The following is a 55,072-nucleotide window of genomic DNA, read 5'->3' on the forward strand; positions in this document are numbered from 1 at the left end:
TGTCTGTCATGGCGGGAGGGATTAGCGGCAGGGGCGGGGCGAGGCAATGGGGGGAATCGTAGGGCGGGTCATGACCCGCTAACTCTGCGCGTGAAATGGCGGGTTACGCTGACGCTAACCCGCCCTACAGCGATGCGGAGCATCGCATTACTGCCGCCTGCTTCTCCAGATCGGTCCGTTCGTTCTCGCTCATGCCCGCTGCATACTCCCGAACCTCTGCCGTGATCTTCACGTTCCACAATTTCAGGCAGCACATGTTGCGAAAGTGCGCGCTCGTATTGGTGCCGTTGGGCAGCGCCAGAATCTGTCGCCATCTTCTGCATGGCAACGGGTTTTTCAGGACAGGTCTCTATCGCGGCCCGCGATAATTCTCCGTGAAGGAGCGCTCGTCTACATCGTAATGCCAGCTGCCTCCGGCATCGAGGCAGGAGTCGATTGGGTCATGCACGGCCTCAAGGGCCATCCGCACGCCGGTCAGAACGACCAGCGTGCCGATGAAAACAAGCAGAAGGGCCCTAGTCCGTTTCGACATAGAGCTTTCGGCCCATTGCCTCATACTCGGCGCTCTTCTCCTCCATCCCCTTGCGCGCTTCGGCGGCCTGCTTTTCCAGATCGGTCCGTTCATTCTCGCTCATGCCCGCCGCATATTCCCGGACTTCGGCGGTGATCTTCATGGAGCAGAATTTGGGGCCGCACATGGAGCAGAAGTGGGCGACCTTGTGGGCGTCCTTGGGCAGGGTCTGGTCGTGGAAGTCGCGGGCGGTTTCCGGGTCCAGCGAGAGATTGAACTGGTCTTCCCAGCGGAATTCGAAGCGCGCGCGGGAGAGGGCGTCGTCGCGGTATTGCGCGGCGGGGTGGCCCTTGGCGAGGTCGGCGGCATGGGCGGCGAGCTTGTAGGTGACGACGCCGACTTTCACATCGTCGCGGTCCGGCAGGCCGAGATGCTCCTTGGGCGTCACATAGCAGAGCATGGCCGTGCCATACCAGCCGATCATCGCCGCGCCGATGCCGGAGGTGATGTGGTCATAGCCGGGCGCGATGTCGGTGGTGAGCGGCCCCAACGTATAGAAGGGGGCCTCGCCGCATTCGCGCAGCTGTTTCTCCATGTTCACCTTGATCTTGTGCATGGGCACATGGCCCGGCCCTTCGATCATGACCTGACAGCCCTTGTCCCAGGCGATCTTCGTCAGTTCCCCGAGCGTTTCGAGTTCAGCGAACTGGGCCGCATCATTGGCGTCGGCAATCGCGCCGGGGCGCAGGCCATCGCCCAATGAGAAGCTGACATCATAGGCGCGCATGATGTCGCAGATTTCTTCAAAGTGCGTGTAGAGGAAGCTCTCGGTATGGTGGGCGAGCATCCATTTCGCCATGATCGAGCCCCCGCGCGAAACGATGCCGGTGACGCGGTCGGCGGTGAGGTGAATATAGGCGAGGCGGACGCCAGCATGGATGGTGAAATAGTCGACGCCCTGTTCGCACTGTTCGATCAGCGTGTCGCGATAGACTTCCCAGGTCAGGTCTTCGGCGACGCCGTCGACCTTTTCCAGCGCCTGGTAGATCGGCACGGTGCCGATGGGGACGGGGCTGTTGCGGATGATCCATTCGCGCGTGTTGTGGATGTTGCGGCCGGTGGACAGGTCCATGACATTGTCGGCGCCCCAGCGGATCGCCCAGACCATCTTGTCGACTTCTTCTTCCACGGAAGACGTGACCGCTGAATTGCCGATATTGGCATTGATCTTCACAAGGAAGTTGCGGCCGATGATCTGCGGCTCCAGCTCGGCATGATTGATGTTGGACGGGATGATGGCGCGGCCGGCGGCAATTTCCTGGCGGACGAATTCCGGCGTGATGAATTCCGGGATGTGCGCACCGAAGCTCTCGCCCTGTGCGATCTGTTCCGCAGCGCCGTCGACGGCCTTGGCGCGGCCAATGTTTTCGCGGGTGGCGACATAGATCATCTCTTTCGTGATGATGCCGGCCTTGGCGAATTCGTATTGCGTGACCTTGTGGCCCGGCAGGCCGCGCAGGGGCTTGTGCGTGACCGGGAATTCGCGGGCAAGGTATTTGCCTTGTGCGCCGCCATTGTCTTCGGGCTTCACATGGCGCCCGTCATATTCCTCGACGCCGCCACGCTCCAGCACCCAGGCGCGCCGGTCGCGGGCGAGGCCCTTTTCCACGTCGATGGTGACCGACGGATCGGTATAGGGGCCGGACGTGTCATAGACCGGCACGGCAGGCTCATTGGCGCTGGGGTGAAGGTCGATCTCGCGATGCGGCACAGCGATGTCCGGCGCGTCAGCGGGATGAGAATAGACCTTGCGGCTGGCGGGCAGGGCGCCGGTGGTGACTTTGGGGGTCTCGAACTGGCTTTGGTCTGTGGGCTTGTTCATGGGGCTATTCCTTAGATGGCCGGTGTGGCGGACATGAATGTCTTGTTGAAGTCGGCGGCTGTGGCGGGCAGCTGGATGAAGCCTTTCCGGGTCCACTCCTGCACAAGATCCGCAGGAGTCGCATAGGCGTTGGCGAACAGGCAAGGATCGTCGGAGGTATAAGCCCAATCGGCGAAAGCTGCCTGACGATGGGACTGGATGGCAATACTGTTGTTGACGGCGCGTGTATCGCAAATGTGGATCGTGCGTTTCACTGCAGCGTTTTGATTCAGCTCGAACCACCGCTCTTCCGGCATTGCGGAGGCGGAGTCCTGATACTGAAGTCGTATATATTCCACGCGCTCACTCCCGTCCCTTGCGCCGGTATTAGCCGGATCAGGTTCAAAGGGTGCTGGAGCGGTGTCGGCTCCATCTCAGCGCTTACCAGACGCGCCCCTCGGATGGCCGGGAGAATAGGCGCGTTGTGGGAGGAAGGAAAGGGGGCAGCTGGCGAGAAAAGATAGGTGATTACCTAAGTGTCTTGACAGGCGTCAGTCCATCGCAATAGATAGGTGGATGCCTAACTATTCTTCTTCCGATCCAGCCGCTCTCGACCGGGCCTTCCACGCCCTCGGCGATGCGACCCGGCGCGGCGTGATCGCGCAGCTGAGCCTCGGCGAGGCGAGCATTGCCGAGCTGGCGGAGCCCTATGACATGGCGCTGCCGAGCTTCCTGCAGCATGTCCGCGTGCTGGAAAAAGCCGGGCTCGTATCCAGCCGCAAGGAAGGCCGGGTCCGGCACTGCCGACTGGAAGCGGCGCGGCTGGCAGAGTTGAAATCCTGGATCACGCAATATCAGCAGGCCTGGGCGGCGCGCCTCGACCGGCTGGATGCTTTCCTGAACGCAGACGACCCCGAAAAGGACACCTGACATGACTCATCATACCGTACAGCATGGCACCGCCACAATGGAGAAGGGGCTTTCGGCCTCGCCGGCCCGCGTCTTTGCGGCCTGGGCCGATCCGGAGCAGCGCAAGGTCTGGGGCTCGCCCTCTGACGAGATCGATATGCGCATCGATGCGGCCGACTTTTCCGTGGGTGGAGAAGATGTCACGACCTGTCTGGCGGGCGGCGAGGCCGTGGCCGTGGTACGCGGGCGCTATCATGACATCGTGCCGGACAAGCGCATCGTCTATACCGAGATCATCGCCTCCATGGAGGCAACCGAAGGGGCCTGTCTTGTCTCGGTGGAGTTCCTGCCGGACGGGGAAGGGACGCGCCTGGTCATCACGCTGCAGACCGTGGCACTGGACGGATCGGCCCTGCTGGAGGAGGCGCAGGCGGGCTGGGGCAGCGCGCTGATCCGGCTGGAGGAATTGTTGCAGGCAGGCTGATCCGGGTTGGGGCTGTACTCAGTTGCAGAAATAGCAGCTGATTAATCCCAGACGGCATTTTGTTAACCTTATGGCGACTCCGAATCGCGATGATGGGCGCAAACCCCGACCCCGGAGATGTGCTTCATGGCCTTTACTGCAACATTCGGCGGCGCCGAAGAGACCAAGGCAAAACCGAAATACAAGACCTTCAAGGTGGACCTCTGGGCGACCGATCTGAACCCGACCGAAATCGGGATCATGAAACAGACCCAGCATGAGGCCGCGTCTGACCAGTTCACCAAGGACATGGAGATCTTTGGCCAGATCAAGGATGGTCGCGAGCGGACGGGCATTCTCGCCTATCGCAAGGAAATGTGGAAAACCGGGGAAGGCATGAAGCGCCGGCTGGTGCTGAAATTGTTTTCCGAAGGCATGCACTGGCGCGGGACGGCAGAATTGTTGATGGGCCGGTCATTGCAACTGAGCATTGGGGCGAAGGGCACACCGGTGCCGTCCTATTCAGTCAATATCAGCCGTCATGACCAGATTATCCAGTTGGAACGGTCGGCGCAGAAGTGGCCGCTTTTCCCGGAGAAATTTTCCTTTTTTATCGACACGACGAAAGGCCCGCGCTTCTATCGCCTGCGCCGCAACGTCATAGGCATCGGTGCAGACTATAGTCTGTATGATGATCGGGGTCGCAAGATCGGCAAGCTGGATCATCGGATCATCAATCTGGGCGGATCATGGATCGTTAAAGTGGATGCGGCGGAAAGCTATGCCAAGCTGGAGGCCGTGTTGCAGATGTTCTGTGCCCTGCTGAAATTCAACGGGGCCGCGCGTCGGCATGTGGCGAAAGAAGTCGAACAGCTGCATCTTGGGCGGGCCGTGCGCCAACTCGACACGCAGGAGCGCAATCTCTACCTGAACCCGCGCCGTCGGCGCTGATTGGTCAGGCTGCAGGCCGCTTCAGTTCGATCCACAATTGCTCCGACTGAGCCAGCAGCTGGCCGTCGCGCGTGAACAGTGCGGTGGCAGCGCCATGCTTGCGACCGTCATCATAGAGAGACCAGCCAGCCACAATGAGATCGTCGCCTGGGGCGGGGCGTGCATGCACCTGCGCGGTGATGCGGGCCAGCACCATCGGATTGTCCTGAAAGCCAATCGCAAAGGCGCCCGGACAGTCGAGCGCGGCCCATAGTATTTCCGGGCGCACCAGGCCGTCTTCGCCTGCAAGGCTTTCATCCGGTGTCCAGACATCTGTCACCCCGTCATAGCCATTCGGCTTGCCGGTGAAGAGGCAGAGGCCATCGTCGGTGCGCTCTGGTCCACAGACATAGCAGCGGGGAAACGCGTGGGTCTCGACAGGGGGGAAACTGTCCGGGCCTGTCTGTGCTGTCTCGAAGCTTGGCGCAGCGGGGGGAGGGGCAAGCGGTGCGGCAGGTTGCGCGGTCATAACCAACTGGTCCCCATGCCGGACTTCGTATCCGTCACCTGTTGGGACGACCTCCATCGCCATGTCGAGCGGCGGTGGCGCGCGCAGGGAAACTTCTGCCGGACCATCAATATGGCTTGCGGCGAGACCTGCCGAGATGCCTCCATTGGCTGAGTCGGGGGGACCGTTGAACATGGCGGGCACGAGGATGGTGAGCGGTGTGGACATGGGCAACTCCTGTCCTGCGCGCATGCCGATAGCGGCGAGTGAGGTCAATGCGACATGCAGGCAGGATGCGCGCTAGTCGAGCAGGCCGAGTTCGCGTTGCTTTTTCTTGCTGAGGGCAGTGGCGATCAGGCGAAAGGATTCTGCGACATAGTCCTTGAGGTCGTCATCCGACAGGGTTTCGTCCGAGAAACGCTGGATCCATTTCATGCCACGTGAAGCAAGGTAAGGCGCGCCCTGGCAGCCGGGCTGGTCTTTCAGGATATGAAAGCTGATCGGGCGGACCTTGAACGTACAGGTGGCAAGCTGGTCGCCGTCCGGTGTGCCCATGGCGAAGACCTTGCCGCCAATCTTCCAGACATGGGAGCCACCCCATTGGACCACATGCGTTGTCTGGCCGAGGCCTGCGCAATAGGAATTGTAATCTTCCAGTGTCACCGCGCGAGCGCCTGCTGCGTGCCGCTGTCCCAGCCCACAAGGATTTCCGCACCGGTATCGATGACCGGACGTTTGATCAGCGTGGGATTCGCCTTCAGCAGGCCCGCGGCGCCTTCGCCCAGCGCGCCTGACTTCTCAGCCTCTGACAAGGTGCGCCATGTGGTCGAACGGCGATTGACGAGTCTTTCCGCGCCGACGGCCTTCAGCCAGGCTGGCAAGAGCCGGTCAAGGTCGGCGTCTTCGCGAATGTCGACAAAAGCGGTCTCCCGGTCCGAGGCATCAAGTTCTTTCAGGGCTTTCTTGCAGGAATCGCAATTCTTCAATCCGTACAGCGTAACCGGGCCAGCCGACATGGGGGTCTCCTCTAAGTGTGGTGCCTCAAAGGGCTAGAACGCACCGATGGCAAACACAACCAGGCCAAGCGCGAGCGCAACAATGCCAAATCCGCGCAAATGATCATCATCCGGCATCATCCAGTGTGCCAATGCCCAGAGTGGTTTGGGCCATGCCACCAGGAGGAGACCTTCGACGAGCGCCCCTGCGATGATCAGGGTTGCGATGCCATCGGTTGCGGTGGAGAAACTGTTCTGGACTGACAAGGTTCCCCCCGCCGCAAAGATCATGACCGCGCCGCACAAAAAGCCGATCGCCGGGCTGTCTTCCAATTCGTCGATCAGGCGGGCCATGCGGTCAGGGTTGGCCAACAGGCCGGCTCCACACGCCATGAAGTAGAGGCCGAAGACGAGCAGGATTGTATGGGCGAGCATGACGGGCTCCTCTGGATACGCTGATCAGCATATCATGCCGGGCGGGGTTGGTCAGTCCGTATCGGAGGGGCGGACCACGCCGACAATCGGGCCCATATCGAGACCGGTCTCGTTGCGACCGATCTCCGGCGCGTAGAGCTTTGAGACATATCCATCCAGAAAGAGGGCGTTGGGCGTGTTCAGCTTGTCGCGAAACAGGCTGGCAAAACTGTGGAAGTTCACGGGCACATCACTGATGGCGAAATAGAGCGTTGCGCCATCAGCGGTGACGCCCACGCCATTGCGACGTTTCCGGCTGGGGCCGTCCGCGTTGAATCTCGGATGCAATGCACCGTCGATCACCAGCATGGGGCCGGACTGTGTCGCAAAGCGCGCGTCCGGTGCCTCGGCCTCAAAGGCGAGACTTTCTGTGACATGGGGGGTGCCGTCTTGATCCACCCAGAATACCCCGTTGGGAAGCAGGCCGAAATTGCCCGGCCCTTCACGCGTCACGAGCGAGGCGACTTTTTCGCCCTGCTCGACATAAAGCCCGACCGGGCGGCGGTCCTGATGATACATGCCGGCGTTCATGGCAAACTCAAGCGTCTGGCCGTGATCGGCGAGATGGGCGGCCAGCCGGTCGAACTGACCAAAGGGCGCGCCATCGGGGTGAGTGAGCCAGAGGTTTACCGATGTGGGCGCCTCAAAGGAGCACACCGTATAAGGTTGGCCGAGATGCTTTACCGGGGCACATGGCGACGGGGTTTCCGCCTGAGCGCAAGCTTGCATCAGAACCGTGCAGACGAGAATGGCAAACCAGAGACGCATGCCGACAAATTAGCGGCTGGCTGGATCAAGCGCCATGCACAAATTCCACGAGACTGGGGATCGGTATATTTTCGATACATCGAACCTTGAAATTTAGATATATCGAAATTATCTGAGGTTTAGATATATCGAAAGGACTTCAAATGACGTATCGAAATAGAAACATGAAACATCGTCGTGGCGCAGGTTGCGGCACACGAGAAAATGGACCCGTGCATGGAGGTCGACGCGGTATGAGACATGGTAGAGCGGATGGTCATCGCGGCGGACGCCGTCGGCCCCTGAATCATGGCGATCTGCGCCTGTTGATCCTGGAGCTTGTCTCGGAGGAAGCCCGCCACGGCTATGACTTGATCCGTGAGATCGAGAGCCGGACGGGCGGGGCATATGTCCCCAGTCCCGGCGTGATCTATCCTGCGCTGGAGGCCCTCCTGGACCTCGGCCTGGTCGAGGCGGAAATGGATGGTCAGCGCCGGACGTTTCGCCTGACGAAAGACGGCAGCAAAGAGCACGAAGATTCAGCCGCGACAATCGAGGCGATCGAGGCCCGTCTCGCCGACCTTCAGGAGAGCGATCGACCTGAAGATCCGCAGGATGTGCGCGGGGCCATGCATCGACTACGCCACGCCGTGCGAGATGCGGCCCGGTCGGCGTCGAATGATGGCGAGACGCGCAAGGCGATCGCGGATATCCTGACGGATGCCCAAGAGCGGATCGCCGCGCTGAAAGGCGCCTAGCCGGTTTGACCGGATTCACAGCGGAGAAGGGGAGGCGATGCCTCTCCTTTTCTATTCGGCAGCGGCTTCCAGCGCTTCGCGGCGCTTTTCAGCGGCGGACTTCTTGACGCTCTCGGAGCGCAATTGTCCGCAGGCGGCGAGAATGTCGCGTCCGCGCGGTGTGCGGATCGGGGACGCATAGCCCGCCTGATTCAGCACTTCGGCGAATTCCTCGATTGTGTCCCAGTCGGAGCATTCATAAGGGCTGCCCGGCCAGGGGTTGAACGGTATGAGGTTGATCTTTGCCGGCACGCCTCTCAGAAGGCGGACGAGGTCGCGCGCTTCAGCAAGGCTGTCATTGACGCCCTTCAGCATGACATATTCAAACGTCACCCGGCGGGAATTGCCCAGGCCGGGATAGGCGCGGATCGCCTCGAACAGTTCCTTCAGATTGTACTTGCGATTAATCGGAACAATCTCATTGCGCAGATCATCATTCGTCGCGTGCAGCGAGATGGCGAGCATGGCATTTGTGCGTTCGCCGAGCTCTACGATCTTCGGCGCGACACCCGCCGTGGATACGGTGATGCGGCGCCGGCCAATTGCTATGCCATCGCCGTCACTGATCGTGTCGATCGCTTCGGCGACATTGTCCAGATTGTAGAGTGGTTCGCCCATGCCCATGAAAACAATATTCGTCAGGCGTCGGTCTTCTTCATCACTCGGCCAGCCATCCAGCGCGTCCCGCGCGATCAATACCTGTGAGACGATTTCCTGTGCGGTCAGATTGCGAACGAGCTTTTGTGTGCCGGTATGGCAGAAGGTGCAGTTCAGAGTGCAGCCGACCTGGCTGGACACGCAGAGAGCACCTGCCTTGCCGACATCGGGAATATAGACGCTCTCGCCTTCGATGCCGGGGCCGAAGCGGGCCAGCCATTTCTGCGTGCCATCACGAGAGACCTGGTGATCTGCAATCTCGGGCCGGGTGAGGATGAATTTCTCGCCCAGCTCCGCGCGCAGGTCCTTGGCGACATCGGTCATGCCGTCAAATTCCTGAACACCGAAATGGTGCATCCAGCGGCGCAACTGTTTTGCGCGCATGCCAGCTTTCTTCGGCTCCAGACCAAGCGCTTCCATCTCTGCTTTCAGAGCAGGAAGGGACAGGCCCGCCAATGAGCGGGGGGCAGGGGATGCAGCGTCGCCGCGCCGGGTGAGGTCAAGTTCGATTTTCATGATGCGGCGCCTATAACACGCTGAAGCGGTTGAAGGAATTGCTGGCTGCAGGCCTCACATTACGGGGAGTTAATGAGGATCGCCATTGTTTTGTCATCGATGGAACGGAAAGAGTGACCCACGCGTTAATAAGCGTGCCCAATTCCGGGCTGTCCTTTCCAAAGGAGCTGATGACATGAAACGCCTTTCCTATGCGCTGCTTGCGCTTCCCCTGATTGCCCTTCCAGCCTGTGAAACCGGGCCGAGCCAACGGGTTCTGACCGGCGCTGGCGTCGGGGCCATTCTTGGCGCTGGTGCAGGTACGCTTGCAGGTGGCGACGATGGCCGCAACGCTGCAATTGGCGCAGCCGTGGGTGCAATTGCTGGCGCCGCAGCCGGTGACTATATGGACAAACAGGAGCGCCGCCTGCGCGAGCAAACCGCTGGCACGGGCATTGGTGTTGAGCGCCAGGGCGATCAGATCGCGTTGACCATGCCGTCCAACATCACTTTCTCCGTGAACAGTGCCACGATCCAGCCGAACTTCTATAGCGCGCTGAACGATGTCAGCCTGACGCTGGTCGACTATCCATCGACCGCCGTGGATATCATTGGTCATGCCAGCTCTGACGGCCCGGACGACTACAATATGGACCTGTCCCGTCGCCGTGCAGAATCGGTCCGTTCCTATCTCGTGAACCAGGGTGTCACGCCAGTTCGCCTTGCGGCTGTTGGTATGGGTGAGACCCAGCCAATCGCGGACAATGCGACTGCTGAGGGCCGCGCCGCCAACCGCCGCGTGGAAATCATCCTGACGCCGATCACGCAGGAAAGCTACTAAGCTGAAATTGCAGACCTCATCGCCTCGATGGGGTCTGCATACCGTTTTTCCATGGCGGCGAGCAATTGCGCGTTTGCCGTGGAAGGATGGCCCGAATTGGCGGGCGGTGCAGGATCATATTCCACTGCCAGCTGAATTCCTTCGGCCACGTTCTGGCCCGAAATTTCCATGACAATCTGAAGCGCGAAATCGATGCCGGCGGTAACGCCCCCACCGGTATAGGTGGTGCCGTCCCGAACGCAGCGCGCTTCGGTGGGCACAGCGCCGACCAGCGGCAGCAGATGGTGATAGGCCCAATGGGTGGTCGCCTTTTTGCCGTTTAGCAGGCCTGCTGCACCGAGTATGAAAGCGCCCGTGCAGACGGACGTCACATAGGTTGCTGCCGCGCCGGCCTTGCGAACGAAATCCATCGTTTCCCCGTCAGCGAGCGCATCGACCACACCAAACCCGCCCGGCACGAGGATCATGTCGAGATCGGGCGCATCTGCGAATGTGCCGGTCGGCACGAGGCCTAGGCCGCAATCGCTCGGCACAGGATCAAGGGATTTTGCGAGAATATGGGTTTCCGCGCCGGGCATACGGTGGAGTATCTGGAGAGGGCCGGTGAAATCGAGTTGAGTCACATTCGGGAAAAGGACAAAGCCGATATTCATGATGCACTCCGATTCCAGCCCCAGATTGCCGGTGCGGTATTGATAGCAGTCGCCACACGTCGTAGCGAGTCCGGCGGCATGATGCCGGTCGATATTTGCACGACTTTCCTGATCGCAGCACCTATACAAGCGTTCAACACCGAACGCGAAGAGGATCGGAACATGCAGGACTCCGTTCCGACCCATAATCCGCGAGGCCGTTTCGGTCAGTCAGCGCCTTATCGGGGCCTCTTCTCCGAAGGCATTCGCGGGCTCTCCTGGATGTTTCTGAAAGCGACGGGCTGGCATGTCGCCACAGACTGGCCGGACGTCTCCAAATCCGTGATCATAGCCGCGCCTCACACCTCCAATTATGACGGGCTGGTCATGCTCGCCATTGCGGGCTGGTACCGACAAAAGCTCAGTTGGATGGGCAAGACTTCCCTCGTGCAAGGGCCGTTTGGCGGCTTGCTCCGGCGAGCAGGCTGCGTGCCGGTTGAGCGGTCAAAATCGAAGGATGTCGTGTCGCTGATGAAGGAGGCGTTCGACGCGGCGGACACGCTCCACCTCGCGATCGCGCCTGAAGGGACACGCAATGCCAATCCGGTCTGGAAAACTGGGTTCTGGCATATCGCCCAATCCGCCAATGTGCCCTTGTTCAGCGCCGTGCTTGATTTTGGAACCAGGGAAATGCGGCTGGAGGGACCGATCATGCCTGGCGGGGATTTCGAGACCGATATGGACGTGATCATTTCGCACTATCGCGATGCGAAAGGCCGCCATCCTGAGCGCTTCTGTCTACCGGGTCAGGTGTCTTAGCGGCAGATTGCGGAGGCCTTGTCGATGGCCGCTGCCGAGCCGCTCAGCGAGAAATGATAGGCCACTTGCGTGTTGCGCTGGGAAACGGCTTCAATCCGGAGTTCTGATCCCTTGCGAAGGGCCGAAACAATCCGGGAATCGTCGGAATCATCTGCGAACGCTTCACGCCCGACGCCAAACATGGCCCAGGACGACCGTCCTACGCTGGCCTTCGGCGCCAGGTCTTCCCGCAAGTCAAAGCCGACTTTCAAGCTCGGTTGGTTGCGCGCGCGGCCGGATTTCCAATTGGTGACATAGAACCACACATCGCCATGATCGGCCGCGCGGGGGGCCTTGTCGGTGGCCTGTGTGGCCGCGTAGCAGATGGTTTCTCCATTCGCGGTGTCGGTAAAGACCGACCAATCCTTGTATCGACCGATCGCCGAAGGGCTGGCAGAGGCCATGGGCACGGCAAGCGCAGCCACAAGGGTCAGCACGGTCAGAGTTTTCCGGCTCAATCTCAGTGTTTGCATATTCTATACATTCCCATTTGCGCGGAGCATTCCCAGCATCATAAAGACAACAGGGTTAAGGCTAAACTACGGCATGTCAGCTGCCTCTGCAGATCACGCCAGCTTGTTGGTTCAGGCGGTTGCGTTCCATGTGAGCCGCCACGATAGTGTCTGGAACATGTAAACTGAGAGTTCTTGTGTGAACGACACTGTAACAACGACGATTTCCCCGGATGTGCGACAGCGTCATGCAGACTGCATGGCCCTGATTGCCTCCGATAAGTGTCGGGCCTCTTTTTCGGAATTGTTCGACTTCTACGCCCCGCGGGTGAAGAGTTACATGTTGCGGTTGGGCGCAAGCGCGCTGGAGGCCGAGGATCTGGCGCAAGACGTCATGGTGACGGTCTGGCGCAAGGCGGGCATGTACGACCGCAAGCAGGCGTCGGTCTCGACCTGGATTTTCCGCGTCGCACGCAATCGGCGCATCGACAAATTCCGCCGGGCCAGTCGGCCCGACCTCGATGCGGATGAACCCATGCTTCGGCCACCGGATATAGAGCAGCCGGATGCGGCGCTGGATCGGGTTCAGATCGAGGAGACGGTTCGGGCCGAGTTGGTGAAGCTGCCCCCCGAACAGCTCGAATTGCTGCAGGCCGCCTTCTATGAGGGCTTGTCGCATTCCGAAATCGCCACAAAATTCAACCTGCCCCTGGGAACGGTGAAGTCACGAATCCGGCTGGCTTTCGGCCGCCTGCGTGGCCAATTGGAACCGGAGGGCGGAGATGCCGACACGTAGTGAATGGAACATGACATGATGCAGCAGCCAGCTACTTCATCCTACAGCGAGCTCTATTCGGCCTATGCGGCGGGTCAGCTTGATCCGGCATTTGCGTTGCTACTCGAGACCCAGAGCATGTTACGGCGTGATGTGCGTGGCGCGCTTGCCGCAAGTGAAGCGGTGTCCGGTTTCATGCTGGAAACAACAGAGCCCGTTCAGATGTCAGCCGGAGCAGGGGCTCGCGCACTTGAGCTGATTGATGCGCTCGAAAGCGGAGATAGCGTGACCGCTACGGATTTCACTGGAGACGCCGAATTGGCGTGTCTGCCCATGCCCTTGCGCGACAAGGCGTTGGAGGCATTTGATGCTGCCGGATGGCAGGCGAACGCGCCGGGCATCCGACGCATGAAACTCGATGTTGGAAGCGACCTCGAGATCGAGCTTTACCGTATACAGCCCAATGCCAAAGTGCCCCGGCATTCACACGGCGGTACGGAGTTCACGCTCGTGGTGGCAGGCGGATTTTCGGATGAGACCGGTAGTTACGGTCCCGGCGACCTGGCGGTCAAGGGGCCGGACGACACGCACCAGCCCGTCGGTGATCCGGGCGAAGTTTGTTTCGCCCTTGCAGTGCGGGATGCGGGACTACAGTTCACGGGGATCATGGGTGTGATCCAGCGTGTGCTGGGGCGCTGACTATTTGCGGTCGCGACCGGGAACATATGTTCCGCTGAGGCCATCTCCGCCAGTGCCGCCAGGCATGATCGGGCGCGGAGCATAGCCGCCCATTGATAGATGGCGATCATACATGACGAGCGCGCCGGCAAGGCTGACATTGATACAGAACTTGGTCGGAATTTTCACGACATGATCACAGCGCGCGAGGATGTCGGGTGACAAGTCCCCTTTTTCAGGGCCCAGCATATAGGCCGCCTGCGGAGGATGCCGGAAGGTGGGCAGCATTACAGCATCATCCGTCAGCTCGATGCCGACCATCTGACACCCGCGGGGCAACTGCATTTCGTCAACATTGTCCCACTGATAGTAAGGCACTTGTCCGGCTGTTTTTGACGTGTCGGCCTGGTAGGCTGCCCGCAGGCGATGCTCGGCATTGATGGAAAACACAAAGCTTGCCCCGAAGGCATTCGCTGTACGCATCAGCGCGCCAAGATTCATGGGTTTCGAGATACGTTCAGAGCCGATCGCAAAATAGCCGCGCATATCAGAAAGCCTCCAGTCCAAATCTGAGGATCACGAGCAGGCCGATAATCACAGGCAGTGTGTAAACCGAAACGCGCCGCGCAAGGCGCAGGTGTCCGAGCTGGTTCGGATAGGTTTGGTTGAGATGAGTTGCGATATCCGTATGCGAGACACGCCGTCCGGCATCAGCGACGCCTTCGCGGTACTCAATGTCTGAGGGGAGTCCGCCAAATTTTTCCGTCAGAGCACGGCGCAACGCTACCGAAATCATCCAGCGCATCTGCAGGGCGAGCATCAGGGCGAACACGGCCAAACCCAACACTATGAAAAGAAGAATATTCATCAGCCGAACGTGCCCACTTCAAATCGTCCATTTGAATCCGCCATGGCGCGTTTCAGGCCAGACGAATTCCAGAGCGCGGATATGTCTCCTTCGGCGGATACGGCGATCATGCCGCCTTGTCCTCCCAGCATGCGCACATCATCCAATGCGCCTTGGACGGCGGCTTCCAGTTCGGCTCCGGCATAGCGGATGCGCGCCGAGACGTCTGCGGCTGCAGCTGCGCGAATGAAATATTCACCCAGTCCGGTGCACGACACGGCGCAACGTTCATCTGCCCATGTGCCCGCGCCGGGCAGGGGAGTATCGCCCAGCCGGCCGGGCGTTTTGCCGCGAATGCCGGCCGTAGAGGTTGCAGCTGACAGGTCACCATAAATGTCGAGCGCAACTGCCCCCACGGTTCCGGTCGAGTTGATCATGTCCTGTGTCGTCAGTTCATCGACGGGGTCATAGTAAGCGTCCGGATCGTCGATCATGACCAGGCCCGATTTGGCCAGCAGTTTTCGGGCGCCGTCTGCAATCAGCAAAACATTGGGGGTCTGTTCCATGACCGCGCGCGCGCAGGAGACCGGATTGCGGTATCCCTGCAGAGCGCCGACCGCTCCGGCTGTGCGGTTGCGACCGTCCATAATGGCGGCGTCCAGCTCATACGCGCCGTCGAGGTTTGGTGCAGCGCCCTTTCCGGCAAGATACAGGCCGGACTCTTCAAGCCCCTGAACCATCACTTCGACCACATCCAGAGCGGCTTCGCCGTCCCGCAAGCGTTCGGCACCATTCTTCAGCAGGGTCGCCAAATGGGCTTCCTGCAGGGAATAGTCATTCCCCGGGATCGGCCCGGCGCCACCATGCAGGGCCAGGGCCCATTTCTTTGCCATTTGACTGCTACCTCTCCGCTACGTCAGGCTTGGACTTTTATCGGGCACACCGCTACCGTCTGACAGCAGAAACAACAAGATGGGAAGGAAGTCGCAGCCATGAAAGCAGTGCTCTCCAAAGAAGTAGGCGGACCGGACAGTCTGGTCATTGAAGATGCCCCGATGCCGGAATGCGGCAAAGGTCAGGTGCTGATAGAAGTAAAGGCGTGCGGGGTGAATTTCCCGGATTCGCTGATCATTCAGGACATGTACCAGTTCAAGCCACCGCGCCCGTTCTCGCCGGGTGGCGAGATCGCCGGGTTCGTCAAGGAAGTGGGCGAAGGCGTTTCCCATGTGAAAGTGGGTGACCGCGTTCTGGCCTCGATCGGGAATGGCGGTATGGCGGAATATGCCGTCGCGGCCCAGCATGCCGTAATGCCAATCCCGGAAGGCATGCCGTTTGAAGAAGCGGCCGCGTTCCTGATGACGTATGGCACCAGCTATTATGCTCTCAAGGACCGCGCTGACCCGAAGCCGGGTGAGAAACTGCTCGTTCTGGGTGCGGCTGGCGGCGTTGGCATTGCAGCCGTTGAGCTTGGCAAGGCGATGGGCCTTGAAGTGATCGCGGCCTGCTCGACACAGGAAAAGGTGGATTTTTGCCTCTCAAAAGGCGCCGACAAAGGCCTCGTCTATGCGCGTGAGCTTGATCGGGACGGTCAGAAAGCGTTCTCCAACGACATCAAGGAAGTGTCCGGCGGCGGCGTGGACATTATTTATGACGGTGTCGGTGGCAATTATGCCGAGCCCTCGGTGCGGGCCATGAACTGGGAAGGGCGTTTTCTCGTGATCGGCTTTCCTGCCGGTATCCCAAAGCTGCCGCTCAACCTGACCCTGCTGAAAAGTTGCGACATTCGCGGCGTGTTCTGGGGCGCAGCGGTGGCGCGTGACCCGAAGGCTCACCAGCAGAATGTTGCTGAACTGTTCAAGCTGTATGGTGAAGGTAAGATCCGTCCGCACATCTCGAATACATATCCGCTGGAAAAGTCAGCCGATGCCATTCAGGAGCTGATGGACCGGAAAGCGCAGGGCAAGGTGGTGGTCGTGATCTGATTCCAACTGTCATTCGCCGTGCGAATGACAGTTAACGCCTGAACCAAAGCCTGTGTCGCGCATAGTTCTGTCATGTCAGATAAAAGCCAAACACAGGCAAACGCACCTCCTGCGAATGGACGTGACGATCCGCGCATGCGGATGTTGCGGCGTGGGAGAATTGTCGTAAACCACCGCCACAGTTCGTTCGATGTGGGGATCCGAGACCTGTCATCGACAGGAGCCAAACTCAAATTGACCGAAATCTGGGCGGTGCCGGAGACGTTTGAACTTCAGATACTGAAGCCTGACGGCTCAATGGAGCTGGTTGTGCCATGCGAGAAGCGTTGGCAGAGCGGTATTCTGGTCGGAGCAAAGTTCGTGCGCCCGCCACGCCCTTAGCCTTTTGGGAACCGGGACGAAAAAACCCGCCGTAGCGATCCGGCGGGTTTTTCTTTTAGGTGTAGTCAGCCGCCTTAGGCAGACTTCTGGTCGCCATCGACTTCCTCGAAGTCGGCATCGACCACATCATCGCCGTCGGCTGCCGCATCGGCGGCTGCGTCCGCAGTGGCCGCCTCATCCTGCTGGCTGGCATAGATTGCCTCGCCGAGCTTCATGGCGGCCGTCATCAGGGCCTGATGCTTGGCCTGGATGTCAGCGATGTTGTCGCCCTCACGGGCCTCTTTCAGCTCGTCGGACGCCGTCTTGATCTCGGCTTTCACCTCGTCAGACACCTTGTCGCCATGCTCCTCGACCTGCTTTTCGGTCTGGTGCACCAGCGCTTCGGCCTGGTTCTTGGCTTCGACGAGTTCGCGGCGTGCCTTGTCCTCGCCCGCATTGGCTTCGGCGTCGGCCATCATGTTCTTGATGTCCTCGTCCGTCAGGCCACCGTCCGCCTGGATGGTGATCTGCTGCTCTTTACCCGTGGCCTTGTCCTTGGCGGACACGGACACGATGCCGTTGGCGTCGATGTCAAAGGTCACTTCAATCTGAGGCAAGCCGCGCGGTGCTGGCGGGATGCCTTCGAGATTGAACTGGCCGAGCATCTTGTTGTCGACGGCCATTTCGCGCTCGCCCTGGAAGACCTTGATCGTCACGGCAGGCTGATTGTCGTCAGCCGTCGAGAACACCTGGGACTTCTTGGTCGGGATCGTCGTGTTGCGGTCGATCAGGCGTGTGAACACGCCGCCCAGTGTTTCAATACCGAGCGAGAGCGGGGTCACGTCAAGCAGGACCACGTCTTTCACGTCGCCTTGCAGCACGCCGCCCTGGATCGCTGCACCGATGGCAACAACTTCATCCGGGTTCACGCCCTTGTGCGGCTCGCGGCCGAAGAATTTCTTCACGGCTTCCTGAACCGCCGGCATGCGGGTCATGCCGCCCACGAGAACGACTTCGTCGATGTCGGAAGGAGACTTGCCAGCATCTGCGAGCGCTTTCTTGCACGGTTCGATGGTGCGCTTGACGAGGTCTTCGACAAGGCTTTCGAACTTGGCGCGCGTCAGCTTGATATTGAGGTGCTTGGGGCCGGTCGCATCTGCCGTGATGAAGGGAAGGTTCACTTCATACTGGCTGGCAGAGGAAAGCTCTTTCTTGGCTTTCTCGGCTTCTTCCTTGAGTCGCTGAAGGGCAAGCTTGTCGGCTTTCAGGTCAATGCCCTGATCCTTCTTGAACTCTTCTGCAAGGAAGTCGACGATCCGGAGGTCGAAGTCTTCACCGCCGAGGAACGTGTCACCATTGGTGGACAGCACTTCGAACACACCGTCGCCGATTTCGAGCAGGGAGACGTCGAACGTACCACCGCCAAGGTCGTAGACTGCGATCGTCTTGGACTGTTCGTCCTTGTCGAGGCCGTAGGCGAGGGCCGCAGCGGTTGGCTCGTTGATGATCCGCAGGACTTCAAGACCCGCGATCTTGCCGGCGTCTTTGGTTGCCTGGCGTTGCGCATCATTGAAGTAGGCAGGCACGGTGATGACCGCCTGGGTCACTTCGCTGCCGAGATAGGCTTCAGCCGTTTCCTTCATCTTGGTCAGGATGAAAGCAGACACTTCCTGTGGTGCGTAATCCTTGTCGCGACCTTTGACCCAGGCGTCGCCTGCCGGGCCTTTGACGATTTCGAACGGGGAAATTTCCTTGTCCTTCTGCGCGGTCGGGTCGTCGAACTGGCGACCGATCAGACGCTTGATGGCGTAGAAGGTGAAATCCGGGTTGGTGACAGCCTGGCGCCGGGCCGGCATGCCGATCAGGCGTTCGCCGCCTTCAGTGAAGGCCACAACGGACGGGGTTGTGCGCTGGCCTTCTGCGTTTTCAATGACCTTTGCCTGTCCGCCTTCCATGACGGCGACGCAGGAGTTGGTGGTTCCAAGGTCAATACCAATGATTTTGCTCATGTTGCATCTCTCTTTTTATCAAGCCGCCACGGGCCGTGTTCTGTTGCGGTCTGCTCAGCAGCCCCGGACAGCCAGTGGCTCTTTCCAAGGGTTCAAATGAGGCGGCGGAAACGGTTTTGATCCGTGCGCCGGTTCGTCTTGCGATATGGGAAGGGTTTAGCGCGTCTCAAGGGGGGAACAATACGTAGCTGTACAGGATTTTGGTGCATTGCTGCTATAGGTCGGCCCTATAGCAACCCCAACAGCAATTTATTTGATAATGGTTCTCAGTCTCACTATGTCAGTTGGTGTGAAAGGAAATATCATGCCGCGCCAACTCATCAAGACACTCACATACAGCCTGATGCACTTTACGGTCGCTATTGCCGTGGCGTTTGCCCTGACGCGTAACTGGCATGCGGCGCTGGCCATCGGAATGATTGAACCGGCCGTGCAGACCCTCGCCTACACGTTTCATGAGCGCCTGTGGGAGCGCCTGCCCGGCCGTGGGCGCACCGCGCCCGAGCCGCTGGGCTGAATTATCCCGGAACTTCTGGACGTTTAGGTATCCTGCTGGGCATAGTGCCAAAAAAGCAGAAGCCGGGGAGGCTCCAGATGATCCGCACCTTCGTTCCAATCTTTTCCATCTGTCTATTGGCGGCCTGCACGTCAGAGCCCGTCAACAAGGCGCTCTCTGTCGCGAGCATTGAGCAGGCCTGGATTGCGGAAGGCTTTGAAAGTCCAGAAGGTGTCGCTGCTGCGCCGGATGGCGGATACTTCATTTCGAACGTGGTCGGAGAGGGGACTGACAAAGATGGGAATGGCTACATTTCTCATCTTGCATCCGACGGCAGTATCACGACGCGTTACTGGACAGCGAAACTGGACGCGCCCAAGGGCATGGCCGTGCTGGACGGGACTCTGTATGCCGCCGACATTGATAGCGTGGTGATGTTCAACGTCGAAGACGGCGAGCGACTGGACTCAGTCCGCATTGAGGGCGCCAAATTTCTCAATGATGCGACCGACTGGAACGGCGCGATCTATGTGTCGGATTCCGGTGATGCGGCGATCTACCGGATATCAGACGGTACGGCTGAGCTTTGGCTGCAGGATGAGCGGCTGGTGGGCGTGAATGGCCTGTTGGGCGATGGCGACCGGATGCTGGTCTCTACCATGACAACCGGCAGCTTGTTCAGCGTGACCGCAGAGGGCGAATTGACCGAGATTGCCGCCGGCATGGAAAATGCCGACGGGATCGGGCTCGTGCCGGGCGGCGGCTATCTCGTCTCGTCCTGGCCCGGCCAGATCCACTATGTCGGCGAAGATGGCGCGGTCGCCACCCTGTTTGATGAACCGGTCTCTCAGAATGACCTGACGGTGATCGGCGATACGGTCATCGTGCCGAACTGGCGGCAGAACACCGTTACGACGTGGAAGGTGGGGCGTTGATCAGTTCGCCGCGCCTGCGCTGACGGCGACCATGGCGGCGCGCAAGGTGCGCTCGCCGATCTTCCAGCCGGGCTGGAAGCAGGAGGCGATGGTGCCGTTTGGCTGGTCGGACGGGATGTTGGCGACGGCCTGATGCAGGTTCGGATCGAATGTGTCGCCGGGCAGGGCGGCAATCACCGTAACGCCATGACGGGCGAGGGCTGTGTGCAGCTCCTTCTCCGTCATCTCGATGCCTTCGAACAGGTTCCGGCCAGCTTCTGACAGGGCAGCGCGATCTTCATCGGTCAGGGCGGCGAGGGCGCGGGAGAGGTTATCCGAAACGCTGAGCAGGTCGCCGGCAAATTTCTCGATGGCGTAGACGCGCGCGTCGGACACCTGACGCTCGGCGCGCTTGCGCGTATTGTCGAGGTCGGCCAGCGTTCGCAGCAATTGCTCGCGCAGCTCTTCTTTCTCGATCTCAAGTTGCTGCACAGGATCCACGTCCGCTTGCGCTTCGGGTGCGTCTTCCTGCTTGGGCGCAGACTTCAGGATATCGTCCGCAGCCGCTTTGAGGTCAGCCTTGGAAGTATTGGAATCAATTTCAGCGGTTTCGCCGGGTTTGGTTTCGTCGCTCATCCTTGCGTATCCTTTTTGCGGCGTGTGGAGAGGAGTTCCCCGACCACTTTCGCCGTATAATCGACCATAGGTATGACGCGGGCATAGTTCAGCCGGGTGGGGCCGATCACGCCCAGTGCGCCAATAACCTGTTTTCCGCCTCCCATATAGGGAGCCACAATCACACTTGAACCCGATAGCGGGAAAAGCTGGTTCTCCGCACCAATGAACAGCCGCACACCGTCCGCTTCTCGGGTTGTGTCGAGGATATCGAGCAAGCTTTGCTGGCGTTCAAGCTCGTTGAACAGCTGGCGTACCCGGTCGAGATCTTCTGCGGCCTGTGCGTCTTCGAGCAAATTGGCGCGGCCCCTCACGATCAGGGAGCGTCCCCGTCCGGGTGCATCACCGCTCCATTGCGCCAGTCCCTGTTCCACCAGCGAGGATGCGGCCTGATCCAGCGCGGCGCGATGCGAGCGCAATTCCTGACGGATATCGCTGGCGACTTCCGTCAGGGTGCGACCGCGCACGCGCGTTGAGAGATAATTACCCGCCTCGATCAGCGTCGTTGCCGGCAGCCCTTCGGGTACTTCAACGATACGGTTCTCGACATCGCCATCCTCTGTGACGATGACGCAGAGCGCTTCGCGTCCGCCGAGCGGTACGAATTCGGCATGCCTGACCACGGCGTCGCGGGTTGGGGACGTGACCAGGCCTGCACCGCCGGTCAGGCCGGACAGGATATTCGAGGCTTCGCCCATGACCGCTTCGATATTGGTGCCCGCCGACTTGAGGCGGTCATCAATCTCCATACGGTCGGCGCGGCTGGGCTCTCCGATTTCGAGAAAGCCGTCGACGAACAGGCGCAGGCCGGTATGGGTCGGCGCGCGTCCGGCAGAGATGTGGGGCGATTCCAGCAGGCCGAGTTCAGTCAGATCCGCCATCACATTGCGGATGGAGGCAGGAGAGAGGGCTATCCCGCTTTTCGACAAGGTGCGGGAGCCGACAGGCTCGCCTGTGGTCAGATAGCCTTCGACAATCTCACGGAAAATGTCGCGTGAACGCTGGTCAAGGCGCTGCAACAGGGATTGCGTGTCGAGTGGCTGGATCATCCCTTATTGATTAGGCGTGTGCCGCGCTGCGTTCAACAGGTTTCATCCCGCCTGCTGAGCACCAATCAGGAAAGGCCTTCGATTTGACCCAGGGTGTTGAGGTGCATGTTTTCCGCAGCAGGCTGGCGGGGAAGACCCGGCATGGTGACAATGTCACCACAGATTCCCACGACGAACCCCGCACCCGCAGACAGGCGCACGTCACGAAGCTTGAGAACATGGTCTTCGGGCGCGCCAATCAGTTTGGCATCGCTTGAAAAACTGTAGGGCGTCTTTGCCATACAGACAGGGAAATGGCCGAAGCCTGCCTTTTCCCAACGTTCCAGCTGGTTGCGTACCGAAGGGGTCGTCTCGACATGGCTGGCACGATAGATGCGCCGGGCCACGGTTTCGATCTTGTCAAAGAGAGGCATTTCCGCCGGATAGAGCGGTTCGAAATCTGCCGGTGCGTTTCGCGCAAGATTGGCAACTGTGTGCGCAAGATGTTCGGCGCCATGCCCCCCTTCAGCCCAGTGCGTGCAGACGGAGACGGGTACGTCCTGTTGGGCACAGTAGGCTTCAATTGCGGCGATTTCACCGGATGTGTCCGAGGTAAACCGGTTGATTGCCACGACGACCGGGACGTTGAACTGTTTCATGTTCTCGATATGGCGGCCAAGATTGGCAAGGCCCTTTTCGAGCGAGTCGTAACTGACGGTGCCGGCGTCTTCCTTGGCGATGCCGCCATGCATCTTCAGCGCGCGAACGGTCGCGACGAGCACCGCAGCGCTGGGCGCGAGGCCAGCCTGGCGGCATTTGATATTGAAGAACTTCTCCGCGCCGAGATCTGCTCCGAAGCCAGCTTCCGTTACGACGAAATCTGCCATCTTGAGTGCGGCTTGCGTGGCGATCACAGAGCTGCAGCCATGCGCAATATTGGCAAACGGGCCGCCATGAATGAGTGCTGGGTTGCCCTCCAGGGTCTGGACCAGATTGGGCAGCATGGCGTCCTTCAGAAGGACCATCATGGCACCGACCGCATTCATGTCTTTCGCCGTGACAGGCACGCGCCCCCGGCGATAGCCGATCACCATGCGCTCCAGCCGGGCTTGCAAGTCGTGGGCATCCTTTGCCAGGCAGAGGATTGCCATGATTTCGGATGCGACAGTGATGTCGAAGCCGGTTTCCATCGGTGTGCCATTCGGGCTGCCGCCGAGGCCCGTTACGACACTGCGCAGATTGCGGTCATTCATGTCCATGACGCGGCGCCATGTGATCCGTGTGGGATCGATGCCGCTGTCCCCGCCCCAATGGACGTGATTGTCGATCATGGCCGCCAGCAAATTGTGGGCGGAGGTGATCGCGTGGAAGTCACCCGTGAAGTGGAGGTTGATGTCCTCCATCGGCACCACTTGCGCCTGGCCGCCGCCTGTGGCTCCGCCCTTCATCCCGAAACAGGGGCCGAGCGAAGGTTCACGGAGGCAGAGCAAGGTGCGCTCGCCGATCCGGTTCATTGCGTCTGTCAGTCCGACACTGGTTGTGGTCTTGCCTTCGCCAGCAGGTGTCGGGTTGATCGCGGTGACCAGGATCAGCTTGCCATTGGGCTTTGATTTTATAGCCGTCAGGTGACCGGTTGCGATCTTCGCCTTGTCATGGCCATAGGGTATAATGTTTTCTGGATCGATCTCGAGCGCTTCGGCCAATTCGTGAATAGGGCGCTTCTTGGCGCTTCTGGCGATCTCGATATCTGTCGGCATGATTCCCCCGGCGGTTATGAACCTCTCTCCCGGTGTAGACAGGCGCGTCAAAACCCGCAATCAGGCAGGGCAGCAATGAGGAATTCAAAATGAGCACGCTTATTCGTCCATCCGGACGCGCTTTTGACCAGCTTCGCGACGTGACGCTGGAGACCAATGTCACGCGCTATGCTGAAGGCTCATGCCTCGCCAAGTTCGGCAACACGCATGTCCTGTGCACCGCCAGTTGGGAAAAGAACGTCCCGCCTTGGATGAAAGGGCAGGGCAAGGGCTGGGTCACCGCTGAGTATGGCATGTTGCCGCGCGCAACACATACACGCGGTCGGCGGGAAGCAGCCTCCGGCAAACAGTCCGGTCGCACGCAGGAAATTCAGCGCCTGATTGGTCGCTCCCTGCGTTCAGTGTGTGACTTGAAGGCGCTGGGCGAGAACCAGATCACCATAGATTGTGACGTGTTGCAGGCCGATGGCGGCACGCGCACGGCTTCGATCACCGGCGGATTTGTTGCCTTGGCCATGGCCTGTCGTTACCTGCGTGCCGAAGGCGTGATTTCTGCGGATCCAATCACAAAGCAGGCGGCCGCCATTTCTGTGGGCATCTACCAGGACCACCCGGTTCTGGATGTCGACTATCCGGAAGATTCACGCGGTGAAGCCGACATGAATGTCGTGATGAGTTCCGATGGTGGTTTTATCGAGGTGCAAGGCACCGGCGAAGAGCGCCCAATGACCCGTCCTGAGCTCGATGAAATGCTGAGACTCGCGGAAAAAGGCTGTATGGAACTGTTCGACGCGCAGAAGGCCGCGCTGGGCTAAATGCCGGGGCCGTTGCCCAGTTCGAACATGCCGAGCTGGAAGCTGCGGGCTATGCGATTGGCGCGTTCCATGAAGTAGTCCACCGTTTCCGGATTGTCCGACAGGTCTTCCAGCGTCAATCTGAACAGGGCGAGCCAGATATTGAAATGGGCGGGCGTGATGCCCGTCAATTTCATATGGGCCGGGAAAGGCTTGCCGGAATAGCGACCCGTGTTCATGGACACCGACGACCAGAAATCCTTCAACTTGGCGAGGTGGGATGGCCACTGGTCTCTGATCTCTTGCTCGAAAACCGGGCCCAGAAGGGGGTGGGCGCGGACGCGGGCATAGAACCGCTCGACAAGATCGGAAATGAACGCCTCGTCGATGCCGAGGCGCGTGGCGTTTTCCTGAATCTCGCGGCGACGATCATCAGCAGATCGGACTCTCATTGTCATGCAGCCGCACATGGGCGCCGAACTGTCCGGCGTCCATACGTAATTGCCGAAAACATGTGTCGGTGGACTAATTGCCGGAAGCCGGCTTCCCATTTTGCCAGGTCACATCACGCCCAAACAGCGGCACGGTCGACAGGCTCATCTTGGCAGAGCCGTCGACGATCTTGCGGCTGTAGGAGACGTACATCAGGCTGTCGGAATCGGCATCGTAAATCCGGCGGACGGCAAGTTGTTTGAAGACCAGGCTCTGGTTCTGGTCGAACACTTCCTCGCCGGACTTGTCCAGATCAATCCGACCGATGCGGATCGGGCCCGACTGAAGGCATGATATCGAGGAATTGGACGGGTTTTCAAACCAGTTGCCCTTGCCAAGCCTGTCCCAGACGCCACGATCAAAATAAGAGAGATGGCAGACGATACCCTGAATATCGGGATCCTGTAACTGCTTGATCTTGATCTCGTTGCCGAGCCAGTCATTCTTGAATTCGCCAACTTCCTTGTCACCGCCACACGCAGCAAGGGGCAGGATCAGGGCGAGCATCGCGCAGGCAATCTTGTGGGTCATGCTGTAGCTACGCCGAAAGGCCTTCGACGTTCCTTGTCTGAGTCAGTAAGGATTTCGCTTGCTGGATAGCATGTCGCCCAATGCGCGGACAGTCGCTGCCCCAATCTGCATCGGCGTTGGCTTGCGGCGGTGCGCATGGCGGACAAGATGGCCGCAATTGGAGCCGAACAGATCATAGTCACGGCCAAGCTGGCGACGGGCGCGGCTTTCCACGAGGTGGCCATCCAGCGAGCTGTAGCGGCGATGCAGGCGAATCTCACGACCGGTCGAAAACTGATCGGGGCTTTGTTCGACGACACCATCATGCAGGCGGGAATTGCTGATGATTGTCCCGCGGGAGGTCACTACGCCATAATGCGACAGGACCACTCCAAACCGGACCGAAACGACATCGCCTGGTTCGAACGGCAGGAGGCGGAGACGCGTCACCTATTCGGCCGCGACTTGTTCATGGTCCGCCGAATCCTCGTCGTCGAAGACAAGCAAATCACCTGGCTGGCAATCCAGTTCCCGGCACAAGGCTTCAAGTGTGGAGAACCGCACTGCTTTGGCCTTGCCGGTTTTCAGGATCGAAAGATTGGCCAGCGTTACGCCAACGCGTTCTGATAGCTCCGTCAGAGACATGCGGCGATCTAGAAGCACTCGGTCGAGGGTTACGCGTATGGACATATCCTGTGCTCCTAAATCGTCATTTTTTCTTCGTCGCGAAGGCGAGTGCCCTCACGGAAGACTTGGGACAGGATGAAGAGCGCCGCAACCGATGCCCATGCGATAAGGTCGAAAGACAATTGTATTTTTGCCCCTTCGGCTGTCAGTCCGATCACCAATGCGATCGCGTACCGCATCAGTTGTGTCACCGCGATGGCGATGGCGATTCGCGTGAGCCGACCAGCATTATCCGGTACGAACGGGTCACCTGCAGACAGGGTTGCGAGGATCTTGCGCAATTCAAGACAGACAAAGACGACAGCAGCGACCACCACAACAGCGCCGAGCAGGCCTGCGCTGAGTTCGTGCACGCTGATATCATGGTCGTCGATCTTGATGCCGCCAATATTGATTGGATTGCCTGACAACATGGAGATCAATTCTATCCCGGCTGCGAGGATAACGATTGCGCCGATGAGGGCAGTCATCCACATGACAATCGTCACCAGCACGGTCATGATGGCGGCCATGGAGTTTCCCGCGTTTGTACTCATGCGTATCTTTTCACCTTCCGGCGTTGTTGACATGGAGCCGCTCGACTTTATCGCTAAAGACGCAAGGCTTACCGAATAACGATATATACTTTAATGACAAAAGCAAGAATAGGGCCAATACAGAATGGGTGAAATTAGCATGATTCGAAGGCTCTCGCCCGGACGGCTGGTCGCGGCGACCCATAATAAGGGCAAAGTATCCGAGCTGACGGATCTGTTCGCGCCTCTGGGCTTTGAGGTCGTCTCGGCGATTGAACTCGACTTGCCCGAACCGGAAGAAACCGAAGCGACGTTTGCCGGCAATGCAATCCTCAAGGCGCGGGCGGCGGCTGAGGCTACGGGTGCTCCGGCGCTGTCCGACGATTCTGGCCTGTCTGTTACAGCTTTGGGCGGCGCGCCGGGCATTTACTCAGCCCGATGGGCGGGCGAACCGCGCGACTTTGGCAAGGCGATGGAGAAAGTTCAGCGCGAACTCGATGATATTGGCGCCACCGACCGTTCGGCGAAATTTGTCTGCGCGCTGGCCATTGTCTGGCCAGACGGTCATGCGGAGGTGTTTGAGGGCGAAGTCCATGGGGAGCTGACCTGGCCGCCACGTGGGGACAAGGGCTTCGGATACGATCCTGTTTTTGTCGCAGATGGGGAATCGATCACGTTTGGCGAAATGGAGCCCGCTTTGAAACACGCGATGAGTCACCGCGCACGGGCGGTTGAGAAGCTCAAAGCGGCGCTGCTATCGTGACGATGGAATCCGCTCAGTTCGGTCCACAATATGGATTTGGAGTCTACATCCACTGGCCGTACTGTGCGAAGATCTGCCCATACTGCGACTTCAATGTGTACGCAGCCAAGGACCGCGACCCGGAACCCTTGTTGAAGGCAATCCGGAAAGATATTGCGATCCATCGTCCGCGCATGCCAGAGCATGGGGCGGCGGACAGTCTTTATCTTGGGGGAGGGACGCCGTCCTTGCTGGCCCCCGACGCCATTGCCGGGCTGGTCACTGCTGCCGGTGACAGTTTCGGCCTGAAACACGATGCTGAAATTACAATTGAAGCCAATCCGAATGACATCATGCGCATGGACCTTGAGGGGCTGAAGGCGGCAGGTATCAACCGGCTTTCCATCGGCATACAATCTCTTCGGGATCATGCATTGGCTTTTTTGGGCCGTGATCATGATAGCGACGTCGCGCGCGCAGCCTTGAGGCGGGCCATGAAGATATTCCCGAATGTCTCAATCGACCTGATCTATGCCCGACCCGGCCAGTCAGAGGATGAGTGGCAGGCGGAGCTTGCAGATGTTCTGGAGTATGGTGCGCCCCATATATCCCTGTACGAACTGACGATCGAGGAGCGTACGGCCTTCGGCAAGGCGGCGGCTCGCGGCCAGATCACTCCGATGGACGATGATGACCAGGCCGATTTGTACGAGCTGACGCAAGATGTGCTTTCTGCAGCCGGCTTGCCTGCTTACGAGATCTCCAATCATGCCATGTCGGAAAAATACCAGTCTCGTCACAACAACATCTACTGGAATGGCGGTGACTGGATCGGTGTGGGTCCTGGTGCGCATGGTCGGCTCAGCGTAGGTGGAAACCGTTATGCCTCAGAGGCTGAGCGTCAGCCGGCGGCCTATATCGCAAACGTGCAAGCTCTTGCGTCGGGATGGTCTGAGGCGTCCAAGCTGTACCCGCTAGACAATGCAAGAGAGTTGCTGGCCATGGGATTGCGACCATCATCCGGGATCGACCGGACAAGGATCGAAAGCATTTCAGGCCGGACACTCTCGCAGGCCAAGATCGATGTGTTCGTCGAAGAAGGCTGGATGGTGCAAGACGGACCAAGGCTCGCCCTTACCGCGCGCGGACGGCTTCTCGCAGATGCCCTGACTGCTGAACTGTCTCCCTGATCAAGGTGCAGGTGGGAAGCGTCCCATGCGTTGCTCCCAATGGCGGCGGCAAAGTGAGAGGTACGTCGCCTTGGCGATACTGACCTGTTCGCCTTCGGTAAGGGCTTTTCCATCCGGACCAAGCCGCACAACCATCGTGGCCTTCCGGCCGCACTCGCAGATCGTGCGGATCTCCCGCAGCGAGTCGGCAATCGCCAGCAGCGCGGCTGAACCTTCGAACAGTTCTCCCTGGAAATCTGTTCGCAGGCCATAGGCCAGCACAGGTACATTCAGATGGTCCGCGACACGCGCGAGCTGCCAAGCTTGCGTCTTGGTCAGGAATTGCGCCTCATCGACGAATATCGCGCTCATCTTGTGACCGGCCATCGCATCGCCGATAAGCGCATACAAATCCGTGTCCGCCGTATAGAGAACCGCGTCGGCGCCGATGCCGATCCGGGATGAAATGTGCCCTTCCTCATCATCCTTGTAGAGCGCGGATGTGAGGAGAAGAACCTCCATACCGCGTTCGCGGTAGTTGTAGGCCGCCTGCAACAGGATCGTCGACTTGCCGGCATTCATTGCGGCATAGGAGAAATAGAGCTTGGCCATGAAGCCTAATCCAGATGCTTCGCAACGCCTTCCCGGCGCGGATCGGCGCCGCCTTCGAGGCCATCCTCCCTCACAATGATGACATGAAGGCCGGAATTTTCGCCTTCACGTTCTTCCACATCATATCCCATTTCACGCAAGGCTTCGGCGGCTTCCATGCCACCTGGAACATCGATTTCCACGCCAACAGTATCACCGCGCGCGATAATGTTCGGCAGTTCGATGGCTTCCTGAGCTGTCTTGCCCCACTCAAGAACCCCAACAAGCGTTTTCGAGACATAGGCCACGATGGAATTGCCGCCCGGTGATCCGGTGACCATGAACAGGTCACCATCGGGATCGAAGACGATTGTTGGAGACATCGAACTGCGAGGCCGTTTCAATGGGCCGGGTGCGTTCGCGACGGGCTTGGTGCCCTTTGTCGGCTCGCGGGAGAAATCTGTCAGCTCATTGTTTAGCATGAAGCCGTGAACCATGAGGGACGAGCCGAAAGCCGCTTCTACGGTGGCGGTCATGGAGACGGCGTTGCCATCTGCATCCACAATGGAGATGTGCGTGGTGCCGGGCGCGTGCTCGGTGGCGTCTTCTCCCCAGAGCGGGCGGATTGGGTCTCGTCCAAGCGCAACGCCGGGATCACCCGGGAAGGAGGCCGCATCCGGTGCGAAGGCTTCTTTGGCGCGGACGCGCAGATAGGCCGGATTGATCAGGTCTTTTGAGGGTACCGGGACGAAATCAGCATCGGCCAGATAATGATCGCGGTCCGCATAGGCGAGGCGTTGGGCGTCGACAAAGGCTTTGAGATAGCCTTCTTCGGTCATGCTCGTCTCGTCGGTTGGCTCCAGCAAATCATAGAGTCCCATGATCATGTTCTGCGTCACGCCGCCGGAAGAAGGGGGTGGTGCCGAGCAGATGCGATAGTGATCTGTCCGATCACCGCAAAGGGCTGGCCTGACTTTGACGGAATAGGTCGAAAGATCTTCGAGACTCATATCGCCCGGAACAGCATCCCCGTTGACCGCGTCCACGATGGCTTGTGCAATGTCGCCTTCGTAGAAAGCGGCTGGTCCGGAATCCGCGATGGCAGACAATGTCGCGGCATAGTCCGGATTGGTACGGATGAATCCGATGGGCAGCGGCTCTCCACCCGGATAGAAGTACTCGGATGAGGCAGGCAGATCGTCGAGCCGTACTGCACCGCGCAGGCGCGGATTGGCCAGCAGGCCGGCAAGGCGTGGTGAGACTTCGAACCCATCTTCAGCCAGTTTGATGGCTGGTTGGAACAAGGCGTCCCATTCGAGTTTGCCAGCCGCTTCGTGAGAAGTCTTGTAGAGCGCAATCTGGCCGGGCACGCCAACGGCCTTGCCGGACTGCCAGGCTTCAAGGAACCCAAGCGGCTTGCCATCCTTCATGAAATGGTCCGGCGTCGTGGATGCGGGGGCAACTTCACGTCCATCAAAAACGGTGATCTCGTCCTTGGCACGATCATAGTAAACCATGAAGGCACCACCGCCGATGCCGGAGCTTTGAGGTTCGACCAATCCAAGCACTGAGTGCACGGCGATGGCCGCATCAATCGCCGATCCGCCCTGACGCAACATTTCGAGACCCGCTTCGACCGCGCGAGGGTCCGCTGCGGCGACCATGGCGCCTTTCGTCCAGGCATTCGTGGCTGGGGCTTCAGCCGCTGTGACACCTTCTTCTACGGACTGGGCGGCAGCCTCAGCAGCGCGGCTCGCTTCTTCGGTCGCGTTGAACGGTCTATCGTCGCCCGGCGCACAGGCGGAGAGTCCAATACAGGCGAGGAGAATCGGCAAACGGCTCATAAAGTGCCCCTTCAGCTTGGCGTGTGTTGCAGCAGACCTTATGAAACATGCCTCACAAGGGAAAGACAGGGCCGCAGCTTATGGCAAAACCAGGCGCAAGAAATACCATTACGGACGTGCCGGGCATAAAGGTTGGGCAGGCTGAGGATGCCAGTGTCCGTTCAGGTGTCAGCGTGATCGTGCCGGATGCACCTGCGATCGCGGCGGTGGCAGTGTCCGGCGGAGGCCCCGGTACGCGCGAAACCGACCTTCTATCGGCGGGCATGCTGGTCGATGGCATCGACGCGGTCTGTCTCTCCGGCGGCAGCGCATTCGGTCTCGCAGCGGCAGACGGCGTGGCGTCAGGACTGAAGCAGGAGGGGCGCGGTTTCGCGCTCGTGCCGTTAACGAGCGTGCCGCGAACGCCGATTGTGCCAGCGGCGATCCTCTATGATCTTTCCAATGGTGGCGACAAGGACTGGGGCGAAGTTTCTCCTTATGCGGCCCTCGGCCTGGCGGCGTATCGTTCGCGTGGCACAGAGCTGGCGCTTGGTCAGGCCGGGGCGGCCTATGGTGCGCGGGCGGGGGCGTTTGCGGGCGGGACCGGTTCTGCCAGTATCGTGACGCATGACGGTATTACCGTCGGCGCGCTGGCCGGGGTAAACTGTTTCGGATCAGTCTTCATGCCCGGCACAGAAGCGTTCTGGTCGTGGCCATTCGAGATTGATGGGGAATTCGGGGGCCAGCGTCCACCCGGAGATTATGTCGCCGATGCAGAGGATTGGGGCGCTGCGAAGTCCAACCCGGCGCTCGGCCAGAACACCACCATCGCCTGCATCGCCACGGATGTAATTCTGACAGCGAGTGAAGCGAAGCGGGTGGCGCAGATGGCGCTGTCCGGCTTCTCTCGTGCCATCCGGCCGGTCTTTGCGCCGTTTGATGGAGATGCCTTGTTCGTAATGTCGTCAGGCCAGATTGCCTCGCAGGAGAAGCGTGCCATACTCATTGCGAGGATCGGAGAATTGGCCGCCTCCACACTCGCCCGGGCCATTGCACGGGGGGTGCATGAAGCCAATCGCTGATGAGGGACAGGCGTATGCAGCGCGGGTGGAAGATCGGAATTGGAGCAGGATTGCTGGCGCTGGCCACGGCCTGTGTTGTGGGTGGTCAGGAAGCAGATCCTGCGGATTGGCCCGGCATGGCGTCGCTGCAGGCCTTGCAAGGACGGTCCGTGTTCCACGAATGCGGCGCAACCATGATCTCTCCGGAATGGGCGATAACGGCGGGACATTGCGTTGAAGGAATTCGCGTTGAGAGCAACGGACGTGCAGTCCAGTATTTTCCGGATGCAACCGGTCGCACGATGGAGCGGTTTGGGCCAGTCGGGCTGGCGATAGGTCGCGGCTCGTTGATGGATGTGCCATCGAGCGCACTGTTTCCGGTCTCCAGGATCGTTGTTCATCCGGACTATGATTCCGGCAATCCCGAGCGCGGACATGATCTGGCCTTGTTGCGTATCGAAGGCCGCTGGGAAGGTGAAGTAGCGTCGCTTGATGGATTGACGGCGACAGCCATTGATATGACGGGGTCCTATGCCGACACGCTCGTGGCAGGATATGGCAAGGTTGGCGAAACCGCTCGCAGCGAAGCTGGAACCAGTCGGACGGGTCGCCATGTCACCGCGCCGAGCCTGATTTTGCAGGAGGGCTATGTGCCCTTGGTCGATGCGCAGACATGCCAGAAGCAAACCGCCGCACGCATTTCTGAGTATGGGTTGCAGGACGAGCTGACTGGTGTGGCGGTAGATCCGCAGACGCAGATCTGCGCGGGCGCAGGAGGCGTGGATTCGTGTCAGGGCGATAGCGGCGGACCACTCATGCTGCGCAGTTATGAGCATGGCCCGGTCCAGATAGGCGTGGTGAGCTGGGGACTGGGATGTGCCCGGCCGGACAGTCCGGGAATCTATATGCGGGTCAGCGCATATTCGGGTTGGATCAGCGCTGTAACGGGGATTGCACCTGCCGGTGATGCCGCCACTGCAGAGGAATGACAGTTGCGTGGCAAACAGGCTTGCATCCCCCGATTCCTCACTGTATGTGTCCGCCTTCCAAACGGCAGGCACCCGTAGCTCAGCTGGATAGAGCACCAGACTACGAATCTGGGGGTCGGGCGTTCGAATCGCTCCGGGTGTGCCATTTTCCTTCCTTAAACATTTGAAACGAGCCCCTTTCGGTTTTTCCGGGGGATTGGGTTGACCCTGTTCGCGCGCGTGTTGAACACTGTTGCGACAAGCAACTAAGTGTGGGGACTCTTATGCGTTCGTTTTGTGTCGCGGCTGGAATGACCGTGCTCGCCACTGCCTTGCCGACGGCGAGTGCGCAGGACATTCCAATGGCCGGATGGACGGTCGAGGTTTCCCCCAACAGTATCTATCTGACACGACCGGACCTGCCGGGAATCAATGTTGGCATCGTCAGCGATGTGCGGCCAAACCTGACGCATGAGGAAAAGTTTGAGTATGTGAAGGGCTTTTTCGCCGGGCGGGCCGATTGCCCATCCTTGGCGAATGCCGAGACAAAAACCTCGTTCGCAGGTTTCTCCGCGCGCAGCGGGGGACCGGTCGCCAGATGCACCCTTCTCTCGATGGGGCACTGGGAAGCGGGGGGATTGCAAAGCGCGCTGATTCTTGATGAGGCCGTCAAGGAGGACAAGATACTGGGTGGCGTGCCGTCCGGGCCATCGGCGATGAGTATTTCCGTGCTGTCCAATAAAATCATGCAGGAGGTCATAGAGTACCTGATGGGCCGCGCTCAGGTTTCCGAAGCCGGCATGACGGGCGACCAGGTGCGGGCCGCCATGAGCGCTCAGGGGCTGGGAAAGCGTGTATCGCCGGATCGCAAGCCGGTTGGCATGGTGCGCATGATCGACAGCGGCGGCTTCGACGCGGTCAGCTTTGCGGGCAAGGACGAAACCCAGACTTTGGTGCTCTTCCCGAAGCGATCGCGGGATTTTGCTGCAAGCGCGATCACCTGCATGAACTGGGATGCGGCGCTATTTGATCCTTATGAGGTCGAGTCACCGTGGAAGGTCATGCTCGGATGCGAGCGGTACTTCTGGCGCGGTTCTGCGGATGATTTGGACATGAAGAGTCTTTCAAGAAGCTCGGACTGGACGGGCGCTTCCTTCGAGCGTGGGCGTTTCACTTACCGAAAGGCCGAAACCTATCGGAAGTTTGCAAAAGGGGAGTTGTTGGACCTGCGGATCGGTATTGGCCGGGCGCGCTTCGATGAGGTTTTAACCGGGAACCTTCCCCTGTCCGAGCTTCAGCCGCGGGACATCCTTTTCCTGCCGGATGGACGGTTCATGGCCGGGCATGTGCGCGCGTCATCTCTTCCCGGTGGCGGCACAGAAGGGCCCGTTGCGGGGCAATACTATTTCGATGGCCATGTAGTGACTCTGCTGCTGGACACAGGCGAGGTGGTTTACGGCCATGCTGGCTGGTTTCCGGGTGAAGGGGCAACGGGGCAGGACCACAGGGCCGTCGTGAATATCAATGGCTGGGTGTATACAAGTTATTGCCGAGACATCTGGAAGAACTGTTGAGTGCAGGGCGGGCTGTTAGAACCCCGCCGCGTCGCTCTGGTTCATGCTGCGATATTCGTCCCGCATACCAATATAGAGACTGAGACAACAGGTCAGCAGGATCAGCGTAAAGGGCAGGGCCGCCGTGATCGTGCCCGCCTGCAGTGACTGCAGCGCATCCGTGCCGCCGCCATAGAGCAGGGCCGATGCTGTCAGGCCGATCAAGCAGGCCCAGAATACGCGTTGGCGCCGGGGAGAATCTGTCTTGCCGCCGCTGGTAATCGTGTCGACGACCAGTGCGCCGGAGTCTGCCGAGGTCACGATGAAGACGACCAGCAGCAGGATGGCTGCGGCTGACGTGATGGCCGAGAAGGGCAGGTCTGCCAGCATCTGGAACAGGACGAGAGACGCGCTGCCCATGCCCTCGCCGAGTTCGCCTTCGCCGGTCTTGAATTGGGCGATCGCAGTTTTGCCGAACGCGGTAAACCAGATGATGCCAATTGTGACGGGTGCAAACAGAACGACCGCAAAATATTCGCGCACTGTCCGCCCCTTCGAAATGCGGGCGATGAACATGCCGACAAAGGGCGACCAGGAAATCCACCAGGCCCAATAGAATATGGTCCAGTCATGAAACCAGGCGATGTCCGGCCGCCGTATCCAGTTGGTGAGGGCGGGCGTGTCGGTCATATAGGCGAGCAAATTCTGGCCCATACCGGTAAAGATCAGGATGGTTGGTCCGGCAATGATCACGAAGACGAGCAGGGCAAAGGCGATGCCCATATTGATATTGCTGAGCAGTTTGACGCCGCCATCAAGACCGCGAAGAACGGACAGGACTGCAAGCCCTGTCATCACGACAATAAGCAGGATCTGGATGCCGACATTGGGCTCAAAGCCGAGCAAGTAAGCTAGCCCACTGGTCGCCTGCGTTGCGCCGATGCCGATGGTCGTTGCGAGGCCGAACACAGTCGAGACAACCGCAAACAGGTCGATGATATGCCCCGGCCAGCCCCAGACCCGCTCACCGAGCAAAGGATAGAAAGCCGAACGGATGCTGAGAGGCAGGCCCTTATTGTGCGCAAAGAATCCGAGTGCGAGCCCGACAATCGCATAGATCGCCCAGGGCGCGAGCCCCCAATGGAAGATCGTGGCGCTATACGCGAGCCGTTCCGCTTCGGCTGAAAGCGGTTCGGCATTCAGCGGCATGCCATACCAGTCAGTATAATAAGCAAGCGGTTCGGCTGCGCCGTAGAACATGAATCCGACACCCACGCCGGCCGCGAACAGCATCGCCACCCAGGACATGATACTGAAGTCCGGCGTCGCGGTCGGTCCGCCCAACCGGATTTTTCCTAGTGGACTGATGGTCAGCGCGATGCAGAAGCCGAATACGAGCACGGCGGTGAGTGCGAAGAGCCAGTCAGCGCTTTGCAGCGTCCAGGTTCGGGCCGCTGTCAAATACTCCGCCGAAACTGTCGGAAAGAGCAGCGTGAGGCCGGAGAAGACGATGATCAGTCCGGCGCTCAGGAAGAAAACAGGATTGTGAATATTCAGCCCGGCGACCTCGATATTGTCCTGCCCGATCTCGTAATCGGTTTCGTAGACAAAAAGGGCTTCTTCGTCCTCGGGAATCAGGTCTGACGGCGTGTCGGGGGCTTGTGTGTCCATGCCGGGCTTGTGCCGCAAGTACGTCGATTATCAAAGCATTGTTCTGAGGAAACTGTCCGCGCTATCGTGAAGAGTGAGGGTTTGATGCAACAGTTTGCATAAGATTCCCGTAGTTACCCGACGAATAGCTGGGCGAAACCTTTCTATCATCGAAATAAAAATGTACTTCGGAACCATCGAGCAGCCATGTGTACCGAGCCGCGCCGCTTATTCTGGCGCGCCATGGCTGGAGACGACCCAAAGGGAACACACATGAATAGACTCAAGTACGGGGCCTCGCTGATTGCGATGGCTGGACTGGTCGCGCCGGTTGCATTGGCGCAGGACGCTCCAGCGGAACCAGCGAGCGCGAAACGGCTTCAAACAGTGACCATCACGGCGACCAAGCGTTCGGAAAGCGCACAGGACGTGCCCGTCGCAGTTACGGCGCTCGGCGAGCAGCAGCTCAGAGAGCTCGGCGTCAAGAATTTCTCGGACTATCTTGTCCAACTGCCTGGCGTCACGGCAGGTGGTTCCGGCCCCGGTCAGAATACAATCTATATTCGTGGTCTCGCATCCACCACGCCAAACCTGACGGTTGCAGGCGTCGCCGGTCTCGCCCCCAATGTCAGCTTTTATCTCGACGAGCAGCCGCTGGCCCAGCCGGGCCGGAATTTGGACGTCTATGCAGCCGATATCGAGCGCGTAGAGGTCTTGTCCGGACCTCAGGGCACACTGTTCGGCTCAAGCTCGCAGGCCGGTACGGTCCGCATGATTACCAACAAGCCGTCCTTCAGTGGCTTTGATGCCGGGTTCAATGCGTCCACCTCGTTCACCGATGGCGGTGAGATGAGCAACAGTGTCGAGGCCATGATCAATGTGCCCGTCAATGACAAGTTGGCGCTGCGTGGGGTCGTCTATAGTGATACTCAAGGTGGCTATATCGACAATGTCGGCGGCACATTGTCTGTACGCGACTCCGCCCGGTTCCGTACCGAAGGCACTGTGCGTGGCAATGGCGTGCCCGTGAGTGCCCAGCGCGAGGGCTTCCAGGCAGGCGCTGATCTGTCTGGTGTCAATTTCGTTGACGCAAACAACAGCAACATTGTCGAGAATGACATCAATGATGTCACCTATCAGGGCTTTCGCCTGAGCGGCATGTACCAGATCAATGAAGATTGGGACCTGCTGATCACGCATGCTCAGCAGCAGATCGAGTCCGACGGTGTGTTTGCCGCAGATCCCGAACTGGATGACTATGATATTGTCCGTTTCACACCGGAGAATATCGAAGACAAGTTCCACAACACTTCATGGACGCTGGAAGGCCGCATCGGCGCGCTTGAGGCGCTCTATACCGGTGCGTATACGGACCGCACGACAGACCAGACGGTCGATTATTCCGACTATCTCTTCGTCGGCCAGTACCTGCCTTACTATATCTGTGACTACTCGGTCACCTATCCAGCGGGTGCGCCGACGGGCAACTGCTACGCGCCGAACCTGTTCGTGAACTCACACAGTGAGACGAAAGTGCAGACGCATGAGTTGCGCTTCAATACGCCGAGCGAGAATCGCTGGCGCGCCACCTTCGGCGCCTTCTACAGCGACCTGGAGCTGGCTGAGCGTAATGACTTCGTCTATCCGGGCTCAACGCAGGTGGCCTATACAGACGGATCGATCGGCTTTGCCCCGAACTATCCGCTGACGCAAACGGACGTAACAGGCGAAATCGGCAGTGCGTCCCCCGGTTACTACAGCGTTGCCGGTCCGTTCCCGGAAGGCGTTATCTTCCGAAACGATATTCTGCGCACCGATCAGCAGATGGGCCTCTTCGGCGAGACCACCTTCGACATCTCTGACCAGTTCGCCATCACGGCTGGCGCACGATACTATGACGTCGAAGTCGACCTTGAAGGAAGTGCCAACTCGTCCTTCTTCAACCTGTTCGCAGATACCGACCAGCAAGTGTTCGGTACGAACATTTCGTTCCTGTATGGCCCGAACGGCCCGGCAGGGACGCCGGACAAGGCGTCAACCGACGGTATGATCTACAAGCTGACGGGCGAGTGGACGCCGTCGGACGACGTGATGTTCTACGCTACATACTCGGAAGGCTTCCGCGCCGGCTTGTTGAACCGTCCGGGCGGTGCTTCCGGCCCAGGCGGCTACACCGTGCCATATGCTGTCGATACGGACGAAGTGAAGAATTACGAGCTCGGCTGGAAAACCGAACTGTTCGACAATTCGCTGCGTTTCAACGGGTCAGCCTTCTTCGTCGACATTGAAGGTCTGCAGACCACAATCTTCGATCCTTCGATCGTGAACCTGTTCTTCTCTGACAACGCAGCCAATGCCGAGATCCAGGGCCTTGAAGGCGACTTCACCTGGGCGCCGGCCTCGGTTGACGGCCTGACCATTGCAGGTGCGTTCTCGCTGCTCGACACCGAGATCACCGAAGTGCTCGTGCCGACAGATGACGTTGTAGAAGGTTCCGACCTTGCCTTCGCGCCAGCCTACCAGGGCAATCTGCGTGTTCGGTATGAGTGGGATCTCGAGCAGGAAGTGGCTGGCCAGCGCCTCACCGCGCATGTCATGCCGCAGATCGTGTTCTCCGACGACTCCGTCAGTGATGTCATCGAAATCAACAAGATGGACCTTGATGGCTATGTCACCCTGGGCGGCTCGATGGGCGTCACGGGCGACAATTGGGGCGCGGAGATCTTCGCCTCGAACCTGACCAACGAATATGCCGAGCTTAGTGGCAGCTTCGTTTATGACCGCGAACGCATCACGCCAATGCGCCCGCGCACAATCGGTATTCGCGTTTCCTACGACTACTAGGACATACGCCTACTTGATACTGAAGCAGCGCCCTGACAGGTTCAGGGCGCTGCTTTTATTTGACGGGAACTTCAGGCACCACGATGACCGCAATCTCTGATCCGGACCTCGCCCTGCGGGACGCGCAGAAAGCCATACAGTCTGGCGATTTTGCAACCGCCCGACAAATCACCGATGCGCTTCTTGCTGGCGAGCCGACTCATAAGGAAGCGCTCTACATGGCGGCAGTTTGCGCGCGCTATGAAGGTCGCAGCGCGGACGCGCTCGCGCATCTGGACGCGTTGAAGTCGCTCTCACCGGATTTCGGCCGCGCTTATCAGGAAGAGGGGCATCTCAAGCGCAAGCTCGGAGATCTGTCCGGAGCCGTCGGCGCTTTTGAGCGCGCGACCCGCTACAATCCTGCCTTGATGGCAAGCTGGTCTGCGCTAGCAGACCTGTACCATCAGGCGGGCAATACGGACGCGGCGACCAACGCCCGCGCGCAGGCAGACCGTGTACGCGCGCTTCCGCGTGAGCTGCAAGCGGTGACAAATCATATTCATGAGGGCCGCGTCTTCCGGGCGGAGGAAATCGCCAGAGCGTTTCTCCAGAAGCACCCGACCCATGTCGAAGGCATGCGCCTGCTGGCGGATATCGGGTCCCGCCTCGGTGTTCAGGAGGATGCAGAATTCCTGCTTGAAAGCGCGGTCGATCTTGATCCGGACAATGTGCAGTTGCGGCTCGACTATATTCAGGTGTTGCGCAAGCGGCAAAAATTTGCAGCAGCGCTGGAGCAGGCTGGAGTTCTGATGGCGCGTGATCCGGACAATCCGCTATTCCAGTCGCATTTCGCCATCGAGAGTATGCAGGCGGGTGATTATGAAACCGCGCTGGACCATTTTGAACGGGTGCTACAGAAAATCCCCGGTGATCCTGCTACGCTGGTCTCGCGGGGACATGCGCTCAAAACCTATGGTCGAACCGAAGAGGCAATCAGTTCATACAAGGCGGCAACAGATGTTGCGCCGGGGCAGGGGGATGCCTGGTACGGTCTCGCAAATCTCAAGACCTACACATTCGGCGATGATGAACTCGCCCGTATGCAAGCCCAGTTTGCTGCACTCGATATTGACCATATGTCCCGCGTCCACATCGCGTTTGCGCTTGGCAAGGCCCATGAGGATCGCGGCGATCATGACGCCGCATTCCTGGCCTACGCGCAAGGCAACGCGCTGAAGCACCAGACGGTTCGCTATACGACCGACCAGATGCATGCGGAATTCGACGCGCAAAAAGCAATCTGTACGGCTGACCTGTTTGAAGCTCAGGCCGGTAAGGGCTGCCCCGCGCCAGACCCGATCTTCATTCTTGGCCTTCCGCGGGCGGGCTCGACCTTGATCGAACAGATTCTCGCGTCGCACCCAGACGTGGACGGAACGCTTGAGCTTCCCAATATCCTGTCACTTGCTCATCGCCTGCGGGGGCGCAAGCAACTGACAGACCGGGAGCGCTACCCGCGTATCCTGCATGAACTTTCCGCCGATGAGCTGTCTGCGCTCGGTGAGGAATATATTGAGACGACAGGCATCCATCGTCAGGGAGCGGCTTTCTTCACTGACAAGATGCCGAACAATTTCCGGCATATCGGCCTGATGCATCTGATCCTGCCCAATGCCAAGATCATCGATGCGCGGCGCGACCCGATGGATTGTTGTTGGTCGGGCTTCAAGCAACTCTTCGCGGAAGGTCAGGAGTTCACCTACAGCCTCGATGATATTGGAAACTACTATCGCGGCTATGTCGATCTGATGGCGCATTGGGACAGTGTTCTCCCGGAAGGGCGAGTCCTGCGCGTTCAGCACGAGGATGTCCTGGAAGACCTGGAAGGCCAGGTTCGGCGGATTCTCGATTATTGTGGTTTGCCGTTTGATCAGGCCTGTGTGAATTTTCACAAGACTGACCGGGCCGTGCGCACGGCCAGCTCCGAGCAGGTTCGTCGTCCGATCAACAAAAGCGGGGTTGAGCAGTGGCGCCCTTATGAGGCACACCTTGATCCACTGAAAGCCGCGCTGGGACCCGACCTCGCGCCCCAATAGGAGTCGTCAGGTGAGCACACGGTCCGATGATGCCTTGATCGCGCTGCGTAAAATACAGCGCATGACAGAACTGGCGTCCAAGCGGCTGGCTCAGACGGCGGGCATTACTCCGTCGCAAATGACGGTCTTGCGCATGCTCGATGAGCAGGGCGAGATCTCCGCAGGCCGGGTGGCAGAGGCCACTCAGCTGAAACATGCCACCATCACCAGCCTCGTCGATAAACTGGAGGCACGCGGCTTGATCGCGCGGCGCCGGTGTGACACCGACCGTCGGCGCGTTTGGCTGAACCTGCTGCCTGCGGGTAAAGAGGCTCTGTCGGTTGCGCCCGACCCCCTGCACGAAACATTCGCTGCCGGATTCGACAAACTCCCTGACTGGCAACAATCCATGCTGGTAGCGGCTCTTGAGCGCGCGGCTGGCCTGCTTGATGCCGAAGAGCTCGACGCTGCGCCCTTTTTGGACGTTGGAGAACTGGGATAGCGTCGCACGCAAGTTTGCGATTGCCAATCATTTTCACCAATGCTAGGTCGCGCTCTTACCCGTGTCGGACAGATGACGTGAATGAGGGCACCCTATGATTGCGACGAATCGGATCGTACTTTCCATTTCCGTACTGGCAGGCGTATTGCTTGCTGCGTGTACGACGCTGCCGGCGCGGTCTGATATTTCCAATGTGATATCGCATCCTGCGGCGACCGATTTGAGGGATCCTCAGTTCCAGGCAGATCGTGAAGCTATCCTGGCGACGGCGGGAAACTACAAGGTGAAGTTCGACTTCAACGAAACCGTCGCCTTCGACGATGACTATTTTCTGAAGCCTCGCAAAGTGTCTGGTGGGGATGAGGTGGTCCTCGTTGTCGAGGATCGCGGAAACTTCATCAGCCTACAGCATATTCTGGTCGTAGGCGGCGAGCACAAGATGGCGATCAAGCACTGGCGTCAGGACTGGCAGTATGAGCCTGAGCGTGTGCTGATATTCATTGGCGGAAATGCCTGGGTGTGGCGTGACGTGCCAGCATCCGAGCGAGCCGGTACTTGGTCTCAGACGGTCTACCAGGTCGATGATGCGCCGCGATACGGGGCTGTTGCGACATGGTCGCACGAGAATGGGATTGCCACATGGCAGCCGCCACATGAATGGCGCCCGCTACCGCGGCGCGACATGACCACGCGCGATGATTACCACGCCATCCATGCGATGAACCGGCACGTCGTTACGTCTTGGGGCTGGGTGCATGAGCAGGACAATGGAAAGCTCGTCCTGAGCGGTAGTCAGCCACACATGCTGGCGCGTGAGACTGGCCTGAACACATATCGCCGAGACAGCGATTTCGAGACCGAGATTGCAACAGATTACTGGAGCGGTACCGCAGGCTTCTGGGCTGGCGTTCGCGGCGAATGGGACAGGATTGCCAGTCAGAACGAAGCATTTGCCGTCACGATCAAGGGCGAGACCGAAGCGCTCTACATGCCTCTGCTGACCCTCGCCGGTGAAGTGGCAGACGGCAGCAAGGGAAACGAAGAGGCGGTGCTGGAGGCCAGACAGTTGATCGAAAATTTCACGACCAGCGACATTGGCGCATTGGCTGACCGATTGCGTCCCACTGACATGGATATAGCCGAAACAGACTGAGCTCGGCTATGGTTGGAATGCCCCTATCAGATTTTCTTCTGATTGACTCGTTCGGACAGTTTGGCGGGGCTTTCCTTGCGTTCTGAATAGCGGTCAACAAGATGGTCTGCACGGTCCCGGGTCAGGAGCGTGAACTTCACGAGTTCTTCCATCACATCGACAATTCGGTCGTAATATGGCGAGGGGGTCATGCGGCCGCGTTCGTCGAATTCCAGGAATGCTTTGGCGACAGACGATTGGTTTGGAATGGTGATGAGCCGCATCCAGCGTCCCAGAATGCGTAGCTGATTGACGGCGTTGAAACTCTGCGACCCGCCACAGACCTGCATGACGGCCAGTGTCTTTCCCTGGGTAGGACGGACACCGCCGAGAGAGAGGGGAATCCAGTCGATCTGGGTTTTCATGACTCCCGACATTGCACCGTGCCGCTCCGGTGAACACCAGACCATTCCTTCCGACCATACGACGAGGTCTCGCAATTCCTGTACTTTTGGGTGGGAGTCCTCCGCCCCATCGGCGAGCGGGAGACCATCGGGATCGAACATGCGAGTCTCGCAGCCGAGCTTTTCCAGAATGCGAGCGGCTTCCTCATTTGCCAGGCGGGAATAGCTCCGCTCCCGTAAAGAACCATGCAGAAGCAGGATACGTGGCTTGTGTGTGCTGAGCGCAGGAGTCAGGAGGGCGTCTGGGTCGGTCTCGCGAAAACTGTCTTCGTGAAGGGCAGGAAGGTCATTCGTGGAGGTCATCTGTGTGTTGGTCTTTCTCGGGCAGATCAGTTGATTGCTCCACTCATGCAAACCTGTTCGCGTTCAGAAGTGAGGCTTTGCGTGAGAGCTCTCTCAAGTTTCCGGGAACGCATTGCGGGTGCGATTGGCGAAGGCTACCAGCGACAGCATGACCGGCACCTCGACCAGCACGCCGACAACTGTGGCGAGCGCCGCTCCGGAATTCAGCCCGAACAGGCTGATCGCCACCGCGACGGCCAGTTCGAAGAAGTTGGACGTGCCGATCATGGCGCAGGGCGCGGCGACCTTGTGTGGCACTTTCCATGCCCAGGCGGCCGCGTAGGCGAGTGCAAAGATACCATACGACTGAATGAGAATTGGTACGGCAATGAGCGCAATGATGATCGGCTTCGCCAGGATCGTTTCGCTCTGGAATCCGAACAGGAGTGTAACGGTAGCCAGAAGGCCGATCACCGACAGGGGTTTGATACGGCGCGTGAAGGCGGTCACCGATTCCTCACCCCCGCGCTTCTTAAGGGCATTACGAGCCAGAATGCCCGCCATCAGGGGAACGACCACATAGAGCGCAACCGACAGGAGCAGCGTCTCCCACGGCACGGCGATATCCGTGACTCCCAGCAAGAAAGCGACAATCGGTGCGAAGGCAAACACCATGACCGCATCATTCACACTGACCTGAACCAGTGTGTAATTCGGGTCGCCACGTGTCAGATGTGACCAGACAAATACCATCGCCGTGCAGGGGGCAGCGCCCAAAAGGATGAGGCCGGCAATATAGCCTTCCGCGTCTCCGGGGGGGATGAACGGCGCGAAGACATGGCGGAAAAAAAGAACGCCGAGGGCCGCCATAGTGAAGGGCTTGATAAGCCAGTTCACAACCAGTGTGATGATCAGCCCCTTCGGTTTCTCACCGACGCGGCGCATGGCAGAAAAATCCACGCCGATCATCATGGGCCAGACCATGGCCCAGATGAGCAGGGCGACAGCGAAATTCACATTTGCATATCCGAAACGGGCAAGTGCTTCGAACGCGCCAGGCACGATCTGCCCCAGGCCAATCCCAATCGCAATGGCGAGTGATACCCAGATAGAGAGGTATCTTTCGAATAGTCCCATGAGTATGCCCCGCATCTTACTCTGTCGGCGTTCCGATCCGGGCTAGTTAGTGCCGCATACATTATTATTCAATAATTCATCGAATATCGTTCTGGTATTTCTTGGAGCGCATGCCTGCAGGGAGTTCACGTCAAAGACTGCTCCGAGGCCGCGCCTTTTCTGCGACTAAAGATGAGGAATGGCGCACCCAAGAGGATTCGAACCTCTGACCTCTGCCTTCGGAGGGCAGGGGAAATGCATTCTGCTTCGATCCTTGGTGTTCCTACACAGTCTATAAATCACTGAAAAATATGCGTTTGTGAGATTTGGTTTCCAGTCGGTTCCTTGTGCTTTTCTCTTTGGTGCTTACTGTGTGCTTACTGGGAGCCATGGAGCATGCACTGTTGACCCGCAAACTGACTAAAACCGTCATCGACAAAGCCGAGCCTTCTGATCGCGACTTCTTCCTTTGGGACAAGGATCTCAAAGGGTTCGGTCTCAAGGTCTGTCCGAGTGGTCGAAAGGTTTACGTTTGCCAGTATCGCCATGGTAGCGGTCGGAGGGCTCCAACACGGCGCATGACGATCGGTGCTCATGGCTCGCCTTGGACCGTCGAAAGCGCACGCAATGAGGCACGACGTTTGCTTGGGGCTGCGGTGCAGGGGCAAGACCCGGCGAAAATGAAGCAGGAAGCCAAGTCGGTTTTGACGGTTGCAGAACTTTGCGACGAGTATCAGGCCAGCGGCACTGCCACGAAGAAAGCATCAACTCTGGCAACTGATCGCGGGCGGATCGAGAGGCATATCAAGCCGCTAATTGGTCGCCTGCGCCTGACTGATGTGTCGAAAGGGACCGTCACCCGATTCATGCAGGATGTCGCGGCGGGCAAAACGGCGGTTGACGTGAAAACCCGAAAAAGGGGACGAGCCATTGTGACAGGTGGGAAGGGGACCGCTTCGCGAACCGTGGGACTGTTGGGAGGAATCTTTTCATTTGCCGTTGATGTGGGGCTTATGGCGGATAATCCCGTCAGAGGCGTCAAGCGATTCAAGGATAGACAAAACCAGCGCTTCCTCAGCCTGGAAGAATTGCAGCGACTTGGCAGTTCTTTACGCCAGGCAGAAGCGACAGGCGTCAATCCATCGGGAATCGCCATCATTCGACTACTGATCCTCACTGGCTGCCGGAAAGGCGAGATCGAACAACTTCGGTGGCAAGATGTCGATTTTGACCTCGGATTTTTGCGCTTACCGGATTCAAAGACAGGGCAGGCGATCCGGCCCTTGAGCAGCGCGGCGCAGGCGATCCTTAAAAGCTTACCTAAGTTTGAGGGAACCGATTTAGTGTTCCCGGGAAGCGATTTAGAACGTCCCTACGTAGGCACCCCGAAGGTATGGCTTGGCCTGCGCGCCGCGGCTGACCTGGGAGAAGTTCGCCTGCACGACCTTCGCCATAGTTTTGCGAGCATGGCTGTTTCGTCGGGATCCAGCCTTCCAGTAATCGGTGCACTTCTTGGCCATAAGGATACGGCCACCACAGCGCAATACGCACACTTGCATGATGATCCGGTGCGTGGCGCTGCTGAAACTGTCGGCCAGCGTCTGGCGGGATTGATCCAAGACTAAGATGACGAATCCATCCAGTTCCTGAGGATGGACGATAATGAAGAATATGATGAGGACTACACCTCGTTTTCGCTATCTGCACAGCATAATAGCGAAGCCGGTGGTTTCAGCGAATTATCCAAAGCGTTCAAAGACAACCCAACGCTTGAACACTACCTCGAACTAAGGCGGCAGAACCCGGGCAAGCTGATCGAGGTCGCGACCAATTGGTCTCTGGAATGGGTTTTTGCGAACGAAGAACGTCTCAGAGATTTGGACATCGAACCTGAAGATGTCGTGGGTTCCCTGGATGCTGATGAAGCTTCAGCAAGTCGGGTGAGCCTGCGACTAATCGAGCTACTGGTTGAGCGGCGCGCGCGGGAGGCGTTGGGTGAAACTCATCTTGTTGGGCGGGGTGAAGCTGTCAGCGATAGTTTCCTAAACTATCTGATTGCCATGATGCTGGACGCTTTAGACTGGAACGATCAGATGATCATTCCCAGGGATTTGATCGTACTAATCAAGCACCAACTGCGTGCTGAGGTGTCAGTTGAAGCGCGGGACATGCAAGTGAGGCACAATCGGCACACCGCCGTTTCCTTGGGCGCTCAACTCATGAAGCAGGGGACACCCGTTTCGTTGGGCATCGTGGCCAAGATGATGAATGTAGAGCGCTCTACGGTTATGCGTTGGTTCAAAGACGGCGACTTCGTGAAGGAAGTCGAGGACTGGCATGCGATCACTGACGCATTCGCCATGGGCCGATTCAAAAGAGAAAGGGATCAGCGCGAGCCGAATTGACCTGTTGCGTACACAAGTACGTGCGCAACACCCTTTTCGATTGATAGGCATTCTTCATCCAACCGGGCGGTTCCGGTACAACGATGGGGATTGACCTATGACGCTTGTGAAGACGGTTCAGACGACGCTCCTGTCGCCTAGACAGGTCGAGGAGCAATACGGGCCTTCTGTCAGTACGTTGGCAAAGATGAGGCTGACGGGGACAGGGCCTGTTTATGTAAAACTCGGGCGACGGATCGCCTATCGGATCGAAGACCTCGAATCCTGGGTTCTAACCAACCGCTTTCGTTCGACCTCTGAATATGGCGCAGCCAAAGAAGGCGAGGCGTCTTGAGTATGGGCAACAAGCGAAAGCCGAATGTGAGCCTGATCCAGACATCGCGATCCTATACCATCCGAGAAGTTGCGGAGCGCCTTGATCGTCAGGTCGAGACGGTAAGGACTTGGGTTCAAGAGGGGCTTCCAGTCCTTCCGGGTACCACCCCCCGCCTGATCGACGGCGCGGAGTTGAAGGAATGGCTGAAGGCACGGCAGGCTAAGCGCAAGAAGCCCTGCGGAACGGATAAGCTGTACTGCTGCAAGTGCTGCGAACCACGTTCGCCAGATCCTGCCACCGTTAAAACAGAACCCACAGCCATGGTGGCGACGACGCTGATCAAAGGCAAATGTCAAGTGTGCGGGACATCAATGCACCAAGCCAGAAAGACCGCAGACTTGCCCGAAATACTTCGCGAGATGATGGGGAAAGCGAAAGCGGATTCGAACCTAACAGGCTACTGCGACCCCCGCGCTAATCCGCCCTTATGGTCGGGGCAGGGCGCGTTTGATTTTGAGCAGTATGAAGGAGGCTCTGGGAGTGTCCATTAAATGCCCCGCGAATGAGCAGGTGAAACGCATTTATCTCTACTATCTCGAACACGCTGACGGGAAGGCGGAAGCGACGATCAAGCAGACCGTCATGGCATTGAGCCGATTCGAAGACTTTACTTGTCACGCCGATTTCAGAACGTTCAATCAAAAGCAGGCGGTCGGCTTCAAGGCATATATGGGGCATCGCGATCTTGCGCCTGCGACAATTCTCTCGACGGTCAAGCAGGTCATGCGGTTTCTTCGCTGGCTATCTATGCAGCCGGGTTACAAGTCGAAGGTTAAGAGCGAGGCTATAGACTTCATGAACCTGTCAGAGAAGGCGATCCGGTCGGCGAGTGCGCCGCGGGACCGGGATTTTCCGACATTGGCTATGATTGAGGGGGCGATTGACCTGATGCCGGTCGCAACTGCCGTAGAGAAGCGTGATCGCGCCTTGGTGGCCCTGTCAGCCCTGACTGCGATTCGCGTGACTGCGATGACGACGCTGAAGCTGAAGCATTTTGATCCCCGACGCTGCCTGATTATCCAGATGCCAGACGAGGTTGAGACAAAGTTTTCCAAACGGATCGACACTTTCTTGATGCCGGTCAGTGACCGGATAGAGAGCGTGTTTCTCGACTGGATCACATATCTGGAAACAGTCGAGCTTTTCGGCCCAGGCGACCCGATCTTTCCGCAAAACCTGATGGGCCAGGATGAACGCCGCCAATTCAAGACGGTCGGTCTGAAGCGCGCGCACTGGAAGCAATCGGCTAGTGCACGGCGCATTATCAAGGGCGCGTTCGAAGCGGCGGGCTTGCCGCCTTTTGGGCCACACAGCTTCCGCAATATGCTGGTTTCGGAAATGTACCGGCGCGGTGTGTCGGTAGCCGTACTCAAAGCAGGCAGTCAGAACCTTGGACATGAATCTCTACTGACGACGCTGACCTCATACGGGCAGATATCACTTGAAGAACAGGGGCGGTTAGTCCGTGAGGCTTTTGCAGGGCCGGTGACGGATCGGGGCGAGAATGTGCCGGTGACGATGGCCGATTTAGAGGCGCTGTTTAAGGCTAAGGGGATCACTTAAGGGTTAAAGCCCGTCAAACCACTTACCATTGATGGTAACGTGCTCGACCATTTGTGTGCTGACGCCGAGATCATACTGTTTGAGAAGGTCACACAGGCGGTCCCCGTCGATAAGGTCAATAGCTGTGGCACCGTCGCGGGTTGCTTCGTCCGAGGCTTGGCTTGTGAATGTGCCGGTGGTTATAAATAGGCCCTTGTCTGCCCGACCCATAAGCGCTCCGCGGAAATCACGAATTTCCTTCGATCCGACGCTTCCTTTGTAGCGCTTGCACTGAAAATAGACCTGAAACGAAACCAGGTTCACCCGTAAAACTCCGACGCCGTCAATCCCGCCGTCGCCCGTCTTGCCCCGCACCTCGACCTTGGTGAAACCGGCTTCTCGCAATAGGCGCTGCGATAGGCGTTCGAAGGCGGCGGGGTCCATTGCTTTCAGTATGGCCAGCAAGTCGTCCTTCCAATCATCGGAAATCGTGTCGTCTTCGTCGGCATTGATTTCCGGGCTAATGGTTTCAGGCAGGATCACGCTGGATTCGCGCAGGAGTTTGCGTTCCGCCTTGGCTTCCGCCTCTTGCTTCTTGGCGGCGCGTTTTTCCTTGGCGCGCTGCTTTTCCTCTTCGTTGACTTGGCGGTAGATGGCTTCGGTAGCCACTACGGAGTGGATCGTTTCACCCAGGTCAGTCAGTCCCCAAACACCTCGCGCCGAGTTTTCCAGCGCGCCGCCGCGCTTGAGGTAGGTGCGCGCCCACGACAGATAGTATTTGAGTTTCAGCGTTTCGCCGTCTGGCATTGTATAGGCTTGTTCTTCCTCGCTGACGCCTTCCAACTCGATGATGCGCTCGTCCAACTCATGAAGGCTGGCAGAACCACCGAGGTCGCGCAGCGCGTTCAGTGTTGCCAGCATCAGCTTGGGAAGCTCTGGAAACTTCTTAGGTTCGATGACGAATGTGCGGGTCATATGTTCGCTTCCAAGACTTCGATTTCTTCGGGCGCCAGGTCGAAGAGGTCATAGACGATGGCGTCGATTTCGGCTTCGGCATGTTCAATCTTTGCAGTCAGGCGGGCGATTTCTGCCTTGTCGCGGGTGATCCAGTCTTGCCATGCGGAGCGCTCTGCCAGCGGAATATCGACCTTGAATACCTTCTTCACCTCTGCGCGGAATGCGGCAAAATCCGGCAGGGTCCACCATTCCTTCAGGCGGTTTGTCAGTTTCGGGTCGCGATCGGGTGGGCACAGGTCGGGAATACGGCGGATGAGTGCTGTTTGGAGTTCGAGGCGAGACCTAGCCGCCGATGAGGCCTGCGTTGCAAAATTGCCGACTACCTCCTGTTCTTTACCGTTCCAGTCGGGAATCGGAATGGTTTCAACGTATTGCACTCGCAATTCATGGTAACCGCCTCGCACGGGCGGACTCATTGACGAAACCATGAACCAAGAAATGTTACTATTGAGAAATGCGAGCAGAGCCATTGAGTCGCTCGGAACAAAATAGGACTTATCGTTCGAAAACGCGCCAAACGGTTCGATCGAAAAGTTTCGCTCGGCGTTGAAGTGCGGATAACTAATTTTTGGTGCTTGAAAATACGGCGCATAGGCTTCTTGCGCTTGTTGCAATTCGAACCACTCTTGTTTTGTTGCGCGGTTTTCCAGCCGGTCCTTGAAGGGTAAAAGCCAATCGCGTATGGCGGGATAGTCTTCGATCCTGATCCTGTTCTTAGGAATGTAAATCAGCCAAAGACCACGCGGTTCGGCGCGCCAGCGCTTCAGGTCCTTTCCCTCCAAAAAGGGCTTAAGAACGTCCGCCGATTGTGGGTCCTGGGCACAAAGTCTTTCCTTGGTCGGGGTATCGATGACGAAGGCTTCATTGAGGCCGGTCTTGATGCCATACATCGGTGAACCATAAACCTCTTTCAGGGTCTTCCTGCCGGTCCTGATCTTGCCGCGTAGGGTGCGTAAGTCGTCGCTTTCCAGTTCCCATGATCCGCTGCCTAAAGCCTTTTGTAGATAGGGAGCCGCCGCCTTATCCCATGCGGCAAGGAAGTTACTATCGGGAAGGTCGTTGAGCTTCCAGAAGTTCAAGGCATGACCGGCCTCCGCCTTGCCGCGCCGCAAAATGAGGATGGCCAGATAGGTGGTCACGCCCTCGAAGATTTGCAGGTCACCAAAATCCACGACGCTTTCGATATTCGCCTCGCGTAGCAGATATTCGCGTAGATTCTGACCTGAACCGGTTTTAAAAAACGTGTTCGAGGAAATGTAGCCTAGCCGCCCACCCGGTTTGAGCAGTCGCAGACCGCGCTCATAGAAATAACAATAGAGGTCCGCACGGTCCGAAACCACCTCATAGCGCGTTTCCAGATAGGGCTTCATTTGCTTGATCAGTTCCATGCGCACATATGGTGGATTGCCAAGCACGATATCGAAGCCACCGTCCGTGAACACATCGGGAAAGGCCTTTCTCCATGAAAACCCATGTTCGAGATAGGCAAAGCTGGAATCCTCGATCAGGCTATCACCGACGAGAATATTCTTGTCGAGACTATCGAGGGCCTTGCCTTTTTGAGCGGTCTTGACCCAAAGTGATAGCTTGGCGATTTCGACGCTTTCAGAGTTAACATCCACGCCGAACAGATTGTTCGTCAGGATTTCGGAATCCGGCATGTAGTCGAATAGGCCGCTATCATAGGCAGCTTTCGGTCGCAGTTCGACGATCTTGCGGTTCACGCGATGCAATTCGGCTTTGAGATAGTCGAATGCCATGACGAGAAAGACCCCTGATCCGCAAGCCGGATCCACAATGCGCAATGTCTTGACCCGGTCGCGATAGGTTTCCCATGCTTCCAGTTCGCCGGATTTCTTGCGCCACTGGATGGCTTCGTAGTCATTGGCGTCTGACCCTTTGGTCATGAAGGGGGCAAGGCTCTCGGCGAACAGGTCTTCTAGATGCTTGCCGATAGTCTGCTCGACGATGAAACGAGCGATATAGTCCGGAGTGTAGACGACGCCGTCACGCTTGCGCCGCCCGCTTGTGCCGGTCTTCTTCTCTTCTTCGACGGTTTCGCCGCGCGCCTCTGCCTGGAGGCGTTCGACGTCTGCGATGGACTGCTCGAATATATGTCCAAGCACGGTGACAGACACCTCAGATGCGAAGTCGTAGTCGCCGATTTTTTTGAATCCCTCACAAACGTCGTCCGGAAGGGTGAGATAGTCCGCGATTTTGTCAGGTGCGAAGAGGCCACCGTTGTAGGGTGGCACGTCGAGCGCGTGATTGCCTTTGTCGATGGCGGCGAACAGGCCTTTGAAGTTTTCCCATATCGGCTTTGGATTGAATGGGTCAGAGTGCACGAATGCCTTTTCGAGGATGTGCGAAGGAAGAAGGCCTGTATCCTCTGCGAAGGCGATAAACAGGATACGGTCGAGGATTTTCTGTGCAGCGGCGATGGCTTCGAGCGGCGGTATGGTGGTCGCAGTTTCGCGGATCGTATTGATCAGGTTGGAGCGGAGCTGCTTATAGTCGCGGTACAGCGCGTCCGTAATATCCTTGTCTTCCCTCCGGCACTCTTCGAGCAAGGCTTGCGTCTTGCCGGTCAAGAGATTGTCCGCCGCCAGCAATAGCATGAGGCGCGTGTATTCCTGAGGATTGGTCAGGTCGGCGAGGTTGAAGACTTCGTAGGCTGATGTGCCCTCGCCAAAGCCATAGAGGCGGATTTCGACATAGTTCGAGACCAGAACCCATTTCACGCCTGCCTGATTGGTCGCGTATTCCCATGCTTGTTGAACCGGCGTCTTGTTGCGCCCCGGCATGATCGCATCGAGGTCTTTTGTTTTTGCGCCTTTGAGTTCAAACGGGGCGATGATGTCAGAGGTCGTGGCGGTAAACTGGCCAAGGGCCAGGTCCACTGATCCTTGCAGAATCGCCTCTTCGGTCGAGACAGTATAGGTCTCATTGCCGGACGGGCCTTGATAGCCAAGGACGCCCTGAACGATTTTGGACGTGAACTCGCCGTGAAGGGCGGTTTCCTTGAAGGCGTATATCCTTCCGGATTTTATGTCGTCCGACCATTCGGTCAGAATCTTCAAGTGTCCGGGTGGGATCTGAGCGTCGCCTTTAATTCTCTTGTTGATCGTTTTCGGCGTGAACAGATTCATGGTCGCACTTTCAATTTTTCGGCGTTTCGACGCGAAATTTTAGATTATGCGGTCTTGATAATCGACTCTTAAATATAACCGGTTAATCTGGCCGATGCTTCAGGAGGTGCCGAATGAGTGGTGTCGTCGTAAATCTGGGCGCCTTGAAAGACGCGGCAGCGAGATACGGTAACATGCTGCGCGCTCCCGCTGGTGCAAAAGGGAAAGTCGTTCGAAGCACATTGTTGCGGGTTGAAGGCGATGACCTGATCGTTGACACCCCCTTTGTGAAAACGAGCTTGCCTATAGTCAAAGGAAAGTGGTCGCGAGAGATGTCTGTTAATGCACGCGACTTCAGCGCCATGGTGGATTGGTGCGCCAAAGCCTGGAAAGATGTCGGTGGTGAAAACTTAGACGTCACAGTTCGGTCAACACCGAATAGCGTGGAGATTCGCTGGACAGATGGAAAATCTGCTCGGTCTCGGGGAGTTCCAGCTGGAGTGTCCAAGTAGGTGGCCGCTGCGAAAATAGAACAAAGCACCAATCCGTTGGAAAGAGTGGCAGTGCTTTGCTCTCGTGTGATCCTACTCGTATTCATTTGGTCTTATTGTTCGATTCCTGCCCAGGCAGAGAGGCGCGTCGCGCTGGTTGTGGAACAGAAAATCTACAGCGGCAATTTGAGTGACATAGAATTGGCTTCCGAGGAGGCCGAATTGGTCGCTACAGCACTTGAGCAATCGGGTTTTGAAGTTGGACGTGTTCGCAATTTGACTAGTCAGGGGTTGCAGGATGCGGTGAGCGATTTTCGTAGGTTGGTGAAATCGTCAACGACTAAACAAACAATTGCTTTTCTCTACTATACGGGTCACGGAGCGAATGACCCAGCTCAGCATGAAAGCTATTTGCTTGGTACCGATGCCGAAATCCATACGATCGATGATCTGGATCGTGCAGGCCTGAGCATTTCTTCTATACGCGATGCTTTTGACTTACTTGGAGCGAAGGCTGTTGTTCTGGTCTTTGATGCTTGTCGAGATGAGGGGGCTCTTGCTTCCGTCGCTTCGGGACCAAAAGGAATGAAGCGGCTGGATCCTGGTGCGCAAGGCGTCGATGCGCGAGGACTCGAAATTGTTGAAGCGCAGAATGACATGCTTATCGCCTATTCAACGGGTGTAGGCGCTACCGCCATCGAGGGAAATTTCGCTCCCGAGCTCGCTGAGGCGTTGGTGCGTCCTTACCAAAGCATCGAAACAGCATTTGCCTGGACTCAGCGCCGGGTGGCTCAGCGCACTTTTGGAGGACAAAAGCCTTGGACCAACAATTTGCTTTACGGAGAAGAGCTGTGTTTGATCTCCTGTGCGCCTGCCTACCTTGTGTCAGCGGGGGAGCAAGCAGGCATCAGCGCGGATCAAGCTAAACACATTTTGGCGTCATTTGGCTTTACGAACATACCGTTCGAGGACTGGCCGGAAAAGCTTTTAGAAAGTGCAGAACGGCTCAAGAGCCTTGAGGCAATGTTGAGCGAGGGGGATAACGAAGATCAGACTGGTGCACTACTGACTGAGGCCCGAACGGCTTTGAGCATTGCAGATTTTGCTCGTGCGGATGAACTTCTTGCGGAGGCAGCGAAGCGAGATCTAGCAGCAGGCTATAGCCGCTTGCAAAGTGCTGCAGAAGCGATCGAACAACGCGCGGAATTGGCAGAAATCGAAAGTCGCTTTGTAGATGCCGCCAACCTCTATTCGGAAGCGGCCAATTTGATGCTCGCGGTTGATCAAGCTGAATGGGCGAGATTGAAATACAATCAGGGTACGTTTCTCTACGAGGCAGGGAAGTATAGCGCCGAACGCGCTTTGCTTATACAGGCAGTCTCGACATTTCGCGAAGTGCTAAGAGTATACAGCTATGAGCACACACCACTCGATTGGGCGATGGCCCAGAACAATCTGGGAATCACGTTAGCAGAACTGGGAGAGCGTGGTGATCAGCCAGCACTTATTGAGG

The 55,072-nt window shown here is 58.3% G+C and carries 60 protein-coding genes, 1 tRNA gene and 1 riboswitch (2 of these 62 cut by a window edge); of the genes, 30 read left to right on the top strand and 31 right to left on the bottom strand.

Translation table 11 applies throughout. From position 1 onward, the window contains the following. The 4 genes from B3527_RS15525 to B3527_RS15540 all read right to left on the bottom strand — a co-directional run. A protein-coding gene (locus B3527_RS15525; protein WP_206991972.1) for a SlyX family protein crosses the window boundary here: on the bottom strand, positions 1–10 show its 5' portion. 200 nt of this gene lie to the left of the window's left edge; only the first 10 of its 210 coding nucleotides appear in the window; its start codon is at positions 8–10; its stop codon lies off the left edge, out of view. Positions 11–349: 339 nt separating this feature from the next. Then, entirely contained in the window at positions 350–532 is a 183-nt protein-coding gene (locus B3527_RS15530; RefSeq protein WP_290480583.1) for a hypothetical protein, read from the bottom strand. Next, positions 516–2,393: a phosphomethylpyrimidine synthase ThiC gene (gene thiC, locus B3527_RS15535; protein ID WP_290480582.1), complete on the bottom strand. Its 1,878-nt coding sequence runs from the start codon at positions 2,391–2,393 to the stop codon at positions 516–518. Before thiC ends, B3527_RS15530 begins: the two co-directional genes overlap by 17 nt. 11 nt (positions 2,394–2,404) lie before the next feature. Next, the gene (locus B3527_RS15540) at positions 2,405–2,731 is read right to left on the bottom strand and encodes a hypothetical protein (protein WP_206991976.1); all 327 of its coding nucleotides are present in this window, start codon (positions 2,729–2,731) and stop codon (positions 2,405–2,407) included. After that, positions 2,728–2,840: riboswitch (TPP riboswitch) on the bottom strand. It overlaps the preceding gene by 4 nt. Before the next feature lie 108 nt (positions 2,841–2,948). On the opposite strand from B3527_RS15540, the gene B3527_RS15545 reads away from it, so the two are divergent. The 3 genes from B3527_RS15545 to B3527_RS15555 all read left to right on the top strand — a co-directional run bounded on the left by B3527_RS15545 (position 2,949) and on the right by B3527_RS15555 (position 4,695). Further along, positions 2,949–3,302 carry an ArsR/SmtB family transcription factor gene (locus B3527_RS15545; protein WP_206991977.1) on the top strand — a complete coding sequence of 118 codons (354 nt, stop codon included), beginning with the start codon at positions 2,949–2,951 and terminating at the stop codon, positions 3,300–3,302. 1 nt (position 3,303) lies between these two features. Continuing rightward, positions 3,304–3,765: an SRPBCC domain-containing protein gene (locus B3527_RS15550; RefSeq protein ID WP_290480581.1), complete on the top strand. Its 462-nt coding sequence runs from the start codon at positions 3,304–3,306 to the stop codon at positions 3,763–3,765. 126 nt (positions 3,766–3,891) lie between these two features. Then, entirely contained in the window at positions 3,892–4,695 is an 804-nt protein-coding gene (locus B3527_RS15555) for a hypothetical protein (protein WP_206991979.1), read from the top strand. A 4-nt stretch (positions 4,696–4,699) separates the two neighbouring features. On the opposite strand, the gene B3527_RS15560 is transcribed toward B3527_RS15555, so the two are convergent. The 5 genes from B3527_RS15560 to B3527_RS15580 form a co-directional block, all read right to left on the bottom strand. Beyond that, positions 4,700–5,410 (bottom strand): hypothetical protein, encoded by a 711-nt coding sequence (locus tag B3527_RS15560; RefSeq protein WP_290480580.1) that lies wholly within the window; start codon positions 5,408–5,410, stop codon positions 4,700–4,702. Positions 5,411–5,482: 72 nt separating this feature from the next. Beyond that, positions 5,483–5,845, bottom strand: coding sequence for an MmcQ/YjbR family DNA-binding protein (locus B3527_RS15565; protein ID WP_290480579.1), 363 nt, complete (start codon positions 5,843–5,845; stop codon positions 5,483–5,485). Continuing rightward, complete coding sequence (locus B3527_RS15570) at positions 5,842–6,198, bottom strand: ArsC/Spx/MgsR family protein (protein WP_206991982.1); 357 nt, start codon at positions 6,196–6,198, stop codon at positions 5,842–5,844. The genes B3527_RS15565 and B3527_RS15570 overlap by 4 nt, the downstream gene beginning before the upstream one ends. Before the next feature lie 33 nt (positions 6,199–6,231). Beyond that, complete coding sequence (locus tag B3527_RS15575; protein WP_290480578.1) at positions 6,232–6,612, bottom strand: hypothetical protein; 381 nt, start codon at positions 6,610–6,612, stop codon at positions 6,232–6,234. A 51-nt stretch (positions 6,613–6,663) separates the two neighbouring features. Further along, entirely contained in the window at positions 6,664–7,419 is a 756-nt protein-coding gene (locus B3527_RS15580; protein WP_206991984.1) for a phosphodiester glycosidase family protein, read from the bottom strand. Between the two features lie 233 nt (positions 7,420–7,652). Here B3527_RS15580 and B3527_RS15585 point away from each other — a divergent pair, with 233 nt between their 5' ends. Then, the gene (locus B3527_RS15585) at positions 7,653–8,156 is read left to right on the top strand and encodes a PadR family transcriptional regulator (protein ID WP_290480577.1); all 504 of its coding nucleotides are present in this window, start codon (positions 7,653–7,655) and stop codon (positions 8,154–8,156) included. A 51-nt stretch (positions 8,157–8,207) separates the two neighbouring features. On the opposite strand, the gene rlmN is transcribed toward B3527_RS15585, so the two are convergent. Beyond that, on the bottom strand, positions 8,208–9,368 hold the full coding sequence (rlmN, locus tag B3527_RS15590; protein WP_206991986.1) for a 23S rRNA (adenine(2503)-C(2))-methyltransferase RlmN: 1,161 nt from the start codon (positions 9,366–9,368) through the stop codon (positions 8,208–8,210). Between the two features lie 175 nt (positions 9,369–9,543). On the opposite strand from rlmN, the gene B3527_RS15595 reads away from it, so the two are divergent. Continuing rightward, on the top strand, positions 9,544–10,188 hold the full coding sequence (locus B3527_RS15595) for an OmpA family protein (protein WP_034816901.1): 645 nt from the start codon (positions 9,544–9,546) through the stop codon (positions 10,186–10,188). Here B3527_RS15595 and B3527_RS15600 read toward each other — a convergent pair. Beyond that, complete coding sequence (locus B3527_RS15600) at positions 10,185–10,841, bottom strand: DJ-1/PfpI family protein (RefSeq protein ID WP_290480576.1); 657 nt, start codon at positions 10,839–10,841, stop codon at positions 10,185–10,187. The two genes, B3527_RS15595 and B3527_RS15600, sit on opposite strands and share 4 nt — an antisense overlap. Here B3527_RS15600 and B3527_RS15605 point away from each other — a divergent pair. Continuing rightward, on the top strand, positions 10,803–11,639 hold the full coding sequence (locus B3527_RS15605) for a 1-acyl-sn-glycerol-3-phosphate acyltransferase (RefSeq protein ID WP_290480575.1): 837 nt from the start codon (positions 10,803–10,805) through the stop codon (positions 11,637–11,639). The two genes, B3527_RS15600 and B3527_RS15605, sit on opposite strands and share 39 nt — an antisense overlap. Here B3527_RS15605 and B3527_RS15610 read toward each other — a convergent pair. Next, positions 11,636–12,151 carry an invasion associated locus B family protein gene (locus B3527_RS15610; protein ID WP_206991989.1) on the bottom strand — a complete coding sequence of 172 codons (516 nt, stop codon included), beginning with the start codon at positions 12,149–12,151 and terminating at the stop codon, positions 11,636–11,638. The two genes, B3527_RS15605 and B3527_RS15610, sit on opposite strands and share 4 nt — an antisense overlap. Positions 12,152–12,329: 178 nt before the next feature. Between B3527_RS15610 and B3527_RS15615 the strand changes: the two genes are divergently transcribed. Beyond that, positions 12,330–12,926 (top strand): sigma-70 family RNA polymerase sigma factor, encoded by a 597-nt coding sequence (locus B3527_RS15615; protein WP_233347860.1) that lies wholly within the window; start codon positions 12,330–12,332, stop codon positions 12,924–12,926. A gap of 15 nt (positions 12,927–12,941) precedes the next feature. Next, the gene (locus B3527_RS15620; RefSeq protein ID WP_290481445.1) at positions 12,942–13,604 is read left to right on the top strand and encodes a cupin domain-containing protein; all 663 of its coding nucleotides are present in this window, start codon (positions 12,942–12,944) and stop codon (positions 13,602–13,604) included. Here the strand turns inward: B3527_RS15620 and B3527_RS15625 are convergent, their stop codons facing one another. The 3 genes from B3527_RS15625 to B3527_RS15635 are packed head-to-tail and all read right to left on the bottom strand — an operon-like array spanning position 13,605 to position 15,323. Continuing rightward, entirely contained in the window at positions 13,605–14,129 is a 525-nt protein-coding gene (locus B3527_RS15625) for an RNA methyltransferase (protein WP_034816907.1), read from the bottom strand. A gap of 1 nt (position 14,130) precedes the next feature. Beyond that, positions 14,131–14,451, bottom strand: a complete 321-nt coding sequence (locus B3527_RS15630; protein ID WP_206991992.1) for a hypothetical protein — start codon at positions 14,449–14,451, stop codon at positions 14,131–14,133. Further along, on the bottom strand, positions 14,451–15,323 hold the full coding sequence (locus B3527_RS15635) for an isoaspartyl peptidase/L-asparaginase family protein (RefSeq protein WP_290480573.1): 873 nt from the start codon (positions 15,321–15,323) through the stop codon (positions 14,451–14,453). The genes B3527_RS15630 and B3527_RS15635 overlap by 1 nt, the downstream gene beginning before the upstream one ends. Before the next feature lie 99 nt (positions 15,324–15,422). Here B3527_RS15635 and B3527_RS15640 point away from each other — a divergent pair, with 99 nt between their 5' ends. Both B3527_RS15640 and B3527_RS15645 read left to right on the top strand, forming a co-directional pair. Further along, the gene (locus B3527_RS15640) at positions 15,423–16,412 is read left to right on the top strand and encodes an NADPH:quinone oxidoreductase family protein (protein WP_206991994.1); all 990 of its coding nucleotides are present in this window, start codon (positions 15,423–15,425) and stop codon (positions 16,410–16,412) included. A gap of 72 nt (positions 16,413–16,484) precedes the next feature. After that, positions 16,485–16,793 (top strand): PilZ domain-containing protein, encoded by a 309-nt coding sequence (locus B3527_RS15645; RefSeq protein ID WP_206991995.1) that lies wholly within the window; start codon positions 16,485–16,487, stop codon positions 16,791–16,793. 74 nt (positions 16,794–16,867) lie between these two features. Here B3527_RS15645 and dnaK read toward each other — a convergent pair whose 3' ends face one another. Beyond that, on the bottom strand, positions 16,868–18,781 hold the full coding sequence (gene dnaK, locus B3527_RS15650) for a molecular chaperone DnaK (RefSeq protein ID WP_034816917.1): 1,914 nt from the start codon (positions 18,779–18,781) through the stop codon (positions 16,868–16,870). Positions 18,782–19,085: 304 nt separating this feature from the next. Between dnaK and B3527_RS15655 the strand changes: the two genes are divergently transcribed. Further along, positions 19,086–19,298, top strand: a complete 213-nt coding sequence (locus tag B3527_RS15655) for a DUF2061 domain-containing protein (protein ID WP_051608005.1) — start codon at positions 19,086–19,088, stop codon at positions 19,296–19,298. Positions 19,299–19,375: 77 nt separating this feature from the next. Beyond that, positions 19,376–20,212 carry an SMP-30/gluconolactonase/LRE family protein gene (locus tag B3527_RS15660; RefSeq protein WP_290480572.1) on the top strand — a complete coding sequence of 279 codons (837 nt, stop codon included), beginning with the start codon at positions 19,376–19,378 and terminating at the stop codon, positions 20,210–20,212. On the opposite strand, the gene B3527_RS15665 is transcribed toward B3527_RS15660, so the two are convergent. From B3527_RS15665 to B3527_RS15675, 3 genes are all read right to left on the bottom strand, one after another. Beyond that, complete coding sequence (locus tag B3527_RS15665) at positions 20,213–20,827, bottom strand: nucleotide exchange factor GrpE (RefSeq protein WP_034816921.1); 615 nt, start codon at positions 20,825–20,827, stop codon at positions 20,213–20,215. Next, positions 20,824–21,915 carry a heat-inducible transcriptional repressor HrcA gene (hrcA, locus tag B3527_RS15670; RefSeq protein WP_206991998.1) on the bottom strand — a complete coding sequence of 364 codons (1,092 nt, stop codon included), beginning with the start codon at positions 21,913–21,915 and terminating at the stop codon, positions 20,824–20,826. The genes B3527_RS15665 and hrcA overlap by 4 nt, the downstream gene beginning before the upstream one ends. A 65-nt stretch (positions 21,916–21,980) precedes the next feature. Further along, a complete protein-coding gene (locus B3527_RS15675) occupies positions 21,981–23,651 on the bottom strand; it encodes a formate--tetrahydrofolate ligase (protein WP_290480571.1) in 1,671 nt (556 codons plus the stop codon). A gap of 89 nt (positions 23,652–23,740) precedes the next feature. Here B3527_RS15675 and rph point away from each other — a divergent pair, with 89 nt between their 5' ends. Then, positions 23,741–24,466, top strand: coding sequence for a ribonuclease PH (rph, locus tag B3527_RS15680; RefSeq protein WP_256434947.1), 726 nt, complete (start codon positions 23,741–23,743; stop codon positions 24,464–24,466). Here the strand turns inward: rph and B3527_RS15685 are convergent. From B3527_RS15685 to B3527_RS15705, 5 genes are all read right to left on the bottom strand, one after another. Further along, positions 24,463–24,903, bottom strand: coding sequence for a group III truncated hemoglobin (locus B3527_RS15685; RefSeq protein ID WP_034816928.1), 441 nt, complete (start codon positions 24,901–24,903; stop codon positions 24,463–24,465). The two genes, rph and B3527_RS15685, sit on opposite strands and share 4 nt — an antisense overlap. 67 nt (positions 24,904–24,970) lie before the next feature. Next, positions 24,971–25,468, bottom strand: coding sequence for a CreA family protein (locus tag B3527_RS15690; RefSeq protein ID WP_206992001.1), 498 nt, complete (start codon positions 25,466–25,468; stop codon positions 24,971–24,973). Between the two features lie 42 nt (positions 25,469–25,510). Then, a complete protein-coding gene (locus B3527_RS15695) occupies positions 25,511–25,897 on the bottom strand; it encodes a hypothetical protein (protein ID WP_206992002.1) in 387 nt (128 codons plus the stop codon). After that, positions 25,898–26,137 (bottom strand): helix-turn-helix domain-containing protein, encoded by a 240-nt coding sequence (locus tag B3527_RS15700; RefSeq protein ID WP_027839066.1) that lies wholly within the window; start codon positions 26,135–26,137, stop codon positions 25,898–25,900. Positions 26,138–26,148: 11 nt separating this feature from the next. Beyond that, positions 26,149–26,670 (bottom strand): DUF2975 domain-containing protein, encoded by a 522-nt coding sequence (locus B3527_RS15705; protein WP_242517450.1) that lies wholly within the window; start codon positions 26,668–26,670, stop codon positions 26,149–26,151. A gap of 133 nt (positions 26,671–26,803) precedes the next feature. Here B3527_RS15705 and rdgB point away from each other — a divergent pair, with 133 nt between their 5' ends. Both rdgB and hemW read left to right on the top strand, forming a co-directional pair. After that, the gene (gene rdgB / locus B3527_RS15710; protein ID WP_349677867.1) at positions 26,804–27,412 is read left to right on the top strand and encodes an RdgB/HAM1 family non-canonical purine NTP pyrophosphatase; all 609 of its coding nucleotides are present in this window, start codon (positions 26,804–26,806) and stop codon (positions 27,410–27,412) included. Positions 27,413–27,414: 2 nt separating this feature from the next. Then, positions 27,415–28,581 carry a radical SAM family heme chaperone HemW gene (hemW, locus tag B3527_RS15715; RefSeq protein WP_290480594.1) on the top strand — a complete coding sequence of 389 codons (1,167 nt, stop codon included), beginning with the start codon at positions 27,415–27,417 and terminating at the stop codon, positions 28,579–28,581. Here hemW and B3527_RS15720 read toward each other — a convergent pair whose 3' ends face one another. Both B3527_RS15720 and ggt read right to left on the bottom strand, forming a co-directional pair. After that, a complete protein-coding gene (locus tag B3527_RS15720) occupies positions 28,582–29,172 on the bottom strand; it encodes a thymidine kinase (RefSeq protein WP_290480568.1) in 591 nt (196 codons plus the stop codon). A gap of 5 nt (positions 29,173–29,177) precedes the next feature. Further along, on the bottom strand, positions 29,178–30,995 hold the full coding sequence (gene ggt, locus B3527_RS15725; protein ID WP_290480567.1) for a gamma-glutamyltransferase: 1,818 nt from the start codon (positions 30,993–30,995) through the stop codon (positions 29,178–29,180). 80 nt (positions 30,996–31,075) lie between these two features. On the opposite strand from ggt, the gene B3527_RS15730 reads away from it, so the two are divergent. The 4 genes from B3527_RS15730 (at position 31,076) to B3527_RS15745 (ending at position 34,577) form a co-directional block, all read left to right on the top strand. Continuing rightward, positions 31,076–32,056, top strand: coding sequence for a P1 family peptidase (locus B3527_RS15730; protein WP_206992007.1), 981 nt, complete (start codon positions 31,076–31,078; stop codon positions 32,054–32,056). Further along, positions 32,056–33,024 (top strand): serine protease, encoded by a 969-nt coding sequence (locus B3527_RS15735; RefSeq protein ID WP_084333497.1) that lies wholly within the window; start codon positions 32,056–32,058, stop codon positions 33,022–33,024. The genes B3527_RS15730 and B3527_RS15735 overlap by 1 nt, the downstream gene beginning before the upstream one ends. A gap of 68 nt (positions 33,025–33,092) precedes the next feature. Further along, a tRNA-Arg gene (locus tag B3527_RS15740) sits at positions 33,093–33,169 on the top strand. 118 nt (positions 33,170–33,287) lie between these two features. After that, a complete protein-coding gene (locus tag B3527_RS15745; RefSeq protein WP_290480566.1) occupies positions 33,288–34,577 on the top strand; it encodes a hypothetical protein in 1,290 nt (429 codons plus the stop codon). Positions 34,578–34,592: 15 nt separating this feature from the next. Here the strand turns inward: B3527_RS15745 and B3527_RS15750 are convergent, their stop codons facing one another. Then, a complete protein-coding gene (locus tag B3527_RS15750) occupies positions 34,593–36,227 on the bottom strand; it encodes a BCCT family transporter (RefSeq protein WP_290480565.1) in 1,635 nt (544 codons plus the stop codon). Between the two features lie 252 nt (positions 36,228–36,479). Here B3527_RS15750 and B3527_RS15755 point away from each other — a divergent pair, with 252 nt between their 5' ends. From B3527_RS15755 to B3527_RS15770, 4 genes are all read left to right on the top strand, one after another. Next, positions 36,480–39,050, top strand: coding sequence for a TonB-dependent receptor (locus B3527_RS15755; RefSeq protein ID WP_290480564.1), 2,571 nt, complete (start codon positions 36,480–36,482; stop codon positions 39,048–39,050). An 83-nt stretch (positions 39,051–39,133) separates the two neighbouring features. Next, entirely contained in the window at positions 39,134–41,125 is a 1,992-nt protein-coding gene (locus B3527_RS15760; protein ID WP_290480563.1) for a tetratricopeptide repeat-containing sulfotransferase family protein, read from the top strand. Positions 41,126–41,135: 10 nt separating this feature from the next. Next, positions 41,136–41,606: a MarR family winged helix-turn-helix transcriptional regulator gene (locus tag B3527_RS15765; RefSeq protein WP_290480562.1), complete on the top strand. Its 471-nt coding sequence runs from the start codon at positions 41,136–41,138 to the stop codon at positions 41,604–41,606. A gap of 94 nt (positions 41,607–41,700) precedes the next feature. Further along, positions 41,701–42,759, top strand: coding sequence for a DUF6607 family protein (locus B3527_RS15770; RefSeq protein ID WP_290480561.1), 1,059 nt, complete (start codon positions 41,701–41,703; stop codon positions 42,757–42,759). A 26-nt stretch (positions 42,760–42,785) separates the two neighbouring features. Here the strand turns inward: B3527_RS15770 and arsH are convergent, their stop codons facing one another. Together arsH and arsB are read right to left on the bottom strand one after the other, a co-directional pair. Continuing rightward, complete coding sequence (gene arsH, locus B3527_RS15775) at positions 42,786–43,505, bottom strand: arsenical resistance protein ArsH (protein ID WP_034816956.1); 720 nt, start codon at positions 43,503–43,505, stop codon at positions 42,786–42,788. 93 nt (positions 43,506–43,598) lie between these two features. Continuing rightward, positions 43,599–44,621, bottom strand: coding sequence for an ACR3 family arsenite efflux transporter (gene arsB / locus B3527_RS15780; protein WP_206992015.1), 1,023 nt, complete (start codon positions 44,619–44,621; stop codon positions 43,599–43,601). Positions 44,622–44,989: 368 nt separating this feature from the next. Between arsB and B3527_RS15785 the strand changes: the two genes are divergently transcribed. The 5 genes from B3527_RS15785 to B3527_RS15805 all read left to right on the top strand — a co-directional run bounded on the left by B3527_RS15785 (position 44,990) and on the right by B3527_RS15805 (position 48,944). After that, a complete protein-coding gene (locus B3527_RS15785; RefSeq protein WP_290480560.1) occupies positions 44,990–46,225 on the top strand; it encodes a tyrosine-type recombinase/integrase in 1,236 nt (411 codons plus the stop codon). 27 nt (positions 46,226–46,252) lie between these two features. Next, on the top strand, positions 46,253–47,005 hold the full coding sequence (locus B3527_RS15790; protein WP_290480559.1) for a hypothetical protein: 753 nt from the start codon (positions 46,253–46,255) through the stop codon (positions 47,003–47,005). 97 nt (positions 47,006–47,102) lie between these two features. After that, positions 47,103–47,339 (top strand): helix-turn-helix transcriptional regulator, encoded by a 237-nt coding sequence (locus B3527_RS15795; protein WP_290480558.1) that lies wholly within the window; start codon positions 47,103–47,105, stop codon positions 47,337–47,339. After that, complete coding sequence (locus B3527_RS15800) at positions 47,336–47,872, top strand: helix-turn-helix domain-containing protein (RefSeq protein WP_290480557.1); 537 nt, start codon at positions 47,336–47,338, stop codon at positions 47,870–47,872. Before B3527_RS15795 ends, B3527_RS15800 begins: the two co-directional genes overlap by 4 nt. Beyond that, positions 47,862–48,944 (top strand): tyrosine-type recombinase/integrase, encoded by a 1,083-nt coding sequence (locus B3527_RS15805; protein ID WP_290480556.1) that lies wholly within the window; start codon positions 47,862–47,864, stop codon positions 48,942–48,944. The genes B3527_RS15800 and B3527_RS15805 overlap by 11 nt, the downstream gene beginning before the upstream one ends. Before the next feature lie 3 nt (positions 48,945–48,947). On the opposite strand, the gene B3527_RS15810 is transcribed toward B3527_RS15805, so the two are convergent. Together B3527_RS15810 and B3527_RS15815 are read right to left on the bottom strand one after the other, a co-directional pair. Next, positions 48,948–49,898, bottom strand: a complete 951-nt coding sequence (locus tag B3527_RS15810; protein WP_290480555.1) for a restriction endonuclease — start codon at positions 49,896–49,898, stop codon at positions 48,948–48,950. Continuing rightward, entirely contained in the window at positions 49,895–53,089 is a 3,195-nt protein-coding gene (locus tag B3527_RS15815; RefSeq protein ID WP_290480554.1) for an Eco57I restriction-modification methylase domain-containing protein, read from the bottom strand. The genes B3527_RS15810 and B3527_RS15815 overlap by 4 nt, the downstream gene beginning before the upstream one ends. A gap of 113 nt (positions 53,090–53,202) precedes the next feature. On the opposite strand from B3527_RS15815, the gene B3527_RS15820 reads away from it, so the two are divergent. Next, on the top strand, positions 53,203–53,580 hold the full coding sequence (locus B3527_RS15820) for a hypothetical protein (protein WP_290480553.1): 378 nt from the start codon (positions 53,203–53,205) through the stop codon (positions 53,578–53,580). Further along, positions 53,581–55,072 carry the 5' portion of a caspase family protein gene (locus B3527_RS15825; protein ID WP_290480552.1) on the top strand. It continues 956 nt past the right edge of the window, so 1,492 of the gene's 2,448 nt are visible here — the first part of the coding sequence; the start codon lies at positions 53,581–53,583; the stop codon falls past the right edge of the window.

It is taken from the genome of Hyphomonas sp. UBA4505 (genome assembly GCF_002388685.1).
Taxonomy (GTDB): Bacteria; Pseudomonadota; Alphaproteobacteria; order Caulobacterales; family Hyphomonadaceae; genus Hyphomonas.

What these genes read in the sequence shown, in the direction of transcription:
- B3527_RS15620 (WP_290481445.1), top strand. Translation starts at nt 12,942, where the DNA reads ATGATGCAGCAGCCAGCTACTTCATCCTACAGCGAGCTCTATTCGGCC.
- B3527_RS15530 (WP_290480583.1), bottom strand. Translation starts at nt 532, where the DNA reads ATGTCGAAACGGACTAGGGCCCTTCTGCTTGTTTTCATCGGCACGCTG.
- B3527_RS15660 (WP_290480572.1), top strand. Translation starts at nt 19,376, where the DNA reads ATGATCCGCACCTTCGTTCCAATCTTTTCCATCTGTCTATTGGCGGCC.
- B3527_RS15600 (WP_290480576.1), bottom strand. Translation starts at nt 10,841, where the DNA reads ATGAATATCGGCTTTGTCCTTTTCCCGAATGTGACTCAACTCGATTTC.
- hemW (WP_290480594.1), top strand. Translation starts at nt 27,415, where the DNA reads ATGGAATCCGCTCAGTTCGGTCCACAATATGGATTTGGAGTCTACATC.
- B3527_RS15640 (WP_206991994.1), top strand. Translation starts at nt 15,423, where the DNA reads ATGAAAGCAGTGCTCTCCAAAGAAGTAGGCGGACCGGACAGTCTGGTC.
- B3527_RS15770 (WP_290480561.1), top strand. Translation starts at nt 41,701, where the DNA reads ATGATTGCGACGAATCGGATCGTACTTTCCATTTCCGTACTGGCAGGC.
- arsH (WP_034816956.1), bottom strand. Translation starts at nt 43,505, where the DNA reads ATGACCTCCACGAATGACCTTCCTGCCCTTCACGAAGACAGTTTTCGC.
- thiC (WP_290480582.1), bottom strand. Translation starts at nt 2,393, where the DNA reads ATGAACAAGCCCACAGACCAAAGCCAGTTCGAGACCCCCAAAGTCACC.
- B3527_RS15750 (WP_290480565.1), bottom strand. Translation starts at nt 36,227, where the DNA reads ATGGACACACAAGCCCCCGACACGCCGTCAGACCTGATTCCCGAGGAC.
- B3527_RS15795 (WP_290480558.1), top strand. Translation starts at nt 47,103, where the DNA reads ATGACGCTTGTGAAGACGGTTCAGACGACGCTCCTGTCGCCTAGACAG.
- B3527_RS15570 (WP_206991982.1), bottom strand. Translation starts at nt 6,198, where the DNA reads ATGTCGGCTGGCCCGGTTACGCTGTACGGATTGAAGAATTGCGATTCC.
- hrcA (WP_206991998.1), bottom strand. Translation starts at nt 21,915, where the DNA reads ATGATCCAGCCACTCGACACGCAATCCCTGTTGCAGCGCCTTGACCAG.
- B3527_RS15730 (WP_206992007.1), top strand. Translation starts at nt 31,076, where the DNA reads ATGGCAAAACCAGGCGCAAGAAATACCATTACGGACGTGCCGGGCATA.
- B3527_RS15820 (WP_290480553.1), top strand. Translation starts at nt 53,203, where the DNA reads ATGAGTGGTGTCGTCGTAAATCTGGGCGCCTTGAAAGACGCGGCAGCG.
- B3527_RS15685 (WP_034816928.1), bottom strand. Translation starts at nt 24,903, where the DNA reads ATGACAATGAGAGTCCGATCTGCTGATGATCGTCGCCGCGAGATTCAG.
- B3527_RS15630 (WP_206991992.1), bottom strand. Translation starts at nt 14,451, where the DNA reads ATGAATATTCTTCTTTTCATAGTGTTGGGTTTGGCCGTGTTCGCCCTG.
- B3527_RS15675 (WP_290480571.1), bottom strand. Translation starts at nt 23,651, where the DNA reads ATGCCGACAGATATCGAGATCGCCAGAAGCGCCAAGAAGCGCCCTATT.
- B3527_RS15760 (WP_290480563.1), top strand. Translation starts at nt 39,134, where the DNA reads ATGACCGCAATCTCTGATCCGGACCTCGCCCTGCGGGACGCGCAGAAA.
- B3527_RS15705 (WP_242517450.1), bottom strand. Translation starts at nt 26,670, where the DNA reads ATGAGTACAAACGCGGGAAACTCCATGGCCGCCATCATGACCGTGCTG.
- B3527_RS15720 (WP_290480568.1), bottom strand. Translation starts at nt 29,172, where the DNA reads ATGGCCAAGCTCTATTTCTCCTATGCCGCAATGAATGCCGGCAAGTCG.
- B3527_RS15700 (WP_027839066.1), bottom strand. Translation starts at nt 26,137, where the DNA reads ATGTCCATACGCGTAACCCTCGACCGAGTGCTTCTAGATCGCCGCATG.
- B3527_RS15690 (WP_206992001.1), bottom strand. Translation starts at nt 25,468, where the DNA reads ATGACCCACAAGATTGCCTGCGCGATGCTCGCCCTGATCCTGCCCCTT.
- B3527_RS15655 (WP_051608005.1), top strand. Translation starts at nt 19,086, where the DNA reads ATGCCGCGCCAACTCATCAAGACACTCACATACAGCCTGATGCACTTT.
- B3527_RS15555 (WP_206991979.1), top strand. Translation starts at nt 3,892, where the DNA reads ATGGCCTTTACTGCAACATTCGGCGGCGCCGAAGAGACCAAGGCAAAA.
- B3527_RS15550 (WP_290480581.1), top strand. Translation starts at nt 3,304, where the DNA reads ATGACTCATCATACCGTACAGCATGGCACCGCCACAATGGAGAAGGGG.
- rph (WP_256434947.1), top strand. Translation starts at nt 23,741, where the DNA reads ATGAGCACGCTTATTCGTCCATCCGGACGCGCTTTTGACCAGCTTCGC.
- B3527_RS15575 (WP_290480578.1), bottom strand. Translation starts at nt 6,612, where the DNA reads ATGCTCGCCCATACAATCCTGCTCGTCTTCGGCCTCTACTTCATGGCG.
- B3527_RS15625 (WP_034816907.1), bottom strand. Translation starts at nt 14,129, where the DNA reads ATGCGCGGCTATTTTGCGATCGGCTCTGAACGTATCTCGAAACCCATG.
- arsB (WP_206992015.1), bottom strand. Translation starts at nt 44,621, where the DNA reads ATGGGACTATTCGAAAGATACCTCTCTATCTGGGTATCACTCGCCATT.
- B3527_RS15755 (WP_290480564.1), top strand. Translation starts at nt 36,480, where the DNA reads ATGAATAGACTCAAGTACGGGGCCTCGCTGATTGCGATGGCTGGACTG.
- B3527_RS15560 (WP_290480580.1), bottom strand. Translation starts at nt 5,410, where the DNA reads ATGTCCACACCGCTCACCATCCTCGTGCCCGCCATGTTCAACGGTCCC.
- B3527_RS15545 (WP_206991977.1), top strand. Translation starts at nt 2,949, where the DNA reads ATGCCTAACTATTCTTCTTCCGATCCAGCCGCTCTCGACCGGGCCTTC.
- B3527_RS15745 (WP_290480566.1), top strand. Translation starts at nt 33,288, where the DNA reads ATGCGTTCGTTTTGTGTCGCGGCTGGAATGACCGTGCTCGCCACTGCC.
- B3527_RS15785 (WP_290480560.1), top strand. Translation starts at nt 44,990, where the DNA reads ATGGAGCATGCACTGTTGACCCGCAAACTGACTAAAACCGTCATCGAC.
- B3527_RS15790 (WP_290480559.1), top strand. Translation starts at nt 46,253, where the DNA reads ATGGACGATAATGAAGAATATGATGAGGACTACACCTCGTTTTCGCTA.
- ggt (WP_290480567.1), bottom strand. Translation starts at nt 30,995, where the DNA reads ATGAGCCGTTTGCCGATTCTCCTCGCCTGTATTGGACTCTCCGCCTGT.
- B3527_RS15665 (WP_034816921.1), bottom strand. Translation starts at nt 20,827, where the DNA reads ATGAGCGACGAAACCAAACCCGGCGAAACCGCTGAAATTGATTCCAAT.
- B3527_RS15580 (WP_206991984.1), bottom strand. Translation starts at nt 7,419, where the DNA reads ATGCGTCTCTGGTTTGCCATTCTCGTCTGCACGGTTCTGATGCAAGCT.
- B3527_RS15595 (WP_034816901.1), top strand. Translation starts at nt 9,544, where the DNA reads ATGAAACGCCTTTCCTATGCGCTGCTTGCGCTTCCCCTGATTGCCCTT.
- B3527_RS15645 (WP_206991995.1), top strand. Translation starts at nt 16,485, where the DNA reads ATGTCAGATAAAAGCCAAACACAGGCAAACGCACCTCCTGCGAATGGA.
- B3527_RS15815 (WP_290480554.1), bottom strand. Translation starts at nt 53,089, where the DNA reads ATGAATCTGTTCACGCCGAAAACGATCAACAAGAGAATTAAAGGCGAC.
- dnaK (WP_034816917.1), bottom strand. Translation starts at nt 18,781, where the DNA reads ATGAGCAAAATCATTGGTATTGACCTTGGAACCACCAACTCCTGCGTC.
- B3527_RS15810 (WP_290480555.1), bottom strand. Translation starts at nt 49,898, where the DNA reads ATGACCCGCACATTCGTCATCGAACCTAAGAAGTTTCCAGAGCTTCCC.
- B3527_RS15635 (WP_290480573.1), bottom strand. Translation starts at nt 15,323, where the DNA reads ATGGCAAAGAAATGGGCCCTGGCCCTGCATGGTGGCGCCGGGCCGATC.
- B3527_RS15585 (WP_290480577.1), top strand. Translation starts at nt 7,653, where the DNA reads ATGAGACATGGTAGAGCGGATGGTCATCGCGGCGGACGCCGTCGGCCC.
- B3527_RS15610 (WP_206991989.1), bottom strand. Translation starts at nt 12,151, where the DNA reads ATGCAAACACTGAGATTGAGCCGGAAAACTCTGACCGTGCTGACCCTT.
- rlmN (WP_206991986.1), bottom strand. Translation starts at nt 9,368, where the DNA reads ATGAAAATCGAACTTGACCTCACCCGGCGCGGCGACGCTGCATCCCCT.
- B3527_RS15735 (WP_084333497.1), top strand. Translation starts at nt 32,056, where the DNA reads ATGAGGGACAGGCGTATGCAGCGCGGGTGGAAGATCGGAATTGGAGCA.